General features: G+C 64.6%; 55 protein-coding genes (2 of these 55 only partly in view). 24 read left to right on the forward strand and 31 right to left on the reverse strand.

Going from position 1 to position 55915, the window contains the following annotated elements:
- The 4 genes in view from infB to truB are tightly spaced (at most 30 nt apart) and all read left to right on the forward strand, a layout consistent with a single transcriptional unit that may run on beyond the window.
- Window positions 1–1945, forward strand: the 3' portion of a protein-coding gene (gene infB, locus ABMA59_RS22020; protein WP_349007537.1) for a translation initiation factor IF-2. 896 nt of this gene lie to the left of the window's left edge; the window shows 1945 of its 2841 coding nt (coding positions 897–2841); its start codon lies off the left edge, out of view; its stop codon occupies window positions 1943–1945.
- A complete protein-coding gene (locus tag ABMA59_RS22025) occupies window positions 1942–2379 on the forward strand; it encodes a hypothetical protein (RefSeq protein ID WP_349007538.1) in 438 nt (145 codons plus the stop codon). The genes infB and ABMA59_RS22025 overlap by 4 nt, the downstream gene beginning before the upstream one ends.
- A gap of 30 nt (window positions 2380–2409) precedes the next feature.
- Window positions 2410–2805 carry a 30S ribosome-binding factor RbfA gene (rbfA, locus tag ABMA59_RS22030; RefSeq protein WP_349007539.1) on the forward strand — a complete coding sequence of 132 codons (396 nt, stop codon included), beginning with the start codon at window positions 2410–2412 and terminating at the stop codon, window positions 2803–2805.
- Window positions 2805–3773 carry a tRNA pseudouridine(55) synthase TruB gene (gene truB, locus ABMA59_RS22035; RefSeq protein ID WP_349007540.1) on the forward strand — a complete coding sequence of 323 codons (969 nt, stop codon included), beginning with the start codon at window positions 2805–2807 and terminating at the stop codon, window positions 3771–3773. Before rbfA ends, truB begins: the two co-directional genes overlap by 1 nt.
- Before the next feature lie 195 nt (window positions 3774–3968).
- On the opposite strand, the gene ABMA59_RS22040 is transcribed toward truB, so the two are convergent.
- Window positions 3969–5003: a hypothetical protein gene (locus ABMA59_RS22040; RefSeq protein ID WP_349007593.1), complete on the reverse strand. Its 1035-nt coding sequence runs from the start codon at window positions 5001–5003 to the stop codon at window positions 3969–3971.
- A 276-nt stretch (window positions 5004–5279) separates the two neighbouring features.
- Between ABMA59_RS22040 and rpsO the strand changes: the two genes are divergently transcribed.
- The 4 genes from rpsO to ABMA59_RS22060 all read left to right on the forward strand — a co-directional run bounded on the left by rpsO (window position 5280) and on the right by ABMA59_RS22060 (window position 9690).
- Entirely contained in the window at window positions 5280–5549 is a 270-nt protein-coding gene (rpsO, locus tag ABMA59_RS22045) for a 30S ribosomal protein S15 (protein WP_349007541.1), read from the forward strand.
- 319 nt (window positions 5550–5868) lie between these two features.
- Window positions 5869–8010, forward strand: a complete 2142-nt coding sequence (gene pnp, locus ABMA59_RS22050) for a polyribonucleotide nucleotidyltransferase (RefSeq protein ID WP_349007542.1) — start codon at window positions 5869–5871, stop codon at window positions 8008–8010.
- A gap of 72 nt (window positions 8011–8082) precedes the next feature.
- Window positions 8083–8625: a hypothetical protein gene (locus ABMA59_RS22055; protein ID WP_349007543.1), complete on the forward strand. Its 543-nt coding sequence runs from the start codon at window positions 8083–8085 to the stop codon at window positions 8623–8625.
- Between the two features lie 45 nt (window positions 8626–8670).
- A complete protein-coding gene (locus ABMA59_RS22060; protein ID WP_349007544.1) occupies window positions 8671–9690 on the forward strand; it encodes a class I SAM-dependent methyltransferase in 1020 nt (339 codons plus the stop codon).
- A 25-nt stretch (window positions 9691–9715) separates the two neighbouring features.
- Here the strand turns inward: ABMA59_RS22060 and ABMA59_RS22065 are convergent, their stop codons facing one another.
- The 4 genes from ABMA59_RS22065 to fabA all read right to left on the reverse strand — a co-directional run bounded on the left by ABMA59_RS22065 (window position 9716) and on the right by fabA (window position 14052).
- Window positions 9716–11260, reverse strand: coding sequence for a putative bifunctional diguanylate cyclase/phosphodiesterase (locus tag ABMA59_RS22065; protein WP_349007545.1), 1545 nt, complete (start codon window positions 11258–11260; stop codon window positions 9716–9718).
- Window positions 11261–11374: 114 nt separating this feature from the next.
- Window positions 11375–12187: an enoyl-ACP reductase FabI gene (gene fabI / locus ABMA59_RS22070; protein WP_349007546.1), complete on the reverse strand. Its 813-nt coding sequence runs from the start codon at window positions 12185–12187 to the stop codon at window positions 11375–11377.
- 92 nt (window positions 12188–12279) lie between these two features.
- The gene (fabB, locus tag ABMA59_RS22075) at window positions 12280–13497 is read right to left on the reverse strand and encodes a beta-ketoacyl-ACP synthase I (protein WP_349007547.1); all 1218 of its coding nucleotides are present in this window, start codon (window positions 13495–13497) and stop codon (window positions 12280–12282) included.
- A 36-nt stretch (window positions 13498–13533) separates the two neighbouring features.
- Window positions 13534–14052 (reverse strand): 3-hydroxyacyl-[acyl-carrier-protein] dehydratase FabA, encoded by a 519-nt coding sequence (gene fabA / locus ABMA59_RS22080; protein WP_349007548.1) that lies wholly within the window; start codon window positions 14050–14052, stop codon window positions 13534–13536.
- 239 nt (window positions 14053–14291) lie between these two features.
- Here fabA and irrA point away from each other — a divergent pair, with 239 nt between their 5' ends.
- Both irrA and ABMA59_RS22090 read left to right on the forward strand, forming a co-directional pair.
- Window positions 14292–14723 carry an iron response transcriptional regulator IrrA gene (irrA, locus tag ABMA59_RS22085; RefSeq protein WP_349007549.1) on the forward strand — a complete coding sequence of 144 codons (432 nt, stop codon included), beginning with the start codon at window positions 14292–14294 and terminating at the stop codon, window positions 14721–14723.
- A 2-nt stretch (window positions 14724–14725) separates the two neighbouring features.
- Window positions 14726–15097, forward strand: a complete 372-nt coding sequence (locus ABMA59_RS22090; RefSeq protein WP_349007550.1) for a DUF4260 domain-containing protein — start codon at window positions 14726–14728, stop codon at window positions 15095–15097.
- 8 nt (window positions 15098–15105) lie between these two features.
- Here ABMA59_RS22090 and ABMA59_RS22095 read toward each other — a convergent pair whose 3' ends face one another.
- Window positions 15106–15663: an SH3 domain-containing protein gene (locus ABMA59_RS22095; RefSeq protein ID WP_425475966.1), complete on the reverse strand. Its 558-nt coding sequence runs from the start codon at window positions 15661–15663 to the stop codon at window positions 15106–15108.
- A gap of 162 nt (window positions 15664–15825) precedes the next feature.
- Here ABMA59_RS22095 and ABMA59_RS22100 point away from each other — a divergent pair, with 162 nt between their 5' ends.
- Window positions 15826–16827, forward strand: a complete 1002-nt coding sequence (locus ABMA59_RS22100; RefSeq protein WP_349007552.1) for a 2-hydroxyacid dehydrogenase — start codon at window positions 15826–15828, stop codon at window positions 16825–16827.
- A gap of 82 nt (window positions 16828–16909) precedes the next feature.
- Window positions 16910–17899 carry an MBL fold metallo-hydrolase gene (locus ABMA59_RS22105; protein ID WP_349007553.1) on the forward strand — a complete coding sequence of 330 codons (990 nt, stop codon included), beginning with the start codon at window positions 16910–16912 and terminating at the stop codon, window positions 17897–17899.
- A gap of 44 nt (window positions 17900–17943) precedes the next feature.
- Here ABMA59_RS22105 and ABMA59_RS22110 read toward each other — a convergent pair whose 3' ends face one another.
- The 8 genes from ABMA59_RS22110 to olsA form a co-directional block, all read right to left on the reverse strand.
- Window positions 17944–18306, reverse strand: a complete 363-nt coding sequence (locus ABMA59_RS22110) for an aconitase X swivel domain-containing protein (RefSeq protein ID WP_425475964.1) — start codon at window positions 18304–18306, stop codon at window positions 17944–17946.
- Window positions 18257–18745, reverse strand: coding sequence for a GNAT family N-acetyltransferase (locus ABMA59_RS22115; RefSeq protein ID WP_349007554.1), 489 nt, complete (start codon window positions 18743–18745; stop codon window positions 18257–18259). Before ABMA59_RS22115 ends, ABMA59_RS22110 begins: the two co-directional genes overlap by 50 nt.
- The gene (locus tag ABMA59_RS22120; protein WP_349007555.1) at window positions 18742–19500 is read right to left on the reverse strand and encodes a molybdopterin-synthase adenylyltransferase MoeB; all 759 of its coding nucleotides are present in this window, start codon (window positions 19498–19500) and stop codon (window positions 18742–18744) included. Before ABMA59_RS22120 ends, ABMA59_RS22115 begins: the two co-directional genes overlap by 4 nt.
- Window positions 19501–19543: 43 nt before the next feature.
- A complete protein-coding gene (locus tag ABMA59_RS22125; RefSeq protein WP_349007556.1) occupies window positions 19544–20614 on the reverse strand; it encodes a hemolysin family protein in 1071 nt (356 codons plus the stop codon).
- A 27-nt stretch (window positions 20615–20641) separates the two neighbouring features.
- Window positions 20642–21148, reverse strand: a complete 507-nt coding sequence (gene ybeY / locus ABMA59_RS22130) for an rRNA maturation RNase YbeY (protein ID WP_349007557.1) — start codon at window positions 21146–21148, stop codon at window positions 20642–20644.
- 18 nt (window positions 21149–21166) lie between these two features.
- Window positions 21167–22162, reverse strand: coding sequence for a PhoH family protein (locus ABMA59_RS22135; protein WP_349007558.1), 996 nt, complete (start codon window positions 22160–22162; stop codon window positions 21167–21169).
- A 68-nt stretch (window positions 22163–22230) separates the two neighbouring features.
- Entirely contained in the window at window positions 22231–23598 is a 1368-nt protein-coding gene (miaB, locus tag ABMA59_RS22140) for a tRNA (N6-isopentenyl adenosine(37)-C2)-methylthiotransferase MiaB (protein WP_349007594.1), read from the reverse strand.
- A gap of 94 nt (window positions 23599–23692) precedes the next feature.
- Window positions 23693–24493, reverse strand: a complete 801-nt coding sequence (olsA, locus tag ABMA59_RS22145) for a lyso-ornithine lipid O-acyltransferase (RefSeq protein ID WP_349007559.1) — start codon at window positions 24491–24493, stop codon at window positions 23693–23695.
- 31 nt (window positions 24494–24524) lie between these two features.
- Between olsA and ABMA59_RS22150 the strand changes: the two genes are divergently transcribed.
- Window positions 24525–24794, forward strand: a complete 270-nt coding sequence (locus ABMA59_RS22150; RefSeq protein WP_349007560.1) for a hypothetical protein — start codon at window positions 24525–24527, stop codon at window positions 24792–24794.
- On the opposite strand, the gene ABMA59_RS22155 is transcribed toward ABMA59_RS22150, so the two are convergent.
- From ABMA59_RS22155 to ABMA59_RS22175, 5 genes are all read right to left on the reverse strand, one after another.
- Window positions 24791–25285, reverse strand: coding sequence for a GNAT family N-acetyltransferase (locus tag ABMA59_RS22155; protein ID WP_349007561.1), 495 nt, complete (start codon window positions 25283–25285; stop codon window positions 24791–24793). The two genes, ABMA59_RS22150 and ABMA59_RS22155, sit on opposite strands and share 4 nt — an antisense overlap.
- Window positions 25285–25977 carry a tRNA (adenosine(37)-N6)-threonylcarbamoyltransferase complex dimerization subunit type 1 TsaB gene (tsaB, locus tag ABMA59_RS22160; protein ID WP_349007562.1) on the reverse strand — a complete coding sequence of 231 codons (693 nt, stop codon included), beginning with the start codon at window positions 25975–25977 and terminating at the stop codon, window positions 25285–25287. Before tsaB ends, ABMA59_RS22155 begins: the two co-directional genes overlap by 1 nt.
- 175 nt (window positions 25978–26152) lie before the next feature.
- Complete coding sequence (locus tag ABMA59_RS22165; RefSeq protein WP_349007563.1) at window positions 26153–28330, reverse strand: malate synthase G; 2178 nt, start codon at window positions 28328–28330, stop codon at window positions 26153–26155.
- 139 nt (window positions 28331–28469) lie between these two features.
- Window positions 28470–30482: a hydantoinase/oxoprolinase N-terminal domain-containing protein gene (locus ABMA59_RS22170; RefSeq protein ID WP_349007564.1), complete on the reverse strand. Its 2013-nt coding sequence runs from the start codon at window positions 30480–30482 to the stop codon at window positions 28470–28472.
- Window positions 30479–30682, reverse strand: a complete 204-nt coding sequence (locus ABMA59_RS22175) for a hypothetical protein (protein ID WP_349007565.1) — start codon at window positions 30680–30682, stop codon at window positions 30479–30481. The genes ABMA59_RS22170 and ABMA59_RS22175 overlap by 4 nt, the downstream gene beginning before the upstream one ends.
- Before the next feature lie 244 nt (window positions 30683–30926).
- Between ABMA59_RS22175 and gntR the strand changes: the two genes are divergently transcribed.
- From gntR to ABMA59_RS22205, 6 genes are all read left to right on the forward strand, one after another.
- Window positions 30927–31958 carry an HTH-type transcriptional regulator GntR gene (gene gntR, locus ABMA59_RS22180; RefSeq protein ID WP_349007566.1) on the forward strand — a complete coding sequence of 344 codons (1032 nt, stop codon included), beginning with the start codon at window positions 30927–30929 and terminating at the stop codon, window positions 31956–31958.
- A gap of 239 nt (window positions 31959–32197) precedes the next feature.
- On the forward strand, window positions 32198–33322 hold the full coding sequence (locus ABMA59_RS22185) for a sugar ABC transporter substrate-binding protein (protein WP_349007567.1): 1125 nt from the start codon (window positions 32198–32200) through the stop codon (window positions 33320–33322).
- 67 nt (window positions 33323–33389) lie between these two features.
- On the forward strand, window positions 33390–34937 hold the full coding sequence (locus ABMA59_RS22190) for a sugar ABC transporter ATP-binding protein (protein ID WP_349007568.1): 1548 nt from the start codon (window positions 33390–33392) through the stop codon (window positions 34935–34937).
- Entirely contained in the window at window positions 34934–35914 is a 981-nt protein-coding gene (locus ABMA59_RS22195) for an ABC transporter permease (RefSeq protein ID WP_349007569.1), read from the forward strand. The genes ABMA59_RS22190 and ABMA59_RS22195 overlap by 4 nt, the downstream gene beginning before the upstream one ends.
- Window positions 35911–36900 carry an ABC transporter permease gene (locus tag ABMA59_RS22200; protein ID WP_349007570.1) on the forward strand — a complete coding sequence of 330 codons (990 nt, stop codon included), beginning with the start codon at window positions 35911–35913 and terminating at the stop codon, window positions 36898–36900. The genes ABMA59_RS22195 and ABMA59_RS22200 overlap by 4 nt, the downstream gene beginning before the upstream one ends.
- A 6-nt stretch (window positions 36901–36906) precedes the next feature.
- A complete protein-coding gene (locus ABMA59_RS22205; protein ID WP_349007595.1) occupies window positions 36907–37467 on the forward strand; it encodes a gluconokinase in 561 nt (186 codons plus the stop codon).
- A 249-nt stretch (window positions 37468–37716) separates the two neighbouring features.
- On the opposite strand, the gene ABMA59_RS22210 is transcribed toward ABMA59_RS22205, so the two are convergent.
- The 4 genes from ABMA59_RS22210 to ABMA59_RS22225 form a co-directional block, all read right to left on the reverse strand.
- The gene (locus ABMA59_RS22210; protein WP_349007571.1) at window positions 37717–38829 is read right to left on the reverse strand and encodes a sulfate/molybdate ABC transporter ATP-binding protein; all 1113 of its coding nucleotides are present in this window, start codon (window positions 38827–38829) and stop codon (window positions 37717–37719) included.
- 93 nt (window positions 38830–38922) lie between these two features.
- A complete protein-coding gene (cysW, locus tag ABMA59_RS22215; protein WP_349007572.1) occupies window positions 38923–39834 on the reverse strand; it encodes a sulfate ABC transporter permease subunit CysW in 912 nt (303 codons plus the stop codon).
- Window positions 39824–40687 (reverse strand): sulfate ABC transporter permease subunit CysT, encoded by an 864-nt coding sequence (gene cysT, locus ABMA59_RS22220; RefSeq protein WP_349007573.1) that lies wholly within the window; start codon window positions 40685–40687, stop codon window positions 39824–39826. The genes cysW and cysT overlap by 11 nt, the downstream gene beginning before the upstream one ends.
- Window positions 40687–41721 carry a sulfate ABC transporter substrate-binding protein gene (locus tag ABMA59_RS22225; protein WP_349007574.1) on the reverse strand — a complete coding sequence of 345 codons (1035 nt, stop codon included), beginning with the start codon at window positions 41719–41721 and terminating at the stop codon, window positions 40687–40689. The genes cysT and ABMA59_RS22225 overlap by 1 nt, the downstream gene beginning before the upstream one ends.
- 364 nt (window positions 41722–42085) lie before the next feature.
- Between ABMA59_RS22225 and iolE the strand changes: the two genes are divergently transcribed.
- From iolE to mocR, 3 genes are all read left to right on the forward strand, one after another.
- The gene (gene iolE, locus ABMA59_RS22230; RefSeq protein ID WP_349007575.1) at window positions 42086–43003 is read left to right on the forward strand and encodes a myo-inosose-2 dehydratase; all 918 of its coding nucleotides are present in this window, start codon (window positions 42086–42088) and stop codon (window positions 43001–43003) included.
- A 66-nt stretch (window positions 43004–43069) separates the two neighbouring features.
- Window positions 43070–43276 carry a helix-turn-helix domain-containing protein gene (locus ABMA59_RS22235; RefSeq protein WP_349007576.1) on the forward strand — a complete coding sequence of 69 codons (207 nt, stop codon included), beginning with the start codon at window positions 43070–43072 and terminating at the stop codon, window positions 43274–43276.
- Between the two features lie 2 nt (window positions 43277–43278).
- On the forward strand, window positions 43279–44745 hold the full coding sequence (gene mocR, locus ABMA59_RS22240; protein ID WP_349007577.1) for a rhizopine catabolism transcriptional regulator MocR: 1467 nt from the start codon (window positions 43279–43281) through the stop codon (window positions 44743–44745).
- A 36-nt stretch (window positions 44746–44781) separates the two neighbouring features.
- Here the strand turns inward: mocR and ABMA59_RS22245 are convergent, their stop codons facing one another.
- The 8 genes from ABMA59_RS22245 to ABMA59_RS22280 all read right to left on the reverse strand — a co-directional run bounded on the left by ABMA59_RS22245 (window position 44782) and on the right by ABMA59_RS22280 (window position 53720).
- Window positions 44782–45732 carry a nucleoside hydrolase gene (locus ABMA59_RS22245; protein ID WP_349007578.1) on the reverse strand — a complete coding sequence of 317 codons (951 nt, stop codon included), beginning with the start codon at window positions 45730–45732 and terminating at the stop codon, window positions 44782–44784.
- A 38-nt stretch (window positions 45733–45770) separates the two neighbouring features.
- Entirely contained in the window at window positions 45771–47159 is a 1389-nt protein-coding gene (locus tag ABMA59_RS22250; RefSeq protein WP_349007579.1) for a M20/M25/M40 family metallo-hydrolase, read from the reverse strand.
- A gap of 9 nt (window positions 47160–47168) precedes the next feature.
- Window positions 47169–48491, reverse strand: a complete 1323-nt coding sequence (locus ABMA59_RS22255) for an amidohydrolase family protein (protein WP_349007580.1) — start codon at window positions 48489–48491, stop codon at window positions 47169–47171.
- A gap of 16 nt (window positions 48492–48507) precedes the next feature.
- Window positions 48508–49569: an ABC transporter ATP-binding protein gene (locus ABMA59_RS22260; RefSeq protein ID WP_349007581.1), complete on the reverse strand. Its 1062-nt coding sequence runs from the start codon at window positions 49567–49569 to the stop codon at window positions 48508–48510.
- Window positions 49570–50358 (reverse strand): ABC transporter permease, encoded by a 789-nt coding sequence (locus tag ABMA59_RS22265; protein WP_349007582.1) that lies wholly within the window; start codon window positions 50356–50358, stop codon window positions 49570–49572.
- Window positions 50358–51182 carry an ABC transporter permease gene (locus ABMA59_RS22270; protein ID WP_349007583.1) on the reverse strand — a complete coding sequence of 275 codons (825 nt, stop codon included), beginning with the start codon at window positions 51180–51182 and terminating at the stop codon, window positions 50358–50360. The genes ABMA59_RS22265 and ABMA59_RS22270 overlap by 1 nt, the downstream gene beginning before the upstream one ends.
- An 88-nt stretch (window positions 51183–51270) precedes the next feature.
- Complete coding sequence (locus ABMA59_RS22275; RefSeq protein WP_349007584.1) at window positions 51271–52311, reverse strand: ABC transporter substrate-binding protein; 1041 nt, start codon at window positions 52309–52311, stop codon at window positions 51271–51273.
- A gap of 158 nt (window positions 52312–52469) precedes the next feature.
- Window positions 52470–53720 (reverse strand): DegT/DnrJ/EryC1/StrS family aminotransferase, encoded by a 1251-nt coding sequence (locus ABMA59_RS22280; RefSeq protein ID WP_349007585.1) that lies wholly within the window; start codon window positions 53718–53720, stop codon window positions 52470–52472.
- Between the two features lie 350 nt (window positions 53721–54070).
- Between ABMA59_RS22280 and ABMA59_RS22285 the strand changes: the two genes are divergently transcribed.
- On the forward strand, window positions 54071–54961 hold the full coding sequence (locus ABMA59_RS22285; RefSeq protein WP_349007586.1) for a polysaccharide deacetylase family protein: 891 nt from the start codon (window positions 54071–54073) through the stop codon (window positions 54959–54961).
- 177 nt (window positions 54962–55138) lie between these two features.
- Window positions 55139–55915 carry the 5' portion of a rhizopine catabolism ABC transporter substrate-binding protein gene (locus ABMA59_RS22290; protein WP_349007587.1) on the forward strand. The gene runs 192 nt beyond the window's last position, so only the first 777 of its 969 coding nucleotides appear in the window; the start codon lies at window positions 55139–55141; the stop codon falls past the right edge of the window.

Below are 55915 nucleotides of genomic sequence, written 5' to 3' on the forward strand. Positions count from 1 at the left end.
CAGGCTGGCTACTCCCGAACTCGCCAAGCCGACGCGCACGCGCGGCGAGGATGACCGCCGTCGTGGCAAGCTGACCGTCAGTTCCGCGACCGGAGACGAGGATTCGCGTTCGCGCTCGCTCTCGTCGATGCGCCGCCGCCAGGAGAAGTTCAAGCGCGCCATGCATCAGGAGCCGCGCGAGAAGATTTCGCGCGAGGTCGTGCTGCCGGAGACGATCACCATCCAGGAACTGGCGCAGCGCATGTCCGAGCGCGCGGTGGACGTCGTCAAGTATTTCATGAAGCAGGGCCAGATTCTCAAGCCCGGCGACGTGCTCGACGCCGACACCGCAGAACTAGTGGCGTCGGAATTCGGCCACACGGTTCGCCGTGTCGCGGAGTCCGACATCGAGGAAGGTTTCTTCGGCGGTCCGGACAAGGACGAGGATTTGCAGCCGCGTCCGCCGGTGGTCACCATCATGGGCCACGTCGACCACGGCAAGACCTCGCTGCTCGATGCCATCCGCAACGCCAACGTCGTGTCCGGCGAGGCGGGCGGCATCACGCAACACATCGGCGCCTACCAGGTCGAGAAGAACGGCCAGAAGATCACCTTTATCGACACGCCCGGCCACGCGGCCTTCACGGCGATGCGCGCCCGCGGCGCCAACATCACCGACATTGCGGTGCTGGTGGTTGCGGCCGACGATTCGGTCATGCCGCAGACCATCGAGTCGATCAGCCACGCCAAGGCGGCAGGCGTGCCGATCATCGTGGCGATCAACAAGATCGACAAGCACGAGGCGGACCCGCAGAAGGTGCGTAGCGAATTGCTGCGCCACGAAGTGTTCGTCGAATCGATGGGCGGCGAGGTGCTCGATGTCGAGGTTTCGGCCAAGACGGGCGTGGGTCTCGACAAGCTGCTGGAAGCCATCCTGCTGCAGGCCGAAGTGCTCGATCTCAAGGCCAATCCCGACCGGACCGCCGAGGGCGTGGTCATCGAAGCCAAGCTCGACAAGGGCCGCGGCCCGGTGGCCACCGTGCTGGTGCAGACCGGCGACCTCCTGGTCGGCGACATCATCGTGGCCGGCAACGAATGGGGCCGCGTCCGCGCCCTGATCGACGATCGCGGCGAAACGCTGGAAGGCGCCCTGCCCTCGCAGCCGGTCGAGATTCTCGGCCTGCAGGGCACGCCGATGGCCGGCGACCGCTTCGCGGTGGTCGACTCGGAGGCCCGCGCCCGCGAGATCACCGAGTACCGCCAGCGCAAGGCGCGCGACAAGGCTGCCGCAAGGCATGTCAGCCAGCGCGGCTCGCTGGAGCAGATGATGTCGCAGCTTCAGGCGACCGGCATCAAGGAGTTCCCGCTGGTCATCAAGGGCGACGTGCAGGGTTCGGTCGAGGCGATCATCGTCGCCCTCGAAAAGCTCGGCACCGACGAGGTGCGCGCGCGCATCGTCCACAGCGGGGCCGGCGCGATCACCGAGAGCGACATCACGCTTGCCGAGACGGCGGGCGCGGCAGTCATCGGTTTCAACGTGCGCGCCAATCCGCAGGCGCGCCAGGCGGCTGAGCAGGCCGGACTCGAAATCCGCTACTACAACATCATCTACAACCTCGTGGATGACGTGAAGGCGGCGATGTCGGGCATGCTGTCGCCGGAACGCCGCGAGACCTTCATCGGCAATGCGGAGATCCTCGAGATCTTCGACATTACCAAGCTCGGCAAGGTCGCCGGCTGCCGTATCACCGAGGGCAAGGTGGAGCGTGGCGCGGGCGTGCGCCTGATCCGCGACAACATTGTTGTCCACGAGGGCACGCTGAAGACGCTGAAGCGGTTCAAGGACGAGGTGTCCGAGGTGCCGGTCGGCCAGGAGTGCGGCATGGCCTTCCAGAACTACGAGGACATGCGCGTCGGCGACGTCATCGAATGCTTCCGCGTCGAGATGGTGACCAGGTCACTTTGATCGGTTCGCGTCCTGCGTTCAAGATTGGAGCGGCGGCATTCACCGCCGCTCTCGTCTACACAGGAGCGGCTCTGGCCGAAGTCTGCGACAAGGTTGCTCCTGACTGGAACCCGGACTTGGGGCCGGCAACCGTAGGGAGCGAAGTTTTTCAGCTTGTCGTGTCGCCGGTATACATTTCAATTCTTGGATTGGCGGGCCTGGCAATAGCGATAGCCCGTTCCTTCCTGGCCTACTTCGTCGGCACAGGGTGCGTTCTCTTCGCCATCGCCATTTTCCTGGCGGACGGGCTTGAAAACGAGATCATTCAGGCGGCTGCACGGGAAGGCTGCATAACCGGTCAGCCGGTCATGGAAACGGCTTACGCAGTGACGGGACTTTTGGCGTTGGCTGCTGGGCTGATTGCAAGAAATCGCCGGATGAGAAATTCAAGCTAAGTACTCAGCGAACTAGAAGAAGAAGAGCTTATGACCACCGGCCCATCCCAGCGCATGCTTCGCGTCGGCGAACAGGTGCGCCACGCCCTGTCCGACGTTCTCACACGCGGCGAGGTGCGTGACGACATCATCGAATCCACGGTGATCTCGATCTCCGAGGTGCGCATGTCGCCGGACCTCAAGATCGCCACCGCCTTCGTCTCGCCACTGGGTGCGGCCGACAATGACGCGGTGATCAAGGCGCTGGCGCGGAACGCAAAATTCATCCGGGGCCGGGTCTCGGGCGCGCTGCGGCAGATGCGGTCGATGCCGGAATTCCGCTTCCGCCTCGACACCAGCTACGACAACATGTCCAAGATTGATCAGCTCCTACGTTCGCCGGAAGTGGCGCGCGACCTGGCAAAAGACGAGAAAGAAGAAGACTGATGGGCCGTCGCGGCAAGAAGAAGGGCCGGCCGGTCTCCGGCTGGCTGATCCTGGACAAGCCGGTCGGCATGGGTTCGACCGAGGCTGTCGCCAAGATCAAGTGGCTGTTCCAGGCAGAGAAGGCCGGACACGCCGGCACGCTCGATCCGCTGGCGTCGGGTATGCTGCCGATCGCGCTGGGCGAGGCGACGAAGACGGTGCCCTATGTGCAGGACGGCGCGAAAGTCTACCGCTTCACCGTCGCCTGGGGCGAGGAGCGCTCGACCGACGACCTTGAAGGGCCGGTGACGAAATCGTCCGACACGCGGCCGGTGCAAGCCGACATCGCTGCGCATCTGCCGAAATACACCGGCGTGATCATGCAGACGCCGCCGCAGTTCTCGGCCATCAAGATCGCCGGCGAACGCGCCTACGACCTCGCCCGCGAGGGCGAGACGGTCGACATTCCGGCCCGCGAGGTCGAGATCGGCCGGCTGGATATCATCGAGCATTCCGGCGACCGCACTGTCTTCGAGGTCCAATGCGGCAAGGGCACCTATGTGCGCTCGCTGGCGCGCGACCTCGGCCGCGACCTCGGCTGCTACGGCCATATCGCCGAACTCAGGCGCACCGAGGTCGACCCGTTCACGCCGGAGGATTTTGTCGTCCTGACCGACCTGGAAGCGGCCGCGCCGAAGCGGGAAGAGGCCGACGCCGAGGGCGCCCGCCCGTTCGTGCCGCAGGCCGAGCGTTTCGCGGCGATCGACGCTTTTCTGGTCGATACGGGCGCGGCTCTCGACTGCCTGCCGCAGGTGGCGGTCACCGACGACGCGGCGGCAAAACTCAGGCTCGGCAATTCGATCATCCTGCGCGGCCGCGACGCGCCGGTGCAGGCGGACGAGGCCTGTGCCACCGCGCGCGGGCGGCTGGTGGCGATCGGCGAGATCGAAGCCGGCCTGTTCAAGCCGAAACGGGTTTTTGCCGGCTGACCAGGCAAGGAATGAGGAAGGACTGGCTGCGCGGCCAGTCGTCCTCGCGGTCCAAACGTCTCCGATCGTCCTCCGAGCGGTCACCTTCTCCAACGGACGAGCGATGATCCTTGCGGACAGCACGGATCGACGCCACGCCGCGAAAATTTTCGCGTTGGCCTTCGCTCCTTCGCCGTCGCGTACTGCCGCGCGGCCTCAGGACGTGTCGGGAGACTGCAGTATCCAGCAGGCAAGCCCGTGAACGACGTCCAGCACCTCGTGCACCTCATGGGTGGGTTTTCGGCGCCAGCCCGGCGGGCGGCCGGGTTTCAGCGGCTCTATCCGCTGAAACTCGACCTTGCCGCGAGTTTCTTTGTTTCTCGCGCCTGCGGCGACATGACCTCCAGCCTGAGCAGCCGCGCTACCGGCCGCACTGTCTCGCGCAATCGCGGCGTCACGAGCTTCCCTCCTCCGCGCAAGCACGACATCGCGCCGCGCCTTCCAGCGGGCAAAACGTCTTGCCTGGCCCGGCAGATCGTCCAGGGCGGCAGCCAGCGCTTGCAGTCGGAGCGCCAGACGCTCCGCGTTTATCGGATCACGAGGCGATGGCGGTCGTGGAAAGGAAGATGGATCGGCGACGCCGGGAAACAGGATGCGCGGCACGCTGTGCGCGGGCTGGTAGCGGCGCTGGACGCGGAACGGGTCTCGCAGCGGATCGAGCAGCGGCAGGCTGAGCCGTTTCGGGCGGGCGGCGCGGATTTCCGCGGCCCGCCTGGCGGCTGCGGCACGCCTGAGATCGTCGCGCGACAGGGTGACGGCGATGCCGAAGCCGCGCAGCAGCGGTTCCGGGTTTTTCGGTTTCGGCTTTCGGGGTCGCAGCGGCGGTAGGGTCACCACCAGCCCGCGCGCGGCCACGATGATCAGGCGGCGCGCTGCCGCTTCGGCCGGACGCAGCAGTCTGAGAACGGCGCGGTGGAGACGGCGGGGAAGGGTAAGTGCCGGGGACAGTTTACTTTTTTCCGCCCGCGCCCGCCTTGAAGCGGCCGCGCCCTTCCGCGGAAAGAAAAAAAACTGTCCCCCAGCGCCAGGCTGCTCAGCGCCAGGCTCGCCAGCGCCCAACCCGGCACCGGCGTCGTGCCCGGCTGCATCACCAGGCGTGACGACCGCACCCAGCCCGGCCATGGCGACGAGCATGGCGAGGATTTGCCTCAGCGCCTCCCGGTTCTTCTCGATCGCCGCATTCCAGTCCATCGCCAACACAGCCGTTTCCTTTTCCGACACGGTCGGAGAGGATTATCGGCGAGGTCGGGAGGGGCGGGGAAAGCTTTCGGGAAAATATTCCTGACGGATGCTGACATGCGCGGGCTTTCCTGCCCCGAAACCCACACGATGCAAGGGGTATGGCTTTTGCCAGAAAATTGCACTATATGCGCGCCATCGCACAAAAACGAGCGATGCTAACGGCCCCTGCTGGACGACATCCCGGCTGAGGGCATCCCGTTTCCTCCAGATACAAGGAAAAACGCGATGTCGATCACTGCTGATCGCAAGAAAGAACTTATGACGGAATACGCGACCAAGGCGGGAGACACCGGGTCCCCCGAAGTCCAGGTCGCCATTCTCTCGGAGCGGATCAAGAACCTGACCGAGCACTTCAAGGGCCATGTGAAGGATAACCATTCCCGCCGCGGCCTGCTCGCTCTGGTGTCGCAGCGCCGCCGCCTGCTCGACTATCTGAAGGGCAAGGACGAAGGCCGCTACGCGACGCTGATCGAAAAGCTCGGCTTGCGCCGCTGACGAACTGACCGGCGGGCTTTTTGACGAAGCCCGCCGGTCGCGCATTCGGGCATCGCGCAGGCGATACCCGCCGGATTGCCGCAAAGGCAGCTCACGCCGCCGGAAAAGCGATCCGACCGACGGGACGGTTCCGAGGGCGGAACCGCACCGCCCATGGACCGGTCATGGGGCAGGATTACAGGATGCCCGGAGACGCCCGCTCGTCGACAAACCGGACCTCCCGCTGTCTTGCCCGTGGCTCGTCCGACACGAAGCCAATAGGGGGCGCGCCGCCGGCAATGGGGCCGGAGCGGCGCCGCCCGCACAGCAAGGACAAGACATGTTCAATCATCACAGAGTAGAAATCGAATGGGCAGGCCGCCCGCTGATCCTGGAGACGGGCAAGATCGCCCGCCAGGCTGACGGCGCGGTGCTTGCCACCTATGGCGAGACCGTGGTTCTGGCCACCGTCGTCTCCGCCAAGGAGCCGAAGCCCGGCTTCGACTTCTTCCCGCTCACCGTCAATTATCAGGAAAAGACCTATGCCGCCGGCAAGATCCCAGGCGGCTACTTCAAGCGTGAAGGCCGTCCGAGCGAGAAGGAGACGCTGGTCTCCCGCCTGATCGACCGCCCGATCCGCCCGCTCTTCGCCGACGGCTACAAGAACGACACCCAGGTCGTCGTCACCGTCATGCAGCATGACCTCGAGAACGATCCGGACATCCTGTCGATCGTCGCCACATCCGCCGCGCTGACGCTTTCGGGCGTGCCGTTCATGGGCCCCGTCGGCGGCGCCCGCGTCGGCTATGTCAACGGCGAATACGTGCTCAACCCGCATATCGACGTGATGCCGGAATCCAAGCTCGACCTCGTCGTCGCCGGCACCGGCGACGCCGTGCTGATGGTCGAGTCCGAAGCGCAGGAACTGCCGGAAGACGTCATGCTCGGCGCCGTCATGTTCGGCCACAAGGGTTTTCAGCCCGTGCTCGACGCGATCATCCAGCTCGCGGAGCTGGCCGCCAAGGACCCGCGCGACCACAAGGTGACCGACCTTTCCGAGCTCGAAGCCACCATGCTCGGCCTGGTCGAGGACGAGCTGCGCGCCGCCTACAAGATCATCGACAAGCAGGCCCGCTACAACGCCGTCGACGCCGCCAAGGCCAAGGTCAAGGCGACCCTGCTGCCGGAAGGCGCCGAGCAGACCGTTTGGTCGAGCGAGCAGGTGTCGTCGGTGTTCAAGGAGTTGCAGGCCAAGATCGTTCGCTGGAACATTCTGGATACCGGCAGCCGCATCGACGGCCGCGACCTGAAGACCGTCCGCAACATCGTGTCGGAAGTCGGCGTGCTGCCGCGTACCCACGGCTCGGCGCTGTTCACCCGCGGCGAGACCCAGGCGATCGTCGTCGCCACGCTCGGCACCGGCGAGGACGAGCAGTATGTCGACAGCCTGACCGGCATGTACAAGGAGACCTTCCTCCTTCACTACAACTTCCCGCCCTACTCCGTCGGCGAGACGGGCCGCATGGGTTCGCCGGGACGCCGCGAGATCGGCCACGGCAAGCTCGCCTGGCGCGCCATCCATCCGATGCTGCCGGCCGCGGAAGCCTTCCCCTACACGCTGCGCGTCGTTTCCGAGATCACCGAGTCTAACGGGTCGTCGTCGATGGCGACGGTCTGCGGCACCTCGCTGGCGCTGATGGACGCCGGCGTTCCGCTGACCCGTCCGGTCGCCGGCATCGCCATGGGCCTGATCAAGGAAGGCGAGCGCTTCGCGGTGCTCTCCGACATCCTCGGCGACGAGGACCATCTCGGCGACATGGACTTCAAGGTGGCCGGCACCGCCAACGGCATCACCTCGCTGCAGATGGACATCAAGATCGACGGCATCACCGAGGAGATCATGAAAGTGGCGCTGGAGCAGGCCAAGGGCGGCCGCATCCACATCCTCGGCGAAATGGCCAAGGCGCTGTCGGAAGGCCGCAAGGAACTCGGCGAATTCGCGCCGCGCATCGAGGTCATGCATATCCCGACCGACAAGATCCGCGAAGTGATCGGCTCGGGCGGCAAGGTGATCCGCGAGATCGTCGAGAAGACCGGCGCCAAGATCAACATCGAGGACGACGGCACGGTCAAGATCGCTTCGTCCAACGCCAAGGAAATCGAGGCGGCGAAGAAGTGGATCCACACCATCGTGGCAGAGCCGGAAGTCGGCGAGATCTACGAGGGCACGGTCGTCAAGACCGCCGACTTCGGCGCCTTCGTCAATTTCTTCGGCCCGCGCGACGGCCTGGTGCACATCTCGCAGCTCGCCAGCGACCGCGTCCAGAAGACGACGGACGTCGTCAAGGAAGGCGACAAGGTGTGGGTCAAGCTGATGGGCTTCGATGAGCGCGGCAAGGTGCGGCTCTCCATGAAGGTCGTCGACCAGAAGACCGGCAAGGAGATCGTGCGCGAGAAGAAGGCCGAGGAAGACGCGGCCTGATCCACTCAGGTGGAAACATCTTCAAGGGCGCGATCGCAAGATCGCGCCCTTTGCATTTCCGGGAGGCTCGCCATGAGCGACATTCAGACAAGCTTGAGAAGGATCGATGTTCCGCAAAGCGACGTTGGCGCTCCTACACCGCTCGTCTTCGCCGAGGAGAATAAGCTCCTTTTCGGCTACTATGTGCAAACCCATGCTGGAAACGAGCCTTTTGATACCTGTGCGATCGTCCGCGTCGAGTCATACCTTGCGTTGAAGTTCGGTTACCCGAACGACGAGGCGATTGGTGGCCATCGCTATGCGCCGATCGGGCTGCGTCCCTGCAGCGCTTATGAGGTTCTCGATTCCGAATGGATTCGGGAGATTGTGGAAGCGAATCGGGTGCATCCACATCACTCAGACCGGATGTTCATTTCCGATCGGCATTTCATCTTCACGTTCCATGAATCCGTGCTCGAATTCATCACTAACGATGAACTGGTCATATCCCGGTCGCGTGGCGAACTGCGCGACCTCATCTATGCCGAGGCAAGTCGGCAGGCGGCAGCACGACAAGCTGAGGTTGTTCGAATTGCTGAGGACCTCATCGCCAGACGATCGAGGTCAGATGGGTAGAACTCACTGCAATGATCTTAGCTTGATCCAAGACGGTGCTCCTGAATGAGCCGCGAATCCCTCGATACCCTGTTTTATCCCTTCAATTCCGGTGCGCTGTATCCGCCTGGAAGCGATCAGCGCGTGCTGTTTCTCGGCGCGGAGCAGGGTTTCCGATTGCGGGAAGACTTTGCTGCGCGGTGGAGTCTCGTCCAAGGTTTCCGGCCTTCGTTCCGGGCGTTGCAGAATGCCGGCTGTGAAGTCTCGCCAATCTCCAAAGAAGAAAACTACGACGCCGCGCTGGTGCTATGCGGACGGCATCGCGGCGAGAACGAGTTGCGGATTGCCGATGCTATCGCGAGGACGCGGTCCGGTGGCCTGATCGTGGTGGCCGGCGGCAAGGATGACGGCATCGCGAGCGTGCGCAAACGGATGGCCGATTTGGTCGCTGTCGATGGGCATCTGCCGAAATATCATGGTATCGTCTTCTGGTTCCCGCGCCCGGATGATGGGGACGCGATTGCGCAAACGCTTCGCGACGGCGCGAAGGCTAACCTCGTAGACGGCCGCTTCCGCACGGCGCCGGGCATGTTTTCGCATGATCGCGTCGATGCCGGTTCGAAACTGCTCGCCGAAAACCTTCCCGACCAACTCTCCGGCCGCGTTGCCGATTTCTGCGCGGGCTGGGGATATCTGGCGTCGGAGATCGCCGAGCGATTTCCAAAGGTGACGGCGCTTGACCTTTACGAAGCCGATTTCGCCTCTCTCGAGGCGGCCAAGGCGAATCTCGCCGGCATCCAGTCGCCGCCGCTCCGCTTCCTCTGGCACGATCTCGCCGGCGAACCGGTGACGGAGCGTTATGACGCGATCGTCATGAACCCGCCCTTCCACACCGGGCGGCGCGCCGAACCGGAACTTGGGCAGGTCATCATCAAGACGGCGGTGAAAGCACTCAAGCCGGGCGGGCGGCTTTATCTGGTCGCCAATCGGCAGTTGCCCTACGAAAAGATGCTGGCCGGTTCGGTGTCCGAATTCAGCGAGATTGCCGGCGACCGCGCCTTCAAGGTTTTCGCGGCACGACGTTGAAGCCTGCTGTTCCGGTCGGCTCGGATCAGGCGACCTGACGGGCGCCGGCCCGACCGCCCTGCACGATCGACAGAACCGGCCTCGCGCCCAAGGGGGCCGGCCGTCCGAACAGAAAACCCTGCACTTCCTGGCAACCCGCGGCGCGCAGCATCGTCGCCTGCTTCTCGGTTTCGACACCCTCGGCGATGGTCTTCACGCCAAGTGCGCGCGACAGGCTGACGATGGTCGAAACCACGGCGTTCGAGCTGGAATCGGTCTCGATGCGGCTGATGAACGAGCGGTCGATCTTCAGCTTGTGGAACGGGAAATCGATGAGGTAGCTGAGGTTCGAATAACCCGTTCCGAAATCGTCGACGGCGACCGATATCCCCATCTCGCCCAGCCTTTTGAGCAGGACGGCCGCGTATTCGCGGTCCTGCATCATCGCCGATTCGGTCACTTCCAGTTCGAGGCGCCTGGGATCGATGCCCGAGGCGCTGACGGCGTCGGCGACCACGTCGAGAAAATCGCGGGCCATGAACTGCACGGGCGAGATATTGACGGCGACGAAGCAGCTTTCCGGCAGGTCCTTGGCGTCCTCGCAGGCCTGACGCAGCACCCATTCGCCGATCGGCACGATCATGCCGGTTTCCTCGGCGATCGGAATGAACTCATTCGGCGCGATCATGCCGCGTTCCCGGTGGTTCCAACGGATCAGCGCCTCGTAGCCGACGATGCGGCCATCGGCGAGGTCGAGCTGCGGCTGGTAGTGGAGATGGAAATCGCCGTGCTGGAATGCGGCGTGCAGCTCCGATTCCACCCATTGGCGATAATCGGCCACGCGCCCCATCTCCGGCTGAAAGACCGCCCATTCGCCGATGCCGCTGGCGCGTGCGTTCTGCAGAGCGAGGTTGGAGCGGCGCAAGATGAGCACCGGATCGACCCCGTCCTTCGGAATGGCGACGATGCCGACCGACAAGTTCACCGACTGCAGATGGGTCTTCAGCTGATAGGGTTCCATCATGCGCTCGACCAGCCTGTCGATCAGGGCTTCGAGGCGATCATCCGCCACGCGATCCGGCACCAGTATGGCGAACTCGCCCGCGCCGATGCGGCCGATGGTGACGCCGCGCGGCAGATTGTCCTTCAGCCGGGCAGTAAAGGCGCGGATCAGGTCGTCGCCCTGGCTGTAGCCGACGGAGTCGTTGATGTGCTTGAAACGGTCGATGTCGATATCGACGAGGAACATCGGCTCGCCGGTCCGCGCAGCGACGGAGGCCGCGTCGGCGATCTTGCCGACCATCGCGGCGCGGGCGAACAGACCGGTCAGCTTGTCGAATTGGGTTTCGTTGTAGATGTAACCCGCCGACTCATCGACGCCGGCGAAGAACGAGAGGGCGGAGCCGGCCGCGGCGAGGCCACACAGGGCGGCGACAATCGCGCCTACCGTATCGCCGGAAAGCCCGGCCATGTCCTGACCGAAGCCATATCGGAGGCCCCAGAAACCGAGGATGAAGCTGCAAAGGCCCGAAGCCCCAACCGTGATCAGCCTGAATATGACGCCGCGTTTTGGATGTACGGCTGACGCCATGCAGGTAAGTCCTCGATTGCCGAAAGCACTACCGCGGATGTCCTTAAAAGCCTTTCCGCCGATCGAATCAATTTTACGGAATTATGGGAACAGCGCCAGTACCACAATTGTGGATCATTCGCGGCCGATGTCATCCTTTTTCAGCTCATCGAGCGTCGGCATCGAGACGATATGGTAGCCTGAATCCACATAGTGAATTTCGCCGGTCACGCCGGAGGACAGGTCGGAAAGCAGGTAAAGCGCCGATCCGCCGACCTCGTCGAGACTCACCGTGCGCCGCAGCGGCGAATTGCGCTGCTGATAGGCGAACATGTAGCGCGCGTCCGAGATGCCGGCGCCGGCCAGCGTGCGCACCGGCCCGGCCGAAATGGCATTCACACGGATACCGCGAGGGCCAAAATCATTGGCCAGATAGCGGACGCTGGCCTCCAGTCCCGCCTTGGCGACGCCCATGACGTTGTAATTGGGCATGATGCGCACCGAGCCGGCATAGGTCAGCGTGATCATCGAACCACCGTCCGTCATCAGCGCGGCGGCGTTGCGGGCGACCTCGGTGAAGGAATAGCAGGAGATCACCATGGTACGGATGAAGTTCTCGCGGCTGGTGTCGGCATAAAGCCCTTTCAGCTCGTTCTTGTCGGAGAAACCGATGGCGTGGACGACGAAATCCAGCTTGCCCCATTCATTGCCGAGCGTTTCGAAGACGCTTTCGACCGAGGCGCTGTCCTCCACGTCGCAGGGCAGGACCAGCGAGGCTCCGACCTTTTCGGCCAGCGGCCGGACACGCCGCCCGAAGGCGTCGCCCTGATAGGTAAAAGCAAGGCTGGCGCCGCTCGCAGCCAGGCGCTGGGCAATACCCCAGGCGATCGAATGGTCGTTGGCGACTCCCATGACGAGGCCGCGCTTGCCCTGCATAAGTGGGGTCATCGTAGAGGGTCCTTGAAAAGCGAATAGCGAATAGGGAGTAGCGAATAGGGAAGAATTAGCATTCTACTCGCTATTCGCTACTCCCTATTCGCTCAACTGTAGCGTTGGAACACCAGCGTCGCATTGGTGCCGCCGAAGCCGAAGGAATTCGACAGGACGGTGTCGATCTTGGCGTTGTCGATGCGCTCGCGCACGATCGGCATGCCGTCGAATTCCGGATCGAGTTCCTCGATATGGGCGCTCTTGCCGATGAAGCCGCCCTGCATCATCAGGATCGAATAGATCGATTCCTGGACACCGGCGGCGCCGAGCGAGTGTCCGGTGAGCGATTTTGTCGAAGTGATCGCGGGCATCTTCTCGCCAAAAACCTCGCGGATCGCGGCCATCTCGCGGGAATCGCCGACCGGGGTCGATGTGCCGTGGGTGTTGATGTAGTCGATCGGCGTTTTCACGGTCGCGATTGCCTGCTTCATGCAACGGACAGCACCTTCGCCGGACGGCGCGACCATGTCGTAACCGTCGGAGGTCGCGCCATAGCCGACGATTTCGGCATAGATTTTTGCGCCCCGCGCCTTGGCGTGCTCCAGTTCCTCCAGCACCAGCACGCCCGCGCCGCCGGCGATGACAAAACCGTCGCGGTTGACGTCATAGGCGCGCGAGGCGGTGGAGGCACGGTCGTTGAACTTCGACGACATGGCCCCCATGGCGTCGAACAGGTCGGACATGGTCCAGTCGAGATCCTCGTGGCCGCCGGCAAACATCACGTCCTGCTTGCCCCACTGGATCATCTCTGCCGCATTGCCGATGCAGTGCGCCGAGGTCGAGCAGGCGGACGAGATGGAATAGTTCACGCCGTGGATCTTGAACCAGGTGGCGAGAGTGGCGGATGCCGTCGACGACATCGCCTTCGGCACGGCGAAGGGGCCGATGCGCTTCGGGCTGTTGTTCTTCAGCGTCGTTTCGGCGGCCTCGACGATCGTCTTGGTCGACGGCCCGCCGGAGCCCATAATGATGCCGGTGCGTTCGTTGGTGATATCACTCTCTTCCAGCCCCGCATCGACGATCGCCTGCTGCATGGCGACATGGTTCCATGCGCCGCCCTTGTGCAGGAAGCGCAGCGCGCGGCGGTCGATCATTTCGGTCGGGTCGAGCGTCGGCGCGCCCCACACCTGGCACTTGAAGCCGTGCTCGGCAAAAGACTCGGAAAAGCTGATGCCGGATTTGGCGTCGTGCAGGGATGCCTGCACCTCGTTGGCATTGTTGCCGATCGAGGAGACGATCCCCAAGCCCGTGACGACGACACGTCTCATGATGCGATCCTCGCTAAATTCGATGCGTCCGGCCGATCAGGCGGCGGACTGCTTGGACAGGCCGACCTTAAGGTCGGTCGCCGCGTATATGGGCTCGCCATCGGCCTTCAACCAGCCGTCCGCGATGCCGAGCACGAGCCTGCCGCGCATGACGCGCTTGAAATCCACGCCATATTCGACCTTCTTCACCGAAGGCGTGACCATGCCCTTGAACTTCACCTCGCCGGTCGACAGCGCCATGCCCTTGCCGGGCTCGCCCAGCCAGCCGAGATAGAAGCCGGTCATCTGCCACATGGCGTCGAGGCCGAGGCAGCCGGGCATGATCGGATTGCCGATGAAGTGGCAGGCAAAGAACCAGAGGTCGGGCTTGATGTCGAACTCGGCACGGATGAAACCCTTGTCGAAGGCGCCCCCGGTCTCGCTGATCTCAGTGATGCGGTCGAACATCAGCATCGGCGGATAGGGCAGTTGCGCGTTTCCGGGACCGAACAGTTCGCCGCGCGCGCAAGCCAGCAGGTCATCATAGTCGTAGCTGGATTTCGCCGCCGCTGCCATCAGTTCCGCCCTTGTTCATCTCTGGCGCCCGGCTACACCTTTGTCATTTGCAGAAGCGGCATCACGAACCGTTTCAACCCGGAAATCGACGTTAGCGCTTAGCCTGCCCGCCCTGCCCGGTCAATGCACGGCTATTGATCGATCGCAGACAACCGAATATATGCTCTTAAGGGATTTGTGCGCATAGTTGCCACTTTCGTGAAGCATGCGTGGATTACCGGGGTAGAATTGGCGGGACGATGAAGTCGTCGAACAGCACTGTCAGTATAGACGAACGCGTGCGCAGAGCCGGATTGCGTCCGACGCGGCAGCGTGTCGCGCTGGCCGAAATGCTGTTCGCCAAGGGCGACCGCCACCTCTCCGCGGAACTCCTGCATGAGGAAGCGTTGGCCGCGGGCGTGCCGGTGTCGCTGGCGACGGTCTACAACACGCTGCACCAATTCACGGAAGCCGGGCTGCTGCGCATCCTCGCCGTCGAGGGGTCGAAGACCTATTTCGACACCAATACGTCCGACCACCATCATTTCTTCATCGAAGGCGAGAACACCGTCTTCGACATCATGTCCGGTCCGATCAAGGTCAGTGACCTTCCCGAGCCGCCGGAAGGCATGGAAATCGTCAACGTCGACGTGGTCGTGCGCCTGCGCCGGAAATCCGACGCCCAAAACTAGATATGTCTCTCCCCCGATGGATGGATGCCTCGCTCAGGATCGAGTGGGGGTGCGTCGCTTTGGCGCTTGTGGCCGCCTTCTGGGCGATTGGCGGATCGTGGCTGCTGTTCGCCGCGCTGGTGCTTGCACCCGACCTCTTCATGCTCGGCTACCTGGCCCGACCGCGCATGGGCGCCATCGCCTACAATCTGGTGCACATTCTGATAGGGCCGTTCGTCCTTGGCTGCGTCGCCTTGATAACGGATAGCGCCATCGCCAAGCAGATCACGCTGATCTGGGCGTTTCACATCGCCGTGGACCGCGCGCTCGGATACGGCCTCAAGCTGCCGACATCATTTCAGGACACGCATCTGGGCCGGATCGGCCGCGGCTGAACGGGCGATCAATCCTTGATCGTCTCGCCGGGATAGGCGCCCCAGACCAGCGTCTGGTTGAGCCAGCCGGTATGGCCGGCAAAGGTCATCCGGCACCAGTCGCCGTTGCATTCCTTGATCGTGCCGACCACGCCGGGTTCGATGACCGCGACCTTGCCGGCATCGGGCCTCGGCTCGGAAAGCAGGTCGATCCTGGCGTCCTTGCCGCGCTGCCAAGGTGCGGCGATGGCGGTGCGCTTGCCGGACAGCAGCGACTGGTTGATCCAACCCTCGCTTCCGTCGGAATCGCGCACCCGCCGCCAGTTGTCGTATTCCTGGATGATCTCCATCGGCAGGCCCGACTTCAGATACATCCAGTCGACGGGATAGTTTACGCCGGGGCCGATGCGGGAATTCACACGGCCGGATTTCAGGCTGACGAATCGCGGCAGCGGCAGGCCGCTGCCTCCCTGCGATGCGGTCTGCCCGACCGCGCCTTGCGCAAGCGCCGCGCCGCCGGGCGGCAGGAGAGACAAAACAACCAGTGCAGCCACGGCGGCGGCGCGAAACGACACTGAACCCGACACTTTCGTACCCCTGAATGCGGAGCCGGCAGGCTTGCGGCGCGGCGCCTTTTTCTTTGTCATCGGCACGACCGCTTGTTACACAGGCTGTCGCGCCGGGACCGGCATCAAGTTTCGCCCGTCTTGGTTAAAGAGGTCTCAACGAGACCCGGATTCGAGGAAACAATGGCGGGCAAGAAAAAGCCTCTCGTCGTGATTACCCGCAAGCTCCCCGACCAGGTCGAGACCAGGATGCGCGAGCTTTTCGACGCCCGCCTCAATGTCGACGACCGCCCGCTGACGCAGGCCGAACTGGTGGCCGCGATGAAGGAGGCGGACGTGCTGGTGCCCACCGTCACCGACCGGATCGACGCGCCGCTGATCGAGCAGGCGGGCAAGAATCTCAAGCTGATCGCCAATTTCGGCAATGGCGTCGACAAGATCGACGTGGATGCGGCGGCCCGAAAGGGCATCACCGTCACCAACACGCCCGGCGTTCTCACCGAGGACACCGCCGACATGACCATGGCGCTGATGCTGGCGGTGCCGCGGCGGCTGACCGAAGGCGCCAACATCCTGGAACATCCGGCCAAATGGGAAGGCTGGTCGCCGACCTGGATGCTGGGGCGCCGCTTCACCGGCAAACGCCTCGGCATCGTCGGCATGGGCCGCATCGGCACGGCGGTGGCGCGCAGGGCCAAGGCTTTCGGGCTCTCGATCCACTACCACAACCGCCACAGGGCCATGCAGAGCATAGAGGACGAGTTGGAGGCGACCTATTGGGAGAGCCTCGACCAGATGCTGGCCCGCATGGACATCATCTCCGTGAACTGCCCGTCGACACCCGCCACGTTCCATCTGCTGTCGGCGCGGCGCCTGGCGCTGCTCCAGCCGACCGCCTACATCGTCAACACGGCACGCGGCGACCTGATCGACGAAGAAACGCTGATCAAGATGCTGCAGGAAGGCAGGATCGCCGGCGCTGGGCTTGATGTCTTCGAGCACGAGCCCGCCGTCAATCCGAAGCTGGTCAAACTCGCCGCCAAGGGCAAGGTCGTCATCTTGCCACATATGGGCTCGGCGACCATCGAAGGCCGCATCGACATGGGCGAGAAGGTGATCATCAACATCCGCGCCTTCATCGACGGGCATCGGCCGCCCGACCGCGTGCTGCCGAGCAGGGCCTGACGCCCCGTTCCTGCGCAGCTCCTACACGCTCGCGTCATGCGCGGGCGTTATGGCGCGTGCATCGCATTCGAGAGGGATATTTATGAAACGGACGGCATTGCTGGCGCTGGCGGCATCCCTGGCATTTTCGATGGGCGCCCAGGCGGGCGAGGGTTTCGACGTGATCGCGCTCGGCGCGCGAGGCGGCATCGAGGACGGCAATCTCAGCGCCTACCTGATCTCGCCGCATGGCGACCCGCGCGCCGTGACCTGCGATGCCGGCGCGCTGGTCGCCGGGCTGCGCACTGCGGAGGCCAAGGGTGCATTGGTCGATGTGAGCGTGCCGGCCGATTCGGCGTATACCAAGATCGGCTACGTGCTGGTCGAACAGATCAAGGGCTATCTGATCAGCCATGCCCATCTCGACCATATCGCCGGCCTGATCGCCGCCTCGCCCGACGACGGCAAGAAGCCGATCTACGCCCTGCCGTCGGTCAATAGCGACATCGAGCAGACCTACTTCAACTGGGAGGCCTGGCCGAATTTCGGCAACCGGGGCAAGGAACCTCAGCTCAAGAAATACGACTATCGAGATCTGCCCGCTGGCGGGAAGGTCGAGCTTGCCGATACGGCGATGAGCGTCACCGCCTTCCCGCTCAGCCATGGCGGCGTGGAATCGACGGCCTTCCTGATCGAGAGCGGCGACGACGCGCTGCTCTGTTTCGGCGACACCGGCCCGGACGAGGTCGAAAAATCGACGCGCATCGCCGATGTCTGGACCGCCGTCGCCGAAAAGGTGCGCGGCAAGCGGCTGAAGGCCATCATCATCGAGGTGTCCTACACCAATGCGCAGCCGGACAAGTTCCTGTTCGGCCATCTCACGCCCGCCTGGCTGCTCAAGTCGCTGCGCGGGCTGGAAGAGAAGGCGGGCAAAGGCAGCCTCAAGGACCTGCCGATGGTCGTTAGCCACATCAAATATTCTCTGAAGAAAGGACCGTCGCCGCAGGAGGAAATTTTGGGGGAATTGCAGGCCGGCAACGATCTGGGTGTGAATTTCATCATCCCCGAGCAGGGACTGAAGTGGCGGTTCTGAGGAAGGCGCGAGGCGCGATTTCGCGAGCTTTGAATCCGCGACCGTCAGGCTGCGATTACACCGTCCTCGCCGACGCGGGTCACCAGGCCGCGAAACGTCTCGAAGCTTTCGCGATCCAGCCTTGCTGCGACCGGTGTCCGCCAACTCATCTCGCGCGCGACGATGAGGCCCAGCAGCAGGATGGCGTCGGGTTCATGCAGAACGATGGCTGCCGGCGCATGGCCGTTGTGCACCAGTTCCAGCAGCACCGCCGAAGCCGATGACGAACCGATCATGCCGGGCAGGAAAGGCACCTTGTCGGCGATCGACATTCCATGCTGCGGATGGCGGCGACTTCCCGTTCCGCGTCGGTCAGCATCAGGCCTGTACGAGCGTTTTGCGCATGGTGAGCGAAGTCCGGCGGTCATAGCCCGGATGGGCCGTCCGATCCGTCTCGATGAAACCAAGCCGGGAAAAGGCCCGATGATTGCCGACGAGTTCGATCCGCGTCTGCATTTCGATCGCCGGCTTGCCGCCCTGCCGCGCAATTCGTTCGGCTTGGCTCACCAGCAATCCGCCGATCCCCATGCCCTGGAACTCCGGATCGACGGCCAGCTTGCCGAGATAAAAATGGTCGCCCCGTTCGGCGAGCGCGCCGCAGCCGACCAGACGTCCGCGGTGATACGCAAGGAAGATCGTCTCCGCCTCCGCCTTGGCGCGGAGCGATTCCGCTGTCAGTTGATGCGCGGAGGACGGCGGGTCGATGACGCCGTCCATATAGGCGAAGGCGCGGTGGATCAGCGCCAGAAGCCCGTCCCAGTCGTCGAAATCCGGCGGCAGCGCCGCGACGGTGACGTCGCCGCTCATTGGGGAGCCTTGTAGCGGATGGTGTCGAACTGCGCGGCCAACCCGTCATAGAGCAGCAGCCGGCCGACCAACGGCTCGCCGATGCCGGCGATCAGCTTGATCACTTCCATCGCCTGCAGCGTACCGATGACACCTGTCAGAGCGCCGAGCACGCCCGCCTCGGCGCAGGAAGGCACCATGCCGGCGGGCGGCGGTTCGGGAAAGAGGTCGCGGTAGGACGGATTTTTTCGCCCATCCGGTCCCGTCTCGAAGGGTTTCAGCACGGTTACCGAACCGTCGAAACGGCCAACGGCGGCATGCACCAGCGGCTTGCCTTCCGCCGCGCAGGCGTCGGCCACCGCATAGCGCGTGTCGAAATTGTCCGATCCGTCGGCGACCAGATCATAGCGGCGAACCAGGTCCTGCGCATTGTCCGCCGCGATGCGGAAATCATGCACTTCGACGGCGACGTTCGGATTGATGCGGCCGATCGAGCGCGCGGCACTCACGTTCTTGGCCTCGCCGACCGAAACGGTGTCGTGGATCACCTGCCTCTGCAAATTGGACAACGAGACTGTGTCGTCGTCGACGACGCCCAGCGTTCCGATACCAGCGGCCGCCAGATATTGCAGCACAGGCGCGCCGAGCCCGCCGGCACCGATTACCAGCACACGCGCGCGCTTCAGTTTCTGCTGACCGGGTCCGCCGATTTCCGGCAGCACGATGTGGCGTGCGTAGCGTTCGAGTTCGTCGGGCGTGAAAGCGGATGCGGACATGGACGAAGCATAGGCCGCAGCGTCCGGGATTGGAACCTGCTGCCTACTCGGTCGGCTCGGTGGACTCAGCCTTGGCTGCACGCCGCCGCCGCTCGCTCTTCGCTTCCACGATGCGCACGCGCTTGACGCGGCGCGGGTCGGCGTCGAGCACATGGAACTCGTAACCCGGCACGGCCTGCACCACCTCGCCGCGCGCCGGCACGCGGCCCAGCGCATTGAAGATCAGGCCGCCGATCGTGTCTACATATTCGCTATGTTCTCCCGGCGAGAAATCGCCGCCGATCATTTTTGCGACATCGTCGATCTCGGCCTTGGCGTCGACGACATAGATGCCTTCGCCCGCCTGGGTGATCAGCGGCTCTTCCTCGTCATGCTCGTCCTCGATGTCGCCGACGACCATCTCGACGATGTCTTCGAGCGAGGCCAGCCCGTCGGTGCCGCCATATTCGTCGATCACCAGAGCCATCTGGGTGCGCGCCGCCTGCATGCGCGCCATCAGGTCGGACGCCAGCATCGAGGGCGGTACGAACAGAACGGTGCGGATCAGATTGAGCTCGCCGATCGAGCGGTTGAGTTCGACATTGGCAAGGTCGAGCGGCACGGCGGCGGCGGGTGGTTTTCGCGTGGTCCGCCCCTTCTTGAGACGGCCGGCGCGGGTGATGTGGGCGAGCACGTCGCGGATGTGGACCATGCCGCGCGGGTCGTCCAGAGTACCGGAATAGACCGGCATGCGCGAATGCCCGGACTGTTCGAAGACGTTCAGCAATTCGCCGAGCGAGGTCGATATTTCGACGGCCTCGATGTCGGCGCGCGGCACCATCACGTCCTCGACGCGGACCTCGCGCAGGCGCAGTATGTTGTTGAGCATCGCCCGCTCGGCCGGCGAAAACGCCTCCGCGTCGGTGTCGCTCTCGGCCAGCGCGTCGGTCAGGTTCTCGCGCAGGCTGCTGCCGTTGCGATGCCTGAACAGCGTCGCCAGCCAGTCGATGAAGGATGGGCGTTCGGCCGCCGTCGCGGCGGGGGTACTCGGACTCGGGGCCTCGTCGGCCTGGTCCGCAGTGTTCCTGACGCTGCCCGTCTCGGGGGTGGCGGCAGTCTCGGGGGTGTCGTTCATCTCGTTCCGGTCGTTGGACACTTTCTGTTACGCGTAGGGATCGGGAATGGCAAGCCTCGCCAGCGCCCGGCGCTCCAGCTCTTCCATCACCTCGGCTTCCCCGTCCGTCTCATGGTCGTGCCCCATCAGGTGCAGGAGGCCATGGACGATAAGATGGGTGATATGGTGCTCGAAGGGTTTTCCTTCCAGTGCCGCTTCGTTCTTCACCGTCTCGAAGGCCAGCACGATGTCGCCGAGCAGCGGCGGCAGCGCGTCGCCGATCTGCGTCGGAAAGGCGGGAAAGGACAGCACGTTGGTCGGCTTGTCCTTGTCGCGCCATTCGGCGTTCAGCACCTGGATATGCGCATCGTCGGTGAACATCAGGCTGAGTTCGACCGGCTGCGCCGCGTGGCCGCCGGCCTCGGCGATGGCTGCCTCCGCGGCGTGGGCCGCCAACATGCCCAACAGTTCCTCGGACGGCCAGCCGCCCGCCTCGACGGAAATGTCGATGGTAATCGCGACTTCCGTCCGATTATGCTTGGCCGCCTTTGCCATTGGACTGTCGGGTTTGGCTCAGTTCTCGCCGACGCCGAGACCGCGCGACAGTTTTGCGTCGCGGTCGTAGGCGCGGACGATCTCGGCCACCAGCGGATGGCGGACGATGTCGACGTCGGCAAAGCGCACGATGACCGCGCCCGGCACGCCGTCCAGTATGCGCAACGCCTCGACCAGGCCGGATTTCGTCTGCGGCGGCAGGTCGATCTGCGTCGGATCGCCGGTGACGATCATCCGCGAATTCTCGCCGAGACGTGTCAGGAACATCTTCATCTGCATCGGCGTGGTGTTTTGGGCCTCGTCGAGGATGACGGCGGAATGGGCCAGCGTGCGGCCGCGCATGAAGGCGAGCGGCGCAATCTCGATGACGCCCGCGGTGAGCGCCCGCTCAACCTTGTCGGCCGGCATCATGTCGTAAAGCGCGTCGTAGAGCGGCCGAAGGTATGGATCGACCTTTTCCTTCATGTCGCCCGGCAGGAAGCCGAGACGCTCGCCGGCCTCGACAGCCGGGCGCGACAGGATGATGCGCTCGACCATGCCGCGCTCCAATAGCATCGCCGCATGCGCCACCGCCAGATAGGTCTTGCCCGTGCCCGCCGGGCCGATGCCGAACACCAGTTCGGAGCGCTCCAGGGCGCGCATATAGGCGTCCTGATTGAGCGAACGTGCATAGATGGTGCGCTTGCGGGTGGCGATCTGGGCGGCCGCCATCTTGCCCTTGCGTTCCAGCGTCGGCAAGGTCAGTTGGTCGTCGGCGGCCACCGCCATGCGGATCGCCCCGTCAACGTCCGACTGGGCGATGTTGGCGCCCTTCTGCAGGATGCCGTAGAGATTATCAAGCGCGCGCTGCGCCTGTTCCGCCGCCGCGGCGCTGCCCTTGATGGAGACCTGATTGCCGCGCGAGCGGACGTCGACGCCGAGCTTCTGCTCCAGGCGCGCAAGATTCTCGTCGAACTGTCCGTATAGGGCACTGGCGAGCTTGTTGTTGTCGAAGGTCAGGACGATGTGCGCCATATCCGACGCCCCTGACGGGGCCTGCTTCAGATCCGCATTGGCGACCAAACGTCTCTCCTTCTCCAAACCTAGGCCGTCTCGCCGAACAGCGTCGAATTTTCGACGCGGGCGATTCGCACCGGAACAATGTCGCCGATTTCGCCGGCGGTTTCATCAACAATGACCGGCTGAAGCCACGGCGATCGCCCTGCCTTCTGGCCGGGCCGGCGGCCGGGTTTTTCGATCAGCACGTCGAAGCGCATGCCGGCGCGGCTTTGCGTGAAATCGTGCTGGTGCTCGGCCAGAAGCGCCTGAAGCCGCTGCAAGCGTTCATCCTTGACCGCCTCGGGCAAGTGGCCCTTCATTTCGGCGCCCGGCGTGCCGGGACGCGGCGAATATTTGAAGGAGAAGGCCTGCGCATAACGCACGGCGCGCACCAGATCGAGCGTCGCCTCGAAATCGGCGTCGGTCTCGCCGGGAAAACCGACGATGAAGTCGCCCGACATGGCGATGTCCGGCCTCGCCGAGCGGATGCGCTCGATCAGCGCAAAATAGTCTGCGGCCTTGTGGCGGCGGTTCATGGCTTTCAGGATGCGATCGGAGCCCGATTGCACCGGCAGATGCAGATAGGGCATCAGCGCCGCGAGATCGCGATGCGCGGCGATCAGTTGGTCATCCATGTCGCGCGGATGGCTGGTCGTGTAGCGCAGCCGTGCCACGCCAGGGATTTCCGCCAGGCGGAACAGCAGGCGTCCAAGACCCCATTCCGCCCCGTCCGGACCCTCGCCATGCCAGGCGTTGACGTTCTGCCCGAGCAGCGTGATCTCACGCACGCCCGCCGCCGCCAGTCTTTCCGCCTCGGCGACGATCTGGGCGACCGGGCGCGACACTTCCGAACCGCGCGTATAAGGCACCACGCAGAAGGTGCAGAACTTGTCGCAGCCTTCCTGCACGGACAGGAAGGCGGTGACGCCGCGCCTGGCGATCTCGGCGCGGCGCGGCTGCGGCAGGTGCTCGAACTTGTCCTCGACGGCATAGTCCGTCTCGACCACCTTTTCGCCGGCGCGCACCTTCCTCAGCGCCTGCGGCAGGCGATGATAGGTCTGCGGGCCGATCACCAGATCGACCACCGGCGCACGGCGGATGATCTCGCGACCCTCGGCCTGAGCGACGCAACCGGCTATGCCGATCATCATCTCGCCGCCGGCCTGTTCGCGCTCGCGCTTCACCTCGCGGATGCGGCCGAGTTCGGAATAGACCTTTTCGGCCGCCTTCTCGCGGATGTGACAAGTGTTGAGGAGGACGAGGTCGGCCTCTTCCATCCGCTCGGTCGCGGAATAGCCGTCGGCTGCCAGCGCATCGGTCATGCGCTGGGAATCGTAGACATTCATCTGGCAGCCATAGGTCTTGACGAAGACCTTCTTGCCGCCCTGCGGTTGCGCGCCGGTTTCGATCATCGGTTCGGCCGCGCGGTCGATCTCGATATGCTCCATTGCCGGGCTTCTAGCGCCTTTTCGTGACAAAGGACAGACGCAAGCGGCTTTCCAGCATTCACGAATGTGGCGCGGGATTGGCGAGCGCTCCGGCAAGCAGATCGCGCACCCGCGCCTCGGCGAGGCGGGCGATCTCCTTGCGGTTGCTCCTGGCGTTGAAGGCGACGGGCTCGCCGAAATGCACTTCGACGTCGATGGCGCCTTCGCGCAGCACGTTCTTCAGATGCGGGACAAGATCCTCGTCGCCGATCCAAGCCGCCAGGCCGCGATATTGCCGGCCCATCGGCAGGCCCTGCAACCTCGTATAGGCCAGCGCCACCGGCTGGATCCACATCTCGTCGTGGTGACTTTCCGACAGGATCATCGAGGCCGCGCCGAACAGCGTGGTCTTGAACGGCAAGAGCATGTTGCCGTCGCCGGTGGTCCCTTCCGCGAACAGCACCATGACATCGCCACCGGCCAGGCGGCCGGCTATCTCGCCGGCCTGGTCGCCGGACTTGCGGCGACGCTCGCGCTCGACGAAGACCGAGCGCTGCATTTTTGCCAGCCAGCCGAAGACCGGCCAGCCCGACATTTCCGACTTCGCGATGAACGACACCTCCGCCACCGCGCCGAGCACCGTGATATCGAGCCAGGACACGTGGTTGGATGCGATGAGCAGCGGACGGCCCTGGGCAATCTTGCCGAACACCCTGATCCGCACGCCCAGCATGCGCGTGGCGAGCCTGTGCCACAGCAGCGGTACGCGCCTACCCCGTCCAAGGCCAGTCTTCAGGCTGAAAACCTGCCACGGCGCAAGCACGACCGTCGCACCCGCGACGACCGTCAGCGCAAGGATCGACCGGGCCGTTGATATCATCGACGTGCCGTCACTTCGGTGGATTACAACCGTGGCGGCTGAAAACACGAAACCAGACCGGACGCAATTGGAAAACCGACATCGGCAAAACGGCGATGCGGAAGGTGCAAAACCTGACCGGAGCCATGTTCAAACCCGCCGCGAAGCAGAAAACCCGACGAAGGAAAACATTGCCGTCCTATTCGATGTCGAAAGACATGATGGCTCCGGCCTTGAACACGAGGGTCTTGCGGCAGAAGCCAGGATGTCGAACGAAACCAAATGTGACGGAATTGTGTCCGATCTGGCTGAAACGGCTTAGCGAAGATCGCGGCGCATGACAAGCGCGCCGGCGGCGTTGCGCTGTTCGCCGGCATAGTATTTTTCGCGCCGGCCGACCTGGATGAAACCCAGCCGCCGGTAAAGCGCAATGGCGCCGCTGTTGGTTTCGTCGACCTCGAGGAACAGTGCTTCGGCGCGACGCGCGTGGAGCTCGCGCAAGACCGCGTCCATCAACTGCCAGCCGAGACCGAGGCGGCGATGCGAGCGCGCCACCGCGACGGTCAGGATCTCGCCCTCGCCGGCGGCAAGCCGTGCCAGCACGAAGCCGACCGGCGCTTCCGCCCCGTGGCCGACCTCGCGCGCGACAAAGCCGAACGTCGTGTCCTGGGCGAGCAGCCCGGCGAACTCGCCGCCGCTCCAGGGCCGCGAAAAATCCTCGCGATGGATCGCGGCAACCGCCTCGGCATCGGCCGTCGTCAGCTTTTCGACGACAAAATCGCGCTGGCGCGGCGGCAGGAATGGAAAACGCATCAGCCCTCCCGTCTCGGCAGGATGAAACCGGCCTGCGGTTTCGCGTCTGGCTCGCGCAGATAAAGCGGCGACGGTTTTGTGGCCGACGGCCCTTTTGCCGCTGCGAGCCGGGCGTAGACGGCGATGTCGGCAGTGGCAGCTTTTGCGGCCACTGTCAAAGGCGCCGCCGAGAAGGCCGCAACCGCCTCAGCCGCGCTGCCTGCCAGCACCGCGCCATGGCCGCTCGCCAGATTTGCCGCTTCCCCCGCACGCATGATGGAGGGAGCATACAGCTCTTGTCCGAATTCATCGTAAACGGCGACCTGGACCAATGCGTCGGCATCGGTTGTGACGTTTCCCAGCGCGCTCATGATCTTGCGGGCGCCCACAAGGCCGCGCGCCTCCGCGGCGATCGCCTCAAGCGTATCGACGCCGATCGCCGGAATCTTCAGCGCCAGCGCAAAACCGCGCGCGGCCGATACGGCGACGCGGATGCCGGTGAAAGAGCCCGGGCCGATGGAGACGGCTGTCGCGTCGAGGTCCGCGTAGCCCTTTCCGGCCTCGGCCAGCGCCGCGTCGATCACCGCGATCAGATGCTCCGCATGGCCTTTGCCGAGGTCCAGCACCGAGCGGCTGAGTTCGCGGCCTTCACCGGACTCGTAGATGCAGGCGGCGCAGAGATTGGCCGAGCAGTCTATGGCGAGCAGGATCATGGGGCCGCCTTCTCCCTCCCCCTGGAGGGGAGGGTACCGAGCGAAGCGAGGCGGGAGGGGTCCGCGCTGCAGTGCGCGACACACATAAAGACGTCGTGCGCGGCCTTTGCGGCCCCTCCCGGCCAGCCTACGGCTGGCCACCCTCCCCTCAAGGGGGAGGGACAGGCCGCGCGCGTCATCTCGCCCGATCCTTCGTCTTCAACTCCAGCCGCCGCGCATGCAGCACCGGCTCCGTATACCCGTTCGGCTGCTCGACGCCCTTGAACACCAGATCGCACGCGGCGAGGAAAGCGATCGAATCGTCAAAGTATGGCGCCATCGGGCGGTAGTGCGGATCGTGCGCGTTCTGGCGGTCGACGACGCCGGCCATGCGTTTCATGGTTTCCATCACCTGCACCCGCGTGCAGACGCCATGATGCAGCCAGTTGGCGATATGCTGGGAGGAGATGCGCAGCGTCGCGCGATCCTCCATCAGGCCGACATCGTTGACGTCCGGCACTTTCGAGCAGCCGACGCCCTGGTCGATCCACCGCACGACATAGCCAAGAATGCCCTGAGCATTGTTGTCCAGTTCGTGCTGGATTTCCTCCGGCGTCCAGTTCGGGCGCACGGCGACCGGCACCGACAGGATATCGTCCAGCCTGGCGCGCGGCCGGGCCTTCAATGCTTCCTGAACGGCATGCACGTCGACCTTGTGATAATGGGTCGCGTGCAGCGTGGCGGCGGTCGGCGACGGCACCCAGGCCGTGTTGGCGCCGGCCTTCGGATGGGCGATCTTCTGCTCCAGCATCGCCGCCATCTTGTCGGGCATCGCCCACATGCCCTTGCCGATCTGGGCGCGGCCGGAAAGCCCGCAGGCAAGCCCGATGTCGACGTTCCAGTTCTCGTAGGCCGATATCCACGGCGCCTGGCGCATATCGCCCTTGCGGATCATCGGCCCGGCTTCCATCGAGGTGTGGATCTCGTCGCCGGTGCGGTCGAGGAAACCCGTGTTGATGAAGACGACGCGCTCCTTCGCCGCGCGGATCGCTTCCTTCAGGTTGACGGTGGTGCGCCGCTCCTCGTCCATGATGCCCATTTTTATCGTGTTTTCGGCCATGCCGAGCAGCTTTTCGACGCGCGAGAAGATCTCGACGGCGAAGGCGACTTCCTCCGGGCCGTGCATTTTCGGCTTGACGACATAGAGCGAGCCGGCGCGCGAATTGGCGCGGCGGCCGTTCGGCCCGGTGTCGTGCAGCGCGATCAATGCGGTGATCGCCGCGTCCATCATGCCTTCCGGTACCTCGCTGCCGTCGGAAAGCTGGATCGCCGGATTGGCCATCAGGTGGCCGACATTGCGCACCAGCATCAGCGAGCGGCCCGGCAGGGTGAGCTTGCCGCCATGTGGCGCCGTATAGTCACGGTCGCCGCTTAGGATACGCGTAAACGTCTTGCCACCCTTGGCGACTTCCTCGGCGAGGTCGCCCTTCATCAGGCCGAGCCAGTTGCGGTAGACGGCGACCTTGTCCTCAGCATCGACGGCGGCGACGGAATCCTCGCAATCCTGGATGGTGGTCACGGCCGATTCCAGCACCACGTCGGCGATGCCGGCGGGATCGTCCTTGCCGATCGGCGAAGAGGCGTCGATCACGATCTCGACATGCAGGTTGTTCTTGCACAGGAGTACGCTTTTTGGCGCCGACACGTCGCCGCGATAGCCCGCCAGTTGCCCGGCGTCCTTCAGCCCGACAGCCCGGCCGTCCTCTACAGCGACTGCCAGGTTTCCATCCACGACCGACAGGTTCTTCGCATCGCTCCAGCCCGCGCCGTCGAGCGGCACGCTCTCGTCCAGAAACGCCCGCGCCCAGGCGACCACCGTCTCGCCACGCTTCGGGTTGTAGCCCTTGCCCTTTTCCGCGCCGTCCGTCTCGGCAATGGCATCCGTGCCATAGAGCGCGTCGTACAGCGACCCCCAGCGCGCATTGGCGGCATTGAGCGCATAACGCGCGTTCATCACCGGCACGACAAGCTGCGGCCCGGCGATATTAGCGATCTCGGGATCGACATTCCCGGTCGAAATACTGAAGTCCGGCCCTTCCGGCAGCAGATAGCCGATCTCGGTCAGGAAAGCGCGATAGACGGCGAGGTCGACCGGCGCGCCGTTTGCACGATGCCAAGCGTCTATTCTGTGCTGGAGTTCGTCGCGCCTGGCCAACAGCGCGCGGTTCTTCGGCGCAAGATCATGGACCAGCGCGGAAAACCCATCCCAGAATGCGGCGGCCTCGATGCCGGTGCCTGGCAGCGCCTCGCCGATCACGAAATCATGCAGGATGCTGTCAACGCGCAGTCCGGCAACGGACGTCCATTCCGTCATCTCAAAAAGTCCTCGCGGTCAGTTTCGTCTTGGGTTTCAGGGCTTTGGCACGCCTCAACCGGCTGGTCAATTCGTCAAGCGGCCTAAACGGAAAAGCGGCCGTTTTACCCGGCGAACGCTCGGACCGCGGCACGGCAGTTCACGCCGCGATGCGTGGCCTTCCTGTCGCCACCGCGACGATGCGCGCCTCGATGAACATGCGCTGGCCCTCGATCGTCGAGGTCCGGATATCGCGCGATACCGCGACCTCGGCCATGTCGGTGCCGGCAACTTTTGCGCGCTCGGACGCCAGTTCGCGCACTTTCGCTTCCGCTGTCGAGACGGCGGCGTTCTCATCGGTGAAGTCGCGCATGACATCGCCTGCCGATAGGCGAAAAAGCCCTTCCTTCGGCTGGCTCACAAGTGCTTCGGCCGAGACCCGCACCTGGCCGACCACGGCACCCAGAGCGTTGGCGACATCGGTGTCTACCGGCACATCGCAGCGATTGCCGATCAAGGGCGGCAGGCCGGCATAGTGCAGCGGAGCCGATGCTCCGAGCCCGATCACCGGCCGGTCCAGCGCGACGGTGAAGCGGGCAATGCCCTCCTGTCCATCCACGGCCCGCTGCACCAGGGCATGCGCGACCGTCGCCGCACCATCCAGCCCGTCCTCGGCGAAGGCGGTCTCCAAGATCACTTCGGCGGAAAGCCGGGTCACCGCGGCCAGAACACGCTCCGAGATCGCCTCCGGCGTCTCGGCAATCGGCTGGCCGCGCCCGTCGCGGCGGCGGGCGAACAGTTCGGCTCCGAGTCGCGCGGTGCAGGCGTCCCAGTTGGCCTGCCGGCCGAGCGTGTGGGCGGCGTCCGACGGGGTGAAGCCGCAGATATGCACCAGGCCGCGCGACACCAGCCGATTCAGCGTCGCCATCTGCGCCGTGGAGGTCAGTAGCGTGTCGAGCGGCAGCGGCACAACGCCGATGGCGTCGTAAAGTTTTTGCTCAGGTCCGGTCAGGCCGGCCGCAAGCCGCTCCGGCACACCGGTGCGCATCGCGAGGCGCCCATCCATGCGCCCGGGGTTGGGCGCGCGCAACTGCCGTTCCAGATGTTTTGTTACCGCTTCACCATGTGCCTGCCCGGCCAGGGCCAGCGGCACCAGGCGGCGCGGGCCTAGCAATATCTTCGGCGTCAGCGCGCCTTCCTCCAGCCGTACCTCGGAATCGCCGCCGAGGCCGAACGTGCGCATGGCGACTGCCTCGACCATGGTACGAAAACCGCCGACCGTGGCACCCTCGGGATCGAGCCGCGGCCGGCCCCTGTCCAGCACCGCGACATCGGTGGTCGTGCCGCCGATGTCGGAGACGACGGCATTGTCGAGGCCGGTCATGTGGCGGGCGCCGACGAGGCTGGCCGCCGGCCCGGAGAGAATCGTCTCGATCGGCCGCTGCCGGGCAAACCCCGCCGACACAAGCGCACCGTCGCCACGAACCACCATCAGAGGCGCCGCGATGCCCCGTTGCTCAAGGAACCCCTCCGTCGCCGCCACCAGCCGGTCGATCATCGAGATCAGCCGCGCGTTGAGCAGCGTGGTCAGAGCGCGGCGCGGCCCGCCCAGTTTAGACGAAAGCTCGTGGCTGGCCGTGACCGGCAGCCCGGTGCGCTCGCGGATAAGATCGCGTGCGAGAATCTCGTGGGCCGGGTTGCGCGTCGCGAAATAGGCGCAGACGGCGAAACCCGACACCGAACCGCCCAGCGCCGGAAGTGCGGCCTCCAGCGGGCCGAGGTCGAGCGCCCTGGCGTTGCCGTGCACGTCGTGGCCGCCTTCGCAGACGATCAACGGATCGCCGCCGAGCGCCTTTTCCAGACCGTCGCGCGCCAGATCGGCGGGCGCGAAGCCGATCATCACCAGCGCCACCCGGCCGCCCTGCCCTTCGACCAATGCGTTGGTGGCGAGCGTCGTGGACATGGACACGAGTTTGATCGATTTCGGGTCGGTCCGCGCCTTGTCCAGCACGGCATCGACGGCTCCGCCGATCCCGACCGCAAGGTCATGACGGGTGGTCAGCGCCTTGGCCTTGGCGGCGACGCCGGCCGTTTCGGACCATAGAACGGCGTCCGTGTAGGTGCCGCCGGTGTCGATGCCCAGATAAAGCGCCGGCGCTGTCGTCGATGTCATTGTGCGATCATTTCCTCCTGCTCGACCGTCAGCGGTTTCACGCCCGGCGGCAGCGGTTCGGGTTTTTCATCGGCCGAAATGTCGCCTTGGGGCACGTTGCCGGTCGGAGCAGGATCGGGCGTCCGGCCTGCACAGCCGCTCGCAAGCGCCGCCGGCAGTATGACGCTGATGACCAGGGCAAGACGAAAACTTGGGGACATGGGTAAGGCAGATGCGCAGAGGAAGGTGGCGGTCCAGCTTTGGCCACGGAAGGTTCAATGCCGGCTTCTAACGTATTGGCGCCCGGCCCGCCAGACCAAGCCGCGATTTGTCGCCCGCCATCACCGGTCCACAAGCCGTTTCGTTTCCGGCCGCTGCGTGCAAATCGCTGACGCACATGTTATGTTAGCGCTAACCGTCGCGTGATAGGGAGCGGCGGTTGTGAGGGATAAGGACAATTCTTCGATGAAGAGCCGGTCCCGCCGTGGCGGCGGACGCCCGACCATCGCCGATGTGGCAAAGCTTGCCGGCGTCAGCGCCATCAGCGTTTCGCGCGCCCTGCGCGAGCCGGGCCGTGTCTCGGACGAACTGCGCCGGCAGATCGAGGCGGCGGTGGAAACGCTGGGCTACGTGCCCGATCCGAACGCCCGGGCGCTCGCCTCGGCGCGCGCCGACGTCATCGGCGTGCTGGTGCCGTCGCTGACCAACAACGTGTTCGCGGATGTGGTACGCGGCATCTATGACGGGCTCGGCGACCGCAGCTTCCAGATCCAGATGGGCAATACCCACTATTCCGGACTGGAAGAGGAACGCCTGCTTCAGGTCTTCCTCGGCCAGCGCCCGGCGGCGCTCATCGTCTCTGGACTTGACCAGACGCCTGCCGCGTGCAAGCTGCTGGAAGGCGCGGGCTGCCCGGTCGTCCAGATCATGGAGATCGGCGATCATCCGGTCGACATGATGATCGGCTTCTCGCATTTCGAGGGCGGGCGTGTCGCCACCCAGCACATGATCGACCGGGGCTACAAGCGCATCGGCTTCATCGGCGCGCGCATGGATCCGCGCTCGCAGCGCCGCCTTGCCGGCTACCGCGCCGCCGTCGAGGCGGCCGGCCTCTACGATCCTCGCCTAGTCAACACGACGCCGGCTCCGTCCAGCGTCTCGCTCGGCTGCGAGCTGCTGCGCGACACCCTGGCGCGGACGCCGACGCTGGACGCGGTGTTCTGCAACAATGACGACCTCGCGCTCGGCGTTCTGTTCGAATGTCACCGCGCCGGGATCGAGGTGCCGCGAAAGCTCGGCATCTGCGGCTTCAACGATCTCGAAATGATGCACGTAGCCTTCCCGTCGGTCACCACCATCCGCACGCACCGCTACGAGATCGGCCGGCGCGCCGTCACCATGGCACTGGAAAAGCTGAGCGGAAACAACGTCGAGCCCGCTGTGCTCGATCTCGGCTTCGAACTCAAGATTCGCGAAAGCACTGCCGGGCCGCGATAAAGCAAATCTCCAAGTCGTCACATTCAAAAACCCGCTTTACAGGCGAATGTGGTAGCGCTACCATCTTGATCGTTGCCGGCTTTCGGGAGGAACCATCGGCTGGCATCCGACCAAGGACTCGTCGGCGACCCAGGGCCAGGCAGGCGATGAGAATGCCTTAAGGCATCCGCGCTTTGCAGGGCGCACGGATCGGGACGTCTCCCGTCGCCGCCGTTTCATCAAATTCTGGGAGGAATTCTATGATCAGGTCACTCGTCGGCGGTGTCATTGCCGCCACCGCGCTTACACTCGCCTCCACCGTCGCCTTCGCCGAGCCGGAAGTCGTCACTGGACCGGCCGCCGATGCCGGCTGCTTCGTGCCGTGGACAGCGGAAACCAAGTTCTTCAAGTTTCCGAAGAAAGAAGGCCCGTACCGCATCGCGTTGGCCAACGGTTATATCGCCAATACCTGGCGCATCCAGATGATCCAGACCGCGAAGGCCTATGCCGCGCAGCCCGACGTCGCCGCGAAACTGAAGGAATTCAAGGTCGTGTCGACCGGCGAGGACGTGCCGGCGCAGATCTCGGCGATCAACAACTTTATCGATTCCGGGTATGACGCGATCGTCGTCAACGCCCAGAACCCGACAGCATTCGCGCCGGTCATCAAGCGCGCCAAGGAAGCCGGCGTCGTGCTGGTCGCCTTCGACAACATTCTCGACACCGAAGACGCCATCAACGTCAATGTCGACCAGAAGGGCCTCGGCGTGCTCTGGGCGAACTGGCTGATCAAGAATGTTCCGGATGGCGGCAAGGTGCTTGAAGTGCGCGGCGTCGCCGGCACGTCGGTCGACACCGACCGCCATAACGGCATCCACGAGACGCTGGATGCCTCGGGCAAGAAGTGGGAAGTCACCGAGGTCGTCGGCAAGTGGGACGACGGCGTTGCCCAGAAGGCAACTGCCGACGCAATCGCCACCAATGGCCCATTCGCGGGCTTCACCGCGCAAGGCGGCGACACCGGCGTCGTGCAGGCGATGATGGATGCCAAGCACCCGTTCGTGCCGTTCGGCGGCGAGACGGAAAACGGTTTCCGCAAGTTCTGCGCGAAATTTGCCGGCGAGGGCCTGAAGTGCTCGTCGGCCGGCACCGGCCCAGCGCAGGTGGCGGTGGCGATCAAGACGGCGATTACCGCGCTCGAGGGCGAGGTCGTGCCGCAATCGGTCAAGCTGCCGCTGGCCATCGTCGAGGATCCGAACTTCAAGGAAGGGTCTGACTACTTCCCCGACCAGTCGGACAACTTCTTCGTCGGCAATTCCTTCCCGACCTGCGGCATCAATTTCACGGCGCAGGAAATCATGGGCCAGTCCAAGGAAAACCAATAGACTTCATCTCGTCGGCGCCGCGGCCATCCCGCGGCGCCGAACCGAACAAGAGCCTTGGGAGGGGCCGATGGACGGGGCGGTTCCGCTCTTTCGCATGGAAGGCATATCCAAGCGATACGGTGGCGTTCGGGCGCTGGAAAAGGCCGAACTCAGCGTCAGGCCCGGCAGCATCCACGCCATCCTTGGCGAGAACGGCGCCGGCAAGTCGACGCTCATCAAGATCATGGCAGGCGTCGTCGCGCCGGACGAAGGCCGCATGACGATGCAAGGCCGCGAGGTGAGTTTCGCGTCGCCGGCCGCCGCGAACCAGGCGGGCATCGTCTGCATCTTCCAGGAATTGTCGCTGATCCCCGAACTCAGCGTCGCCGACAACATCGTCATCTCGGACCCGCCGAAGCGTTTCGGCATGATCGATCGCAAGGCCCAGCGGCGCATCGCGGAGGACGCGCTCACCAGGGCGGGCGCCGGCGACATCCATCCCTCGGCGCTGGTTAAGGACCTGCCGCTGTCGCGCCGCCAGATGGTCGAGATTGCCAAGGCGCTGGCACGCAAGCCGCGCATCCTGATCCTCGACGAGGCCACATCGGCGCTGACCGCGACGGACGTCTCGAAGATTTTCGGCGTGCTGAAGCGGCTGCGGGCTGAAGGGCTGGCGCTGCTCTACATCTCGCACCGCATGAACGAGATTGCCGAACTGGCCGACGAATGCACCGTGTTCCGCAATGGCCGCAATGTCGCCACCTATACGGCCGGCACGAAATCCGACACCGAGGTCGTCGAGATGATGATCGGGCGCGAATACAGCCACGTCTTTCCGCCCAAGCCGAAGCTCGGCGGCACCGACAAGACGCCGGTGCTGGAATGCAAAAACCTCTGCTGGACCGACCGGCTGAACGATATATCGCTGAGCGTGCGGCCTGGAGAGGTCGTCGGCCTCGGCGGTCTCGACGGGCAGGGTCAGCGCGAGTTGCTGCTCGCCTTCTTCGGCGTGCTGCGGGGGCTTTCCGGCCAGGTTCTGATCGACGGCAAGGCGGTGTCGATCGCCAGCCCGGCGGCGGCCAGAAAGGACGGCATCGGCATGGCGCTGATCCCCGAGGACCGCAAGACCGAGGGTCTGATGCTGCCGATGACGGTGCGCGAAAACCTGTCCTTCTCGGCGCTCGACCGGTTGTCCAAAGGCGGCATCATCGACCGCGCCGCGGAACAGCGGCACATTGACGACATGATCAAGCTTCTGGCGATCAAGACCGCCGGGCTCGATATCCCGGTCGGCGCACTGTCGGGCGGCAACCAGCAGAAGGTGGTCATAGCCAAATGGCTGATGCGGGGGCCGCGCATCATCCTTCTCAACGATCCGACGCGCGGCATCGATGTCGGCACCAAGCAGGAGTTGTATCAGCTCCTGCGCAAACTGGCCGACGCGGGCGCCGCGATCCTGTTCTACTCGACCGACTATGACGAGCTGATCGGCTGCTGCGACCGGGTGCTGGTCCTCTATGATGGGGCGGTCAAGCGCGAGTTGGTCGGGGCCGAGATCACCGAACGCGCGCTGATCGCCAGCGCGCTCAATATCCACGGCGGAGAGGCCGGCTTGAGGCAGGGAGCGGTCGCGTGAAGGACTGGCGCTATTGGCTCGCCGAACAGCGCGGCACCCTGCTGGCCGTCGGCATCTTTGTTGTGATGTTCATCATCTACGCCTCAAATCATCCGGCCGGCCTCACCGCCAACGTGGTGCAGACCGCTTCCAACAAGGGCGTGCTGCTCGCTTTCGTCGCGATGGCGCAGACGCTGGTGGTCATCACAGCCGGCATCGACCTGTCGGTCGGCATGATCTTCATCCTGACCAATTGCCTTGCCTCCTGGCTGGTCCTCGGCACACCCATGGAGACGGCTTTCGGCGTCGTCGCCGTGCTGCTGACCGGCGCGATCTGCGGCGCGGTCAACGGGGCGATCGTGATCTACGGGCGGCTGCAGCCCATCGTGGCGACCATTGCGACCGGTGCTGTCTATTTCGGCATAGCCTTGTTGCTGCGGCCGTTTCCGGGAGGCTCGGTCAATGAGGATCTCGCGGATGCGCTGACCGGACGGCTGTTCGGGGTGATCCCGTCGAGCCTCGTCGCGCTGCTGGTGGTGGTGCTTGTCATCTGGGTGCCGTTCAGCCGCTCCGTGCTCGGGCGCGCGGCCTATGCGGCGGGCTCCTCCGAGACGGCGGCCTACATGTCCGGCGTTCCGATACGCCGCGCCAAATTCGCCGCCTATACGCTTGCCGGACTTCTTGCGGCCATCGGCGGGCTGTTCCTGACCTTCTTCACCTATACGGGCGAAGCGGCCTATGCGAGCGGCAATGCCTATACGCTGTTTTCGATCGCCGCCGTGGTGCTGGGCGGCGTGTCGCTGTTCGGCGGCAGGGGCAGCGCAATCGGCGCAATCTTCGGCGCGCTCGCTTTCCGCACCATTGGCGACCTGCTCTTCGTGTTTGATTTTGATCCGCTGTGGCAGCCGCTGTTCCAGGGCGTGGTCCTGCTGATCGCCGTCAGCCTCGGAGCCTTCGCCCTGTTCAGGGTGCGCAACAGACTGGAGTGGTTCGGATGAGCGCCACCACGACCACGGGCCGCTTCGCCGGCCGTATGCCGAAATTCATCCGCCGCGCCGATCCCGCGGTCGCGACCTCGTTTGCCTGCATCATCCTGCTGCTGTTCCTGGGCAGCCTCTATTCGTCGAGCTTCCTGTCGCCCGAATATCTCCTGCAACAGCTGAAGGTCGCCTCGTTCCTCGGCGTCATCGCGACCGGCATGATGATCGTTATCCTGTTGGGACAAATCGACCTTTCGGTGCCCTGGGTGGTCGCGGTCGGCGCCATGATGGCCTGTGCCGCCGCGGCCTACGGGCCGGTCGGGGTGTTCCTCGCCATACCCTTCGGCATCCTCTGCGGCGTGCTGATCGGCCTCGTCAACGGCATCGGCGTCGCCTATCTGCGCATCCCGTCGATGATCATCACGCTTGCCACCAACGCGGTCGCGCAGGGCCTGATGGTCGTCTATACGGGCGGCTTCTCACCGCAGGATTCGGCGCCGGCGGCGGTGCGCTATCTCGCCACCGGTTTCACCATTCCCGGTGTGCCGAACGCGGTCGTGATCTGGGCGCTGATCGGCGCGGCAACGGTCTTCGTGCTCACCCGGACGAGTTTTGGCCGGGCCGTCTACGGCATCGGCAACCGTGAGCGCGCGGCCTACCTGTCGGGCATCGACACGCGGCGTATCGTGTTGATTGCATTCGCCGTTTCCGGCGGATTGTCGGCCTTCGGCGGGGTGCTGCTCGCCGGCTATGCGTCGAAGGCGGCCCAGTCGATGGGCGACGCCTATCTGCTGCCGGCGATTGCCGCGGTGGTACTTGGCGGAACGTCGATCCTCGGCGGCCGCGGCTCCTATCTCGGCACCGTGGCAGGTGTCATCCTTATCACGCTGCTGCAATCGATCCTGTCGGTGATGCAGATGCCGGAAGCCGGGCGCCAGATCATCTATGGCATTGTTATTGTTGCGATGTTGCTGCTCTACGGCCGCAGCCCGGCGAGCCGCTGAGCGATGATGAATTTGCAAAACCTGCCCGGTCGAATGGGACCGAAGGGACCCGTCGCGGCAATCGTCGTGATGGGCGTCACCGGTTGCGGCAAGACCGTCGTGGGAGAGGCTATCGCGCGGCTTCTCGGCTGGCTTTTCATCGAAGGCGATAGGCTGCATCCTTCTGAAAACGTTTCGAAAATGTCGCGGGGCGAACCTCTGACCGACGCGGACCGCGAGGGCTGGCTCAACGCTATCGGGGCCGCGATCGCGGGGGGCACCAAGGATGGAAACGGTGTCGTGGCGGCCTGTTCGGCGCTGAAACGCCAGTACCGCGACCGGCTGCGGTCGTTCGAGCCGAACATCCTTTTCGTGCATCTCGCGATCGACCGGGAAACCGCCTGGGAACGGGTCAGCAGCCGCAAGGACCACTTCATGCCGGCAAGCTTGGTCGACAGCCAGTTTGCCGCGCTGGAACCACCGCAGGCTGACGAATTCGCTATGAATTTGAATGGGTTGGAGACAATAGACGTATTGTCGACGCTGGCGGTGGACCGGGCTCTCGCCGGTCAACGCCAGCCGATCTGACCCGGTATTGGCCTCGGTGCGCGGTAGCGCGTTATCGTAGAGGCGCACTCAGGCGGTCACCTTAGGCAGCCGCGGCAAGTTCGGAAATCAAAGTGATTTCAATGATTTGACGTAAAACGACGGGAAGAAAACCGTTTTGCGCTGACGCACCCCCCTCGCGAGCTTGCCGCGAGGGGGTTTTCACATGTTTCGGGCAGACGGCAGGGATCGTTTTATGCCAGAAGCATGGCGTCATCCCTGCCGCCGGAATCAGCTCCCGGTCAGAGCCAGCGGCGGGGTCTCTTCCGGCTGGCGGCGGACGATGCCGGGATGGCTTTCGCCATTGCCGTCCGGAAAAACCTTCCAGCGGCGTGGACGGAAGGCGATGCGGCTCTTGTTCGCCGCCGGGTGCTCGATCGGCAATTCGATCTCGACCCGATGCCGCTCGCCGCCGATCTCCAGTTCGACATGCCGCGTGCCGGCGACGCGGCGGGTGGCCGCGACAGTGCCGGCGATGCAGCCGCCACAGCCGTCCAGCAATTCCACCTCGTGCGGCCGGAAGAACAGCGTCGCCGGACCATCCGGCACATTGGACGCCGTCAGGCCGAGCGCCCGATCCTGCAGCCACAACTGTCCGCCCTCGACGCGCACCGGCAGCGAGCTTGAATCGCCGATGAAGCCGTAGACGAAGGGCGAGTTCGGCGTGTCGTAGACTTCGTCGGACGTGCCGACCTGCTCGATGCGGCCCTGGCTCATGACCACGACGCGGTCGGCGAGTTCCAGCGCTTCCTCCTGGTCGTGGGTGACGAAGACGGTGGTGTGGCCGGTCGTGTCGTGGATCTCGCGCAGCCAGCGGCGCAATTCGCGCCGCACCTGCGCGTCGAGCGCCCCGAACGGCTCGTCGAGCAGCAGCACTTTCGGCTCGATGGCGAGCGCTCGGGCCAGCGCCACGCGCTGCCTCTGGCCGCCGGAAAGCTGGTTCGGATAACGCTTCTCCAAGCCGGAAAGCTGGACGAGGTCGAGCAATTCCGAGGCACGGCGGCGGATTTCGGCCTTGGGCGGCCGCGAGGCGCCCGGACGAACTTTCAGGCCAAAGCCGATATTGTCGGCGACCGTCATATAGCGGAACAGGGCGTAATGCTGGAAGACGAAGCCGACATTGCGTTCCTGAACGCTCTTTTGGGAGGCGTCGTCGTCTCCGAAGAAGATCGCGCCCTCGGTCGGCCGCTCCAGCCCGGCGATCAGGCGCAGCAGCGTCGTCTTGCCCGAACCCGACGGTCCGAGAAGCGCAATCAATTCACCTGAGCGGATGTCGAGCGAAACGTCGCGCAGCGCCGGGAACCGGTCGAATTCCTTGCGGACATGGCGGATTGAAACGTCCAAAGAGCGCTCCTGGTTCTAGTTCATGTTCCGCATGACCTAATCCGAAAAGTCTGCAACTTTTTGCTGCGCTGACCTTCGGTTCGGGGTCATGCTTTAATGCTTGGCGACCGCGGCGATCTCGTCGCCGTAACGGTATTCGAGGACGGATTTCAGCACCAGCGTCACCAGCGCAAGCGCCGCGAGCAGCGTCGAGACGGCGAAAGCCGCCACGAAATTGTACTCGTTGTACAGGATCTCGACATGCAGCGGCATGGTGTTGGTCAGGCCGCGAATGTGGCCGGACACAACCGAGACCGCGCCGAACTCGCCCATGGCACGGGCATTGCAGAGCAGCACGCCGTAGAGCAGGCCCCATTTGATGTTGGGCAGCGTCACGTACCAGAAGGTCTGCCAGCCGTTCGCGCCAAGCGAGATCGCAGCCTCCTCATCGCCGGCGCCTTGGTCCTGCATCAGCGGGATCAGTTCGCGCGCAACGAAGGGGAAGGTGACGAAGATGGTGGCGAGCACGATGCCCGGCACGGCGAACAGGATCTCGATGCCATAAGATTTCAGCCAAGGCCCGAGAAAGCTATTGGCACTGAAGAGCAGCACGTAGACGAGGCCGGAAATGACCGGCGAAACCGAGAAAGGCAGGTCTATCAGCGTCGTCAGGAACGCCTTGCCCTTGAACTCGAATTTTGCAATCGCCCAGGCGGCCGCGACGCCGAAGACCAGGTTGCAGGGCACCGCGATGGCCGCGACCAGCAGCGTCAGCCGGATTGCCGACAGCGTGTCGGGCTCGTTGAGCGCAAAAAAGAACTCGCCGGCGCCCTTGCGGAACGCCTCGAAGAAGACGGAGACCAGCGGCAGGATCAGGAACAGCGCCATGAAAATCAGCGCAACGGCGACCAACACCACCTTTGTGGCGGTCGATTCCGTCGTCGCTCGCACCGGCTTGCTCACCGGCGCAAGCGTACCAGCCCGCGAGCGGTTCGGCAAAGGTCCGCTGACTGCTTCAACCGCCATGACCGTACCTCTTGCGGCTCCAGGCCTGGATGAGATTGATGACGAACAGCATGAGGAAGGAGATGACCAGCATCATCGCCGCGATCGCCGTCGCCCCGGCATAGTGGAATTCCTCCAGCCGGATGATGATCAGCAGCGGCGCAATCTCCGAGACATAGGGGATGTTGCCGGCGATGAAGATCACCGAGCCGTACTCGCCGACGGCCCGGGCGAAGGCTAATGCAAAACCGGTCAGCACCGCCGGCGCGAGGCCGGGTAGGATGACCCGCGTGATCGTCTGGAAGCGCGTGGCGCCCAGCGTGGCCGCCACTTCCTCGACCTCCTTGTCGATCTCTTCCATGACCGGCTGCACCGTGCGCACGACGAAAGGCAGGCCGATGAAGATCAGCGCCACGACGATGCCGAGCGGCGTGAACGCCACCTTGACGCCGAGCGGCGCGAGCAACTGGCCGATCCAGCCGTTGGGCGCATAGATGGCCGCCAGCGCGATGCCCGCCACCGCGGTGGGCAGCGCGAAGGGAAGGTCGACAACCGCGTCGACGATGCGGCGGCCGGGGAAGCGATAACGCACCAGCACCCAGGCGATGATCACGCCGAAGACGACGTTGACCAGCGCGGCGATCAGCGCCGTGCCGAAGGAAACCTTGAGCGCGTTCAGCGTGCGCCCATCCATGGCGATCGCCCAGAATCCGGCCCAGCCAAGCTCGGTGGTGCGCCACACCACGCCGGCGAGCGGGATGAGGACGATCAGCGTGAGGTAGGTAACCGTAAAGCCGAGCGTCAGCCCGAAACCCGGGATGACGCTCGGCCTACGGAAATGCCAACCGACGCTCGAAGCGGCGGCGGTCGCCATCAGTTCGAGGACGCGGGCTTGTAGATTTGATCGAAGATGCCGCCGTCACCGAAGTGATAGGGCTGCGCCTTTGCCCAGCCGCCGAACTGCGGATCGTCGATCGTCACCAGGTTGAGTTTCGGGAAGCGCTCCAGCTCGGCGGCCGGCACCAGCTCGGGCTTCGACGGACGATAGAAATTGCGCGCCGCAATCTGCTGGCCTTCCTCCGAATAGAGATACTGGAGATAGGCCTCCGCGACCTTGCGGGTTCCCTTGGCATCGACATTGGCGTCGACCACCGCGACCGGCGGCTCGGCCAAAATCGACTGCGGCGGGATCACCGTGTCGAACTGGTCGGCGCCAAACTCCTTGCCGACGAGGAACGCCTCATTTTCCCAGGCAAGCAGCACGTCGCCAAGCTGGCGCTGCGCAAAGGTCGTAGTCGAGCCCCGGGCGCCGGTGTCGAGCACCGGAACATGACGGAACAGCTCCGCGACATATTCCTTCACCTTGGCCTCGTCGCCGCCGTATTCCTTGTTGGCCCAGGCCCAGGCCGCCAGATAGTTCCAGCGGGCGCCGCCGGAGGTCTTCGGGTTCGGCGTGATGACCTCGACGCCGTCCTTTACCAGATCGCCCCAGTCCTTGATGCCTTTCGGATTGCCCTTGCGCACCAGGAAGACGATGGTCGAGGTGTAGGGCGAGGAATTGTGCTCGAACTTGCCGCGCCAGTCCGCATTGATCTTGCCGCCGTTCTTGACGATGGCATTGATGTCGCTTTCCAGCGCCAGCGTCACGACGTCGGCGTCGAGCCCGTCGATCACCGCGCGGGCCTGCTTGCCGGAACCGCCATGCGAGGTCTGGATGGTAACGGTCTCGCCGGTCTCCTTCTGCCAGTGCGCGGCAAAGGCGGCGTTGTATTCCTTGTAGAGTTCGCGCGTCGGATCGTACGAGACGTTGAGAATAGTGGTGTCCGCGAAGGCGAAACCAAGCCCACCGAACTGGACCGAACCCGCGATAAGCGCCGATAAAAGGATGGATCTGCGATTGAGGGTCATGTGGTGCCTCCGTTTCGATAACGAACTTACTCTATCTGCTGGGTAGAGATTACGGGCGTAGCAAAATCCCCAAACTTGGAATTCGTTCCGCATTTTTCGCGCTGCCGGCGGGCGCTCACGGAAATTTTTTTCTCCGGCCACTAAGCCAGCCTCGCACCAGCGACCTGAACGCCGGCCATCACCTGCCGCCTGCGACACCCCTTTCAGGCAGCCTTTCAGGTCCTTTTCCGGCGCGAACAAATATCCACATGCAGAGTGGTTCCACCAAATCAAGATAAACCGGACCTAGCGATGGGTCCTGCCGGCTGCAACTCTGCCTTCCAGGCAACTCTGCCTTCCAGCACGAAACCTGTGAAAGACCCATATGAGCGTCAGGATCGGCATCAATCCCATCACCTGGACCAATGACGACGTGCCGGAACTCGGCGGCGACACGCCGCTGGAGACCTGCCTCTCCGAGATGGCGCAGGCCGGTTATCGCGGCACGGAGCTGGGCGGAAAATTCCCGCGTGAGGCGGCGACGCTCGGGCCGATCCTGGCGGCCCACGGGCTCGAACTGGTTTCCGGCTGGTATGACGGGCGCATCCTCGAGCGCGGGGTCGAGGAGGAGTTCGAGGCGATCCGGCCGCATCTGACCCTTTTGCGCGACCTCGGCGCAAAACACGTCGTCTATGCCGACACGTCGCGCGGCCGGCATGACGGCATTTTCGCGCCGATCTCGCAGCGTCCAAAACTCGCCGAAGACGAATGGCCGGCCTATGGCCGCAAGATCACAGCGTTGGCCGAGCGCATGGCGGATTTCGGCGTCGGCATGGCCTTCCACCATCATATGGGAACGATCGTCGAGACCGACGCGGAGATCGGCAAATTCATTGGATCGACCGGCGAGGCTGTCGGGCTGCTCTTCGACACCGGCCACTGCCTGTTTTCCGGCGGCGACCCGGCTTCGCTTCTTCAACGCCATATCGATCGCGTGGTCCATTTCCACTGCAAGGACGTGCGCCGCCCGGTGCTGGAAAAGGCGCGGCGCGAAGACATGAGTTTCATGGCCGCGGTGATGGAAGGCATCTTCACCGTGCCCGGCGACGGTTTTGTGGATTTCCAGTCGCTGCTTAAGCTGCTGGCGGAGCGGGGTTATGACGGCTGGTTCGTAGTCGAGGCGGAGCAGGACCCGGCCAAGGCGCATCCGCTGACTTATGCGACAATGGGCTGCCGCTCGCTGTCGGCAGCGGCGCGGGCGGCGGGCTTCGAGGTGGTCGAGCGGGCGGCGCATCACCGATGATACCACCCCGTGCATTTTTCAACGCATGAAGGCACGATAACGATCCGTGACGGGAGGTTTGAAAACATGGCGTTCGAAACGGCACTTGGCGCGGAGCGGCTTTGCACGATCAAGGAGATCGCCGCGAAATGCGGCCTTGGCGCGGGCACGGTGCATCGCGCGCTGAAGGGCGGCAAGTCGGTGCACCGCGACACCTACCCGCTGGTCCTCGAGACGACGCGGCAGCTCAACGAGGACAAGATCATGCGCGCGGCCCGCCTCGCCGGAGGATAGGGATGGCCGACCACATGCGCCTGTCGCTGGACATCATGTCGGTCGACCGCCAGTCGGCCGAGCCGATGCACCGGCAGATCTACAGCGCGCTGCGCCGCTACATCCTCGAAGGTCAGATCCAGGCGCAGACGCTGCTGCCCTCGACCCGCTCGCTCGCCGAGGACCTGAAGGTCGGCCGCAACACCGTCATCGCCGCCTACGACCAGCTTTTGTCCGAAGGTTTTATCGAAGCGCGCGGCGGCTCCGGCACATGGGTGGCGCCGATCCAGCAGAACCGCGGCGCCGCCGCTCCGAGCAAGCCGGCCTGCAATGCGCGGCGCCTGTCGCGGCGCGGCCAGACCATCGTCAACGGGCCGCAGCCGCCACGCAACGCCGGCGTCATCAATTTTCATCCCGGCGTGCCGGAGACCGACTCCTTTCCGTTCTCGATCTGGAGCAGCCTTCTGGTGCGCAATTCGCGCAGCCGCGACGAGGCGCTGCTCGGCTATATCTCCTTCGCCGGCCATGCCGGCCTGCGCCAGACCATCGCCAGTAACATCAGCCTGTCGCGCGGCATAAACTGCACCGCCGATCAGGTGGTCGTCGTCACCGGCGCGCAGGCCGCACTCGACCTCGTGGCCCGGGTGCTGGCCGACGAGGGCGACGATGTCTGGATGGAGGAGCCCGGTTATCTCGGCGCCAAAAGTGCCTTCCTCGCCGCCGGGGCGCAGCTTGCGCCGCTGAAGGTCGACCGGCGCGGCTGGAACCTTTCCGATCCTGACCTGCCGAGCCCTCGGCTGATCTACGTCACACCGTCATGCCAATGGCCGTTCGGCACGATCATGCGCATCGAGGAACGGCTGCAACTGCTCGACATCGCCGAGCGCAGCGGCGCCTGGATCGTCGAGGACGATTATGACGGCGAGTATCGGTTCCGCGGCCGGCCGGTGCCGGCGTTGCGCGGCCTCGATCACACCGACCGCGTGGTCTATATCGGCAGCTTCGGCAAGACGCTGATCCCGGCGCTGCGCATCGGCTACCTGATCGTGCCGCGCGAGCTGTCGGAATCCTTCGACCGCGCCGTCTCGATCACCGGGCAGTTCGCGCCGCTGCTGTTGCAGGCGACCGTCAACGACTTCATCAAGCAGGGTTATTTCGCCACGCACCTGAAACGCATGCGCAGGCTCTACGCACGCCGCCAGGCAAATTTCGTCAAACTCTGCGAAGATCATCTTGGCGACTGGATCACGGTGCGCGAGAACGATTCCGGCATGCAGTTGCTCGCCAGCTTTCGGCGGCCGTTCAAGGACAGCGACGTGGTCGCGGCCGCGCTGCGCGAGGGGTTGGACGTGCAGGGCATCTCGATCAACTACCACTCGACCGAGCCGGAGCACGGGCTGCTGCTCGGTTATGCCGCGATGGACGACCGGCAGATCCTGCGCGCCGTGCTGGCGCTGCGCGCGGCGTTCATGCGGCTGGAGCGGTCATGAACGACGCGCCTGGCGACACGGTGATTCCCAGCGGCCTCAGTTTCTGGACGACGCAGGCGCGTCAGGAACTGGCGGCGGAGGCCTGGTCAGACGCTCGGCCAGCAGGGCCAGCGCCTCAGCCCCCAGCACTTTCATCGCCACGGAAACCTCCGGCCCGTCATCAGAGAGGCCAAGGGCGCCGGCATCCTCGCCAAATCCACAGTCAACCGAAAGCCTCAACGGCGACAATTCGAACAGGTCGGGGCGCATCGCGAACAGCATCACGCATGGATCGTGCAGCGGCCGGCTTTCGCCGGAGCCCGTCGACTGGAAATAGGCGTCGACGAGATCGGCGGAAGCTTTCGCGGCCGGCGTCCCGCTCTCGCGCAGGAAAGCCGTGTCAGCCTTGGTCGCGCGCACACGGCGGGTGACGTCGAGAGGGACCAGCACCAGCGGCAGGCCGGCGCGGAATACGATGTCGGCGGCCTCGGGGTCGGCGGCGATGTTGAATTCGGCGCGCGGCCCGACATTGCCCCGCTCGTGCACGGCCCCGCCCATGGCGATCAGCCGGCCGATACGGCTTGCCGATTCCGGGCGTTCGCGCACCAGCATGGCAATGTTGGTCAAGGGGCCGAGCGCGAGGATGTCGACCGTTCCCTTCGGGTGCCGGTCGAGCATGTCGGCAATCCATGTCCAGGCCGGGCCGGGAAGCGGCTCCGACACCGGTTCGGGAAATGTCACGCCGCCGAGACCGTCGCTGCCATGGATATCAGCGGTGTCGAACCCTTTTCGCGACAGCGGCGCGGCTGCGCCGGGGATCACCGGAATATCGCCGCGTCCGGCAAGCGCCAGGATGCGGCCGGCGTTGCGCGTCACGGTATCGATGCCAATGTTACCGGCGACGGTCGTGATGCCGGCGACATCGAACTCGGGCGACACCAGCGCGAGCAGGATCGCAACGGCGTCGTCGATCCCCGGATCGGTGTCGATGATGGTGATTCGGGACATGGTTTCGATGTGCCGGGTTCAGGTCGCAGAGCCGAAACTTAGCCGGCAAAGGCGGCAAGTATGCGTATCCACGACCTGATGCCCTTGCGATAGCTGGACAGGTCGTATTTCTCGTTGGGGCTGTGGATGCGGTTGTCGAAGCGCGCGAAGCCGACCAGCAGCGCGTCCATGCCGAGCTTCTGCTTGAACTCCGTGGCGATCGGGATCGAGCCGCCGGAACCCGCGACGGCGGCGCGCCCGTCCCACTCGTCCTCCAGCGCGCCCAGCGCGCGCCGCAGCAATTCGCCGTCCACCGGCATGACGGTCGCCGCACCCGCGCCGTGGTCGCGGAACTCGACGCTGCAATCCTCAGGGATATGCCCGCGCACATAGGCCCGCAACGCCTCGCGGGTGCGCGTGGGGTCCTGCCCCTCCACCAGCCGGAACGAGATCTTTGCGCTGGCCTTCGACGGGATGACAGTCTTGAACCCCTCCCCGGAATAGCCTCCGGCGATGCCGTTCACCTCGAAACTCGGCCGCGCCCACACCTGCTGAAGGATTGAGCGGTCCTTCTCTCCCGCCGGGATCTTCAGCCCGACGCCCGAAAGCATCCCCTCTTCGTCGAAAGGCAGTTTTTTCCACAGCGCCGCCACCTTTTCCGGCAATTCCTTCACGCCGTCGTAGAAACCCGGCAGCGTGACGCCGCCGTCCGGCGCGCGCAGTCCGGCGATGATGTCGGCGACAATCTGCAACGGATTGCGCGCGGCGTTGCCATAGATGCCGGAATGCAGGTCGCGGTTGGCGCAGGTGATCTCGAACTCTTCCTTGACGATGCCGCGCATCATCGTGGTGATTGCCGGCGTCTTCGCGTCCCACATGTCGGTGTCGCAGATCAGCGCCATGTCGGCCTTGAGCTCAGCGCCGGCCGTCTTGAGGAAGCCGGGCAGGCTTGGGCTACCGGATTCCTCCTCGCCCTCGAACAGCATGGAGACGCGCACCGGCAGCGCGCCGGCCACCTCCTTCCAGAAGCGGCAGGCCTCGACGAAGGTCAGCAGTTGGCCCTTGTCGTCCGAGGCACCGCGCCCGACGATATGCGTGTCGCCGTCCGGCTGCGGCACCAGCGTCGGCTCGAAGGGCGGCGTGTTCCACAGCGCCAGCGGATCGACCGGCTGGACGTCGTAGTGGCCGTAGAACAGCACGTGCGGGCCGGCGCCGGTGGTGTCGTGGCCGACGACCATCGGATGGCCCGTCGTGTCGCGCACCGAAGCGTCGAAGCCAATCGCGTCAAGCGAGCCGGACAGCCATTCGGCGGCGCGCCGGCATTCGGCGGCATAGGCCGGATCGGTCGAGATGGACTCGATGCGGATCAGCTCGAACAGCCGGTCCAGGCTGTCCTGCAGGTGCGCATCGGCATGGGCGAGCACGGCATTGAGTTTTGAAGCGGTCATCATGAAAACCTAGGCTTGAGAATCGATACGGGCCATTTCGGCCTTGAATGCCGTGGCGACCTGCAGCGCATCCCGCAGCGCCTTCTTGCGCTCGACGGTGAGCACATTTCGGCCGCGCATAAGCCAGCGGCCGGCGACCATCGTGTCGCGCACGTCGACCGCCATCGCGGCGAAGACCAGCGTGGCGTAGATGTCGTAGACCGGCTGCGTGCGCGGTGCCGACAAGTCGATGCGGATCAGGTCGGCCTTCTTGCCCGGCTCGAGCGAGCCGATCTTCGCGTCCAGCCCGAGCACGCGCGCGCCCTCCAGCGTCGCCATGCGGATCACCTCGCGCGCCGGCATAGGCTTGCGGCTCTTGCCCAAAAGCTTCTGGAACATCGAGACCGGGCCGAATTGCGAGAAGAGGTCGAGCGTGTTGCCGCTCATCGGACCGTCGGTCGCCACGCCCACCGGAATGCCCGCCGCCCGCAGAGCCTCCACCGGCGCGATGCCGCGCCCGGCCTTGGCGTTGGATCGCGCATTGTGCGCCACGCAGACTTTTGCCGCCGCCATCTTTTCGATGTCGCTGCCATTCAGATACAGGCAATGCGCGCAGATCAGGCCTTTCCGCAGCAGCCCAGCCTTCTCCACCATCTCGACCGGCGTCATTTGATAGTGTTTCTCGCACCACTCCATCTCGCTGGTCATCTCGGCGAGGTGGATCTGCACCGGCACGTCCGGATGATCGTCGGCCCAGCGGGCGACGCGGTTCATCACAGCGATGTCGGTCGAGTAAGGCGCATGCGGGGCGATCGAGGCAATGACGCGGTCGTGGCCGGAGAATTCGGCGACCAGTTCTTCCGTCAGCGCAAAACCCGCGTCGATGGTCGCATGGTCGGGCGGATCGAAGTCGGCGATGGTCTGCCCCACCACGCCGCGAAACCCCGCCTCGTCGACGACGCGGCCAACCTCGGTCTCGTAATAATACATGTCGGCGACCGTGGTGACGCCGGCCTCGATCAATTCGAGCGCCGCGAGCCGCGTGCCGGCCTCGACCATTTTCGGCGTCACGAATTTTCGCTCCATCGGCAGCACGTAGCGGAACAGCCGGTCGTCGACGTCCTCGCCGAGCCCGCGGAACAGCGTCATCGCCATGTGGCAATGCGGGTTGACCATGCCGGGCATCACGACATCGCCGCCCGCATCGACGATCTCGGCGCCGTCCACGGCGGGCGGCGGCCCTGCCCCGGCGGCCTTGATCGTATCGCCCTCGATATGGACATAACCGTTCTCAACGACCGGCATGTCCGGCGTGCACGGCAGCAGGGTGGCGTTGGTGATCAGGATGGTCATCGGGGCCTGCAGTCGACTATTCGGATTTCAGCACGCAGCACTGGTCGAGCACCGGCACCAGCCTTGCCGACGCACCGGAAGCAAGCGGGGCCGACAGCGCGCCATTGGCGATCAGCCCACCGGCAGCCGTATCGCACTGGTACTGATAGGCGCGGCCGAGATAGGTGCGCAGGCCGAGCGTGGCGGGCAGGCCGGGTGCTGCCGGATCGGCGCTGACCTCCAGCCCGTCGGCCCTGGTCGCCAGCACGAAACGGTCGGGGATCGGACCGAGCCGCTGTTCGTCCAGCGCCAGCAGCGTGCCGCCCGGCGCCTCCGCCGTCACCTTGCGCCCGTCGCGCGCAGTCACCCGCATCGGGATCAGGTTCTCGAAGCCGACGAAGCGGGCGACGAACGCATTCTCCGGCCGCTGATAAAGCTTTTCCGGTGTGTCGAACTGCATGATGCGGCCGGCATTCATGATCGCCACCCGGTCGGAGATCGAGAACGCCTCCTCCTGGTCGTGCGTGACATAGACCGAGGTGGTGCCGTTCGCCCGCTGCAACTGGCGGATCTCGACACGCATGTCGACCCTCAGCTTTGCGTCGAGGTTCGACAGCGGCTCGTCGAACATCAAGAGCGGCGGCTCAATCACCAGCGCGCGCGCCAGCGCCACGCGCTGCTTCTGGCCGCCGGAAAGGGCGGCCGGCAGCCTGTCGGCCAGCCCCTCCAGCCCGACCCGCTGAAGCATTGCATCGGCGCGCCTCTCGCGCTCGGTGACAGAAACGCCGCGCTGCTTCGGGCCAAAGGCGACGTTGTCGCGCACCGAAAGATGCGGAAACAGCGCATAGTTCTGGAACACCAGGCCGATGTCGCGTTTGTAGGCCGGCAATCTCGTCAGGTCGCGTCCGCCCAGCGTGATTTTTCCGGCGGTCGGATCGAGGAAGCCGGCGATCAGCCGCAAGGTCGTCGTCTTGCCGCAGCCGCTGGCGCCTAGCAGCGAGACGAGTTCGCCCGCCGCGATATGCATGGTCAGGTCTTCCAGCACTTTTGTCGTGCCGTAATGGGCGGTCAGGTTCTCGATGGAAAGCGCTTGGGTCATCTATTTGGTCAGGAAGGTCAGGCCGAGCGTGCGCTCGACGATAGCCATCACGGCGACGGTGAGCAGCATCAGGAGCACCGAGACCGAGGCGACGGTGGGATCGAAATACTGCTCGACATAGGCGAGGATGGCGATGGGCAGCGTGCTGATGCCCGGCCCGGTGAGGAAGAGCGAGGTCGACACGTCGTTGATCGAGGTGATGAAGGCGAGGATGAAGGCGGCGATCACGCCGGAGCGGATGTTCGGCAGCACGATCGTCAGAAACGTCTTCACCGGCGGGCTGCCGAGGCTGATGGCGGCCTCCTCCACCGAAAAGTCGAACGAGGCGAGGCTGGCGCTGACCACGCGCACCGCATAGGGCAGCACGATCAGCGTATGGCCGATCAGCAGCGTCGGGAAAATCGGCGCGCCGGCGCCGACCGTGACGGATTTCAGCAGCGAGAACCCCAGCACGATCTCGGGCACGAGGATCGGCAGGACGAAGACGGTCGAAAGCCAGGAGGGCAGCGCGATCCGGTAGCGGTTCAGCGCATAGGCGGCGGGAATGCCGATGAGCAGCGCCAGCGCGGTCGCCAGGAAGGCGAGCTGGAAGCTGGTGACGAAGGTTGTGCGGAAGGCGCCCACCTCGAAAATCTTCTCGAACCAGCGCAGCGACAGGCCATGGGGCGGGAAGGTCAGGTAGGTCGTGTCGCTGAGCGCAGCCCCCAGCACGATGACCAGCGGCCCGACCAGGAAGATGTAGACCAGCGCGGCAAAGGCGATGAGGAAGGGGCTGGTGCGCGGTTTCATCAGGTCGCCATCGGGTTCAGCCGCCGCGCGACGCGCGCCATCACCAGCACGACGGCGACGGTGACAACGACCATGATCGCCGCGACCGTCGAGGCGCCGACCCAGTCGAACGACACCATGGCGCGCTGGTACATCAGCGTGCCCATCATCATCTGGCGCTCGCCGCCGAGCAGCTGCGGCGTGGCGTAGGAGGTGAAGCTGCCGGTGAACACCAGCACGGCGCCGACGATCAGGCCGGGCACGGCGAGCGGGAATATCACCTGGCGAAACGTCGCCGCCGGTGTGGCGCCGAGCGAGGCGGACGCCTGCACCACGTCGTCCGGAATGTTCTCCAGCACGCCGACCAGCGTCAGGATCATCAGCGGCACGAACAGGTAGACCATGGCGACGATCACCGCGCCTTGCGTGTAAAGCATCGACAGCGGCTCGGCGATAATGCCGACCCAGGTCAGGAAATCGTTGATGATGCCGTTCTTGCCGAGCAGGATCAGCCAGGCGAAGGAACGCACCACGACGCCGGTCAGCAGCGGAAACACCGCGGCGATGATCAGGATGCTCTTGATGCGCCCCGGCGAACGGACGACCACATAGGCCGTCAGGAAACCCACCACCACGGAGATCGCCGTGGTCGCCAGCGAGATCTCAAGCGTGCGCCACAGCACGTTGCGGCGGAAGCCACTGCCGAAGAACGCGATGTAGGGCGAAAACACGCCCTTGGCCTCGCCGAACGTCGTCGCGATCGTAGCCGCCACCGGCACGAGCAGGCACAGCACGACCAGCGCCGTCGCCGGCGCGGCAAGCAGCCAGCCTGCAAAACGTTTCATGGTGCCGGGACCACGCAACAATCGTGGGCGAAAAGTGTCGGCCGGAAGCGCAACACCGCCTCCGGCCGCGCGTCCGTTTCCTCAAAAATCACTGGCCGAAGACTTCGTTCCAGCGGTCGATCCAGCCCTGCTTGGCGGCGTTCAGCTTGGTGTAGTCGACCTGCCGCAGCGAGGCGATCATGTCCGCGCCATAGGTCCATTGCTTGGCCTGGTCCGGCGTCAGCTTGACGTCCTTGGCGATCGGCGCGTCGATGCCGTTCTCGGCGCTGACCTGCTGGATTTCGGGCGACAGCAGGAAATTGATCCACTCATAGGCGAGATCGGGATTGGCCGCGCCCTTCGGGATGTTGACGGTGTTCAGCGTCGCATAGGCGCCGTCGGAAATGTCGGCCCACACCGCCGTCGGCACCGCCGCCTGGATCTGCGCGAGGGTAAAATCCTGCGCCACCGCCACCGAAATCTCGCCGGTGGAAAACAGGTTCACCAGTTCGGAGCCGGTATTGTAGCTCTTCACCACGCTGGGCTTCAGTTCCTCCACCGCCTTGAACGCGCCGTCCTCGTCGGCATAGGGATCGACGCCTGCATGCGCGCCGGCGATCAGCACCATCATCGGCCCGGCCGTGGTGGTGATGCCCGGCAGCGAGAGCTGGCCCTTCACGTCGTCGCGCCAGATGTCGTTCCAGGAGGTGATCGGCGTCTTGATCTTCGTGGGATCATAGATGATGCCGACGCGGCCGATCGTGTAGGCCGGGCCGTAGCCCCCCTGCGGGTCCTTGCCAAGATCGTAGGAGCCGGCGAGATTCGGCACTTTCGACGCATCGAATTTCTGGAACAGCCCGTCGTCGATGCCTAGTTGCGAGTAGGCGTCGGTCAGATAGATCAGGTCGACGCCCGCGCCGTCGCGGATCTTCACCTTGTTCAGGCGGTCGGCATTGTTGCCGGTCTCGAACACGATCTCGCAGCCGCATTTCTGCTTGAACGGGTCGACCTGGAATTGCGTCAGCTTCTCGCCGTTGAACCCCCACCAGGAGATCGTCAGCGTCTTGCCCTCGGCCCGCGCCGGCGCCGCCGACAGCAGCGCGGCGACACCGACGCTGCCTAGAATGGAAAGAAAGGACCCGAGCTTCATATGCGCCTCGCCTTGGGGGGTTTTGGTGACTCGCAGCGAAGCTTATTTTTGAGGCGGGCAGCCAGCAAGCCTGAATCCTGTGCAGCGACGATTTAGCCACAGCCAGCCGCTCGCCCAGGCTCTGCGCGCGGCCGGTGGAACCGCCTATGCGTGGTGTCCTAACCCGCGCTGGAGCTGTCGAATTTTTGCAAGTCGACCGGCGCGATCTTGCGCAACTCGACCTCGTCAATCGCGGCATTCTCCAATGCCACACGGGCGGCCGCGTCGATGTTGTGGATGATGTCGTCGATCTCTTCGTCCGTGTGCAGCGGGTTCGTCGCCACCATCACGGTGCGGTTCAGGATGTCGAGCGAGCCTTTGCACATGCCCTCGGCATAACCCGTCCGCAGCCCCTTGTTCTCCGGCAGCTTGTACGGATTAAGCGCCGCATGGTGGGCGCCCTCGTGCATCAGCACCTGGTCCCATTGCGTGAAGGTGTGGCGTCCGGTCTTGCCGGCGATCACCGCGGGCGTCGCTTTCACGAAGGCCTGCGCGGCCGCCTCGCTGGGCAGCGTATACATCACCTGCGTCGCGCAATCGTGGTCGGCGCTGTTCATCGGGCTGGCCCGCAGGCCGAGATTGTCGAGATGTCTCGTGCCGGCGAGGATTTTCTTCTTCTCGGCGCGCATGGAGCGGATCATGCCGTCGAGCCGGTCGAGCTGCACGTTGAGCATCGCGCCGAGCAGTTCCGAGGCGCGCGCGCCGACGCCGGCGAAGGGTTTGGTGTCGTCGTTGCGGCCCTGCCAGTAGAAATGACAGGGATCGATGTAGCAGCGCGCGCGCTCCGCCACCTTCGGGTCGCTGGTTGCGATGCCGCCGCCTTCGCCGCCGCTCATGTTCTTGAAGAAATTGAAGCTGAAGGCCCCGGCATGGCCGATCGAACCGAGCTTGCGGCCCTCGTACGAACCGCCGATGCCCTGGCAGACGTCCTCCAGCACCAGCAGGCCACGTTCCTCGGCGATGTCCATGATGGCGTCCATGTCGCAGGCCGCGCCCCACATATGGACCGGAATGATCGCCCTGGTATGCGGGCCTATGGCGTCGCGGATGGCGTCCGGGCTGATGGTGATCGTTTCGTCGATGTCGACGATTACGGGGATTGCGCCCACCGCCAGCACGGCGGTGGCCGTAGCCATGTAGGTATGCGCAGGCACCAGCACCTCGTCGCCCGGACCGATGCCTAGCCCGACCAGGCCGGCGGCGAGGCCGTAGGTGCCGCTCGCGCCAAGCGCGAACTCGCTCACGCCCAGATGTTTCGCATAGCGTTTCTCGAACCGCTCGCACTCGCTGTCGTCGCGGTAGCGGAACAATTTCCCGGAGCGGATGACTTTTGCGATCGCCTCGATCTCTTCCTCGCCCGCCATGTACATGGAACGTCTCCCATTGTTCTTCACTGGTTGGAGTGATGCGCCAGCGAGACGGGTTTTTGAAAGAACCAATCCGCCGCTATCGGACGAAACCACTGCGGAACCAGCCGCCGGTCCGTTTCCGATCCAGCGCGTCCGACCGGCATAGACATTCCAACCGTCGTCCAAACGAAAATCGTATCCATCCGAAACCGCGAAAGTGGCCCTGTCGGAACAGGGCGATCCGTCGTTCCATCCGATCCAGTTGGGCAACGCCTCCGGTCATGCGCCGCTGGCTAAACGGTTGGTTCCATGAGACCCGGAACAGACTTTGGACGACCCGCTTCGCAGTTGCACCTGAGGGATCACCGCGCATGAGCGCGGCACATTCCAGGCGCCGCGTCGTGCTGCACGAGGACGATGTCGGCATGTGCCAGGGGGCCAATCTCGCCTTCCTGGAGCTTTGCCGGCTGGGCGTCTGCACTTCGGGCGCGGTGATGGTGCCGTGTCCGTGGTTCCTGGAAATGGCGGAGGCGACCGCCGCCGATGGCTCGCTCGACCTCGGCGTTCACCTGACGCTGAACAGCGAGAAACGCCACTACAAATGGCGGCCGCTGACCGCGCCGCCGCCCTCGGCCGGGCTTACCGACGAATACGGCTTCTTCCATCCCGACGTTGCCACCACCCGCCGCAACGGCTCGGCCGAGGCCGTCGAGGCCGAACTTCGCGCGCAGATCGAGACCGCCTACCGGGCGGGCATCGACGTCACCCATCTCGACACCCATATGGGCGCGGCGCTGTCGCCCGAGTTCTGCGACGTCTATATCCGGCTCGGGCTGGAATACCGGCTGCCGATCCTGCTGACCTCGACGATTGCCGCCTATACGCCCAACGACAATCTGGTCGGCGTCACCGAGAAGGCGCATGCGCGCGGCGTCGAGCAAGCGCGGGCGGCGGGCTTTGAAATCTTCGACGCCGCGCTGCAGACGACCTGGGCTCGGCCGCGCTCGAAGCCGGCGGAGCCTGCCTACAAGGCGATCATCGAAAGTGTGCGCGACGGGCTGACCTTCGTGTGCCTGCATTTCAACGCGCCTGGCGAACTCGAACTGATCGAGCCGCGCTCGGCCTATATCCGCACCGAGGAATATGACCTGTTCCGCTCGCAGGCTTTTCGCGACTGGCTATTGGCGCAGGATCTCGACATCATCGGCATGAAGCCGTTGCGTGAAGACCTTCGCGCCCGGCTCGCGGCGCCGGTGAACTGAAATTCGCTGCCGGCCAACGCCGGCCGGCACTCATGCTAGGGCCTGAGGGACGGGCTGAAGGGACTACACGGCGACGCAAGGCCCGCAAGAGGCCTGCCGCCGCGATAGCGCCGGGACGGCCTAAGGGCCGGGCGGCGGACGGACAAGGGAAATTGGCCGCAGAAATGGGAGATTGAAATGAGATCCGTAGTGAAACTGGCGTTCGGCGCATTGATGTCCGCCGGCATGATGGTGGGGCTCGCCAATGCCGACGGGCTGAAGGAACCGAAGGACGTCCACATCGCCTTCGTGGTGCACGGCTCCGCCTCCGATCCGTACTGGTCGGTGGTCAAGCGCGGCGTCGACGACGCGGCGAAGCTGACGGGCGCGAATGTCGAATATCATGCGCCGCAGGTGTTCGACGTGGTCGAGCAGGCGCGCATGATGGAGGCGGCAATCGCCACCAAGCCGGACGGCATCGCCGTATCGATCGCCGACGCCGACGCCATGCGCAAATCGATCCAGTCGGCGCTCGCCGCCAACATACCGGTGGTGGTGCTGGATTCCGGCGAGAAGACCGGCGCCGAGATGGGCACGACGCTCTATGTCGGCACGGTCTCGGAATATGATTCCGGCAAGAAGGCCGGCGAGCGCCTGGCCAAGGACGGCATTTTGAAGGTCGTCTGCATCAATCACGAAGTCGGCAATGTCAGCCTCGATGAGCGCTGCCAGGGCCTGAACGACGGGCTGAAGCCGTCGGGCGGCGGCACCGAGGTAGTCGCCGTGACGCCCGATCCGGCCGACGTGCAGCGCCGCACCGAAGCCTATCTTTCGGCCCATCCGGACGTGCAGGCCGTGTTCGCACTCGGCGCCACCGCCGCCAATCCGCTGATCCCGATGTTCCGCGAGAAGGAACTGTTCGGCAAGATCAAGCTCTACACCTTCGACATCAGCCCGGAGGTGCTGGACTCGATC

This window comes from Mesorhizobium yinganensis (assembly GCF_040081985.1).
Classification (GTDB): domain Bacteria; phylum Pseudomonadota; class Alphaproteobacteria; order Rhizobiales; family Rhizobiaceae; genus Kumtagia; species Kumtagia yinganensis.

Bases quoted from the DNA above. Each gene is read 5' to 3' on its own strand.
- rbfA (WP_349007539.1), top strand. From the start codon at position 2,410: ATGACCACCGGCCCATCCCAGCGCATGCTTCGCGTCGGCGAACAGGTG.
- truB (WP_349007540.1), top strand. From the start codon at position 2,805: ATGGGCCGTCGCGGCAAGAAGAAGGGCCGGCCGGTCTCCGGCTGGCTG.
- ABMA59_RS22040 (WP_349007593.1), bottom strand. From the start codon at position 5,003: ATGGACTGGAATGCGGCGATCGAGAAGAACCGGGAGGCGCTGAGGCAA.
- rpsO (WP_349007541.1), top strand. From the start codon at position 5,280: ATGTCGATCACTGCTGATCGCAAGAAAGAACTTATGACGGAATACGCG.
- pnp (WP_349007542.1), top strand. From the start codon at position 5,869: ATGTTCAATCATCACAGAGTAGAAATCGAATGGGCAGGCCGCCCGCTG.
- ABMA59_RS22055 (WP_349007543.1), top strand. From the start codon at position 8,083: ATGAGCGACATTCAGACAAGCTTGAGAAGGATCGATGTTCCGCAAAGC.
- ABMA59_RS22060 (WP_349007544.1), top strand. From the start codon at position 8,671: ATGAGCCGCGAATCCCTCGATACCCTGTTTTATCCCTTCAATTCCGGT.
- ABMA59_RS22065 (WP_349007545.1), bottom strand. From the start codon at position 11,260: ATGGCGTCAGCCGTACATCCAAAACGCGGCGTCATATTCAGGCTGATC.
- fabI (WP_349007546.1), bottom strand. From the start codon at position 12,187: ATGACCCCACTTATGCAGGGCAAGCGCGGCCTCGTCATGGGAGTCGCC.
- fabB (WP_349007547.1), bottom strand. From the start codon at position 13,497: ATGAGACGTGTCGTCGTCACGGGCTTGGGGATCGTCTCCTCGATCGGC.
- fabA (WP_349007548.1), bottom strand. From the start codon at position 14,052: ATGGCAGCGGCGGCGAAATCCAGCTACGACTATGATGACCTGCTGGCT.
- irrA (WP_349007549.1), top strand. From the start codon at position 14,292: ATGAAGTCGTCGAACAGCACTGTCAGTATAGACGAACGCGTGCGCAGA.
- ABMA59_RS22090 (WP_349007550.1), top strand. From the start codon at position 14,726: ATGTCTCTCCCCCGATGGATGGATGCCTCGCTCAGGATCGAGTGGGGG.
- ABMA59_RS22100 (WP_349007552.1), top strand. From the start codon at position 15,826: ATGGCGGGCAAGAAAAAGCCTCTCGTCGTGATTACCCGCAAGCTCCCC.
- ABMA59_RS22105 (WP_349007553.1), top strand. From the start codon at position 16,910: ATGAAACGGACGGCATTGCTGGCGCTGGCGGCATCCCTGGCATTTTCG.
- ABMA59_RS22110 (WP_425475964.1), bottom strand. From the start codon at position 18,306: ATGACCGCCGGACTTCGCTCACCATGCGCAAAACGCTCGTACAGGCCT.
- ABMA59_RS22115 (WP_349007554.1), bottom strand. From the start codon at position 18,745: ATGAGCGGCGACGTCACCGTCGCGGCGCTGCCGCCGGATTTCGACGAC.
- ABMA59_RS22120 (WP_349007555.1), bottom strand. From the start codon at position 19,500: ATGTCCGCATCCGCTTTCACGCCCGACGAACTCGAACGCTACGCACGC.
- ABMA59_RS22125 (WP_349007556.1), bottom strand. From the start codon at position 20,614: ATGAACGACACCCCCGAGACTGCCGCCACCCCCGAGACGGGCAGCGTC.
- ybeY (WP_349007557.1), bottom strand. From the start codon at position 21,148: ATGGCAAAGGCGGCCAAGCATAATCGGACGGAAGTCGCGATTACCATC.
- ABMA59_RS22135 (WP_349007558.1), bottom strand. From the start codon at position 22,162: ATGGCGCACATCGTCCTGACCTTCGACAACAACAAGCTCGCCAGTGCC.
- miaB (WP_349007594.1), bottom strand. From the start codon at position 23,598: ATGATCGAAACCGGCGCGCAACCGCAGGGCGGCAAGAAGGTCTTCGTC.
- olsA (WP_349007559.1), bottom strand. From the start codon at position 24,493: ATGATATCAACGGCCCGGTCGATCCTTGCGCTGACGGTCGTCGCGGGT.
- ABMA59_RS22155 (WP_349007561.1), bottom strand. From the start codon at position 25,285: ATGCGTTTTCCATTCCTGCCGCCGCGCCAGCGCGATTTTGTCGTCGAA.
- tsaB (WP_349007562.1), bottom strand. From the start codon at position 25,977: ATGATCCTGCTCGCCATAGACTGCTCGGCCAATCTCTGCGCCGCCTGC.
- ABMA59_RS22165 (WP_349007563.1), bottom strand. From the start codon at position 28,330: ATGACGGAATGGACGTCCGTTGCCGGACTGCGCGTTGACAGCATCCTG.
- ABMA59_RS22170 (WP_349007564.1), bottom strand. From the start codon at position 30,482: ATGACATCGACGACAGCGCCGGCGCTTTATCTGGGCATCGACACCGGC.
- ABMA59_RS22175 (WP_349007565.1), bottom strand. From the start codon at position 30,682: ATGTCCCCAAGTTTTCGTCTTGCCCTGGTCATCAGCGTCATACTGCCG.
- gntR (WP_349007566.1), top strand. From the start codon at position 30,927: ATGAAGAGCCGGTCCCGCCGTGGCGGCGGACGCCCGACCATCGCCGAT.
- ABMA59_RS22185 (WP_349007567.1), top strand. From the start codon at position 32,198: ATGATCAGGTCACTCGTCGGCGGTGTCATTGCCGCCACCGCGCTTACA.
- ABMA59_RS22190 (WP_349007568.1), top strand. From the start codon at position 33,390: ATGGACGGGGCGGTTCCGCTCTTTCGCATGGAAGGCATATCCAAGCGA.
- ABMA59_RS22200 (WP_349007570.1), top strand. From the start codon at position 35,911: ATGAGCGCCACCACGACCACGGGCCGCTTCGCCGGCCGTATGCCGAAA.
- ABMA59_RS22205 (WP_349007595.1), top strand. From the start codon at position 36,907: ATGAATTTGCAAAACCTGCCCGGTCGAATGGGACCGAAGGGACCCGTC.
- cysW (WP_349007572.1), bottom strand. From the start codon at position 39,834: ATGGCGGTTGAAGCAGTCAGCGGACCTTTGCCGAACCGCTCGCGGGCT.
- cysT (WP_349007573.1), bottom strand. From the start codon at position 40,687: ATGGCGACCGCCGCCGCTTCGAGCGTCGGTTGGCATTTCCGTAGGCCG.
- ABMA59_RS22225 (WP_349007574.1), bottom strand. From the start codon at position 41,721: ATGACCCTCAATCGCAGATCCATCCTTTTATCGGCGCTTATCGCGGGT.
- iolE (WP_349007575.1), top strand. From the start codon at position 42,086: ATGAGCGTCAGGATCGGCATCAATCCCATCACCTGGACCAATGACGAC.
- ABMA59_RS22235 (WP_349007576.1), top strand. From the start codon at position 43,070: ATGGCGTTCGAAACGGCACTTGGCGCGGAGCGGCTTTGCACGATCAAG.
- mocR (WP_349007577.1), top strand. From the start codon at position 43,279: ATGGCCGACCACATGCGCCTGTCGCTGGACATCATGTCGGTCGACCGC.
- ABMA59_RS22245 (WP_349007578.1), bottom strand. From the start codon at position 45,732: ATGTCCCGAATCACCATCATCGACACCGATCCGGGGATCGACGACGCC.
- ABMA59_RS22250 (WP_349007579.1), bottom strand. From the start codon at position 47,159: ATGACCGCTTCAAAACTCAATGCCGTGCTCGCCCATGCCGATGCGCAC.
- ABMA59_RS22255 (WP_349007580.1), bottom strand. From the start codon at position 48,491: ATGACCATCCTGATCACCAACGCCACCCTGCTGCCGTGCACGCCGGAC.
- ABMA59_RS22260 (WP_349007581.1), bottom strand. From the start codon at position 49,569: ATGACCCAAGCGCTTTCCATCGAGAACCTGACCGCCCATTACGGCACG.
- ABMA59_RS22265 (WP_349007582.1), bottom strand. From the start codon at position 50,358: ATGAAACCGCGCACCAGCCCCTTCCTCATCGCCTTTGCCGCGCTGGTC.
- ABMA59_RS22270 (WP_349007583.1), bottom strand. From the start codon at position 51,182: ATGAAACGTTTTGCAGGCTGGCTGCTTGCCGCGCCGGCGACGGCGCTG.
- ABMA59_RS22275 (WP_349007584.1), bottom strand. From the start codon at position 52,311: ATGAAGCTCGGGTCCTTTCTTTCCATTCTAGGCAGCGTCGGTGTCGCC.
- ABMA59_RS22280 (WP_349007585.1), bottom strand. From the start codon at position 53,720: ATGTACATGGCGGGCGAGGAAGAGATCGAGGCGATCGCAAAAGTCATC.
- ABMA59_RS22285 (WP_349007586.1), top strand. From the start codon at position 54,071: ATGAGCGCGGCACATTCCAGGCGCCGCGTCGTGCTGCACGAGGACGAT.